The organism is Curtobacterium sp. ABR8, assembly GCF_057812125.1.
Genome location: NZ_CM173818.1, coordinates 1,859,359 through 1,914,152 on the forward strand (window position 1 = coordinate 1,859,359; position 54,794 = coordinate 1,914,152).

At 72.2% G+C, this 54,794-nt stretch carries 56 protein-coding genes (2 of these 56 only partly in view); 34 read left to right on the plus strand and 22 right to left on the minus strand.

Annotation, left to right across the window (positions count from 1 at the left end):
- Positions 1-137, plus strand: partial view of a hypothetical protein gene (locus ACXKZB_RS08945; RefSeq protein ID WP_488825754.1) — the 3' portion only. The gene continues 61 nt to the left of window position 1, outside the view; the window shows 137 of its 198 coding nt (coding positions 62-198); the start codon falls outside the window, past its left edge; it ends in the stop codon at positions 135-137.
- A 155-nt stretch (positions 138-292) separates the two neighbouring features.
- Here ACXKZB_RS08945 and ACXKZB_RS08950 read toward each other — a convergent pair whose 3' ends face one another.
- The gene (locus ACXKZB_RS08950; RefSeq protein WP_488825755.1) at positions 293-1,174 is read right to left on the minus strand and encodes an NAD-dependent epimerase/dehydratase family protein; all 882 of its coding nucleotides are present in this window, start codon (positions 1,172-1,174) and stop codon (positions 293-295) included.
- A gap of 81 nt (positions 1,175-1,255) precedes the next feature.
- On the opposite strand from ACXKZB_RS08950, the gene ACXKZB_RS08955 reads away from it, so the two are divergent.
- Positions 1,256-1,834 carry a TetR/AcrR family transcriptional regulator gene (locus tag ACXKZB_RS08955; RefSeq protein WP_488825757.1) on the plus strand — a complete coding sequence of 193 codons (579 nt, stop codon included), beginning with the start codon at positions 1,256-1,258 and terminating at the stop codon, positions 1,832-1,834.
- 96 nt (positions 1,835-1,930) lie between these two features.
- Here the strand turns inward: ACXKZB_RS08955 and ACXKZB_RS08960 are convergent, their stop codons facing one another.
- Both ACXKZB_RS08960 and ACXKZB_RS08965 read right to left on the minus strand, forming a co-directional pair.
- Positions 1,931-3,097: a N(5)-(carboxyethyl)ornithine synthase gene (locus ACXKZB_RS08960; RefSeq protein WP_488825759.1), complete on the minus strand. Its 1,167-nt coding sequence runs from the start codon at positions 3,095-3,097 to the stop codon at positions 1,931-1,933.
- A gap of 48 nt (positions 3,098-3,145) precedes the next feature.
- Positions 3,146-3,847 (minus strand): HAD family hydrolase, encoded by a 702-nt coding sequence (locus ACXKZB_RS08965; protein ID WP_488825760.1) that lies wholly within the window; start codon positions 3,845-3,847, stop codon positions 3,146-3,148.
- Between the two features lie 28 nt (positions 3,848-3,875).
- Between ACXKZB_RS08965 and ACXKZB_RS08970 the strand changes: the two genes are divergently transcribed.
- Positions 3,876-4,223 carry an ASCH domain-containing protein gene (locus ACXKZB_RS08970; RefSeq protein ID WP_488825761.1) on the plus strand — a complete coding sequence of 116 codons (348 nt, stop codon included), beginning with the start codon at positions 3,876-3,878 and terminating at the stop codon, positions 4,221-4,223.
- A 109-nt stretch (positions 4,224-4,332) separates the two neighbouring features.
- Here the strand turns inward: ACXKZB_RS08970 and ACXKZB_RS08975 are convergent, their stop codons facing one another.
- Together ACXKZB_RS08975 and ACXKZB_RS08980 are read right to left on the minus strand one after the other, a co-directional pair.
- Positions 4,333-4,836, minus strand: coding sequence for a hypothetical protein (locus ACXKZB_RS08975; RefSeq protein WP_488825763.1), 504 nt, complete (start codon positions 4,834-4,836; stop codon positions 4,333-4,335).
- Between the two features lie 76 nt (positions 4,837-4,912).
- A complete protein-coding gene (locus tag ACXKZB_RS08980) occupies positions 4,913-5,920 on the minus strand; it encodes a helix-turn-helix transcriptional regulator (RefSeq protein ID WP_488825765.1) in 1,008 nt (335 codons plus the stop codon).
- A 235-nt stretch (positions 5,921-6,155) separates the two neighbouring features.
- Here ACXKZB_RS08980 and ACXKZB_RS08985 point away from each other — a divergent pair, with 235 nt between their 5' ends.
- The 7 genes from ACXKZB_RS08985 to ACXKZB_RS09015 are packed head-to-tail and all read left to right on the plus strand — an operon-like array spanning position 6,156 to position 14,964.
- On the plus strand, positions 6,156-7,196 hold the full coding sequence (locus ACXKZB_RS08985; protein WP_488825767.1) for an LLM class flavin-dependent oxidoreductase: 1,041 nt from the start codon (positions 6,156-6,158) through the stop codon (positions 7,194-7,196).
- Entirely contained in the window at positions 7,193-8,557 is a 1,365-nt protein-coding gene (locus ACXKZB_RS08990) for an LLM class flavin-dependent oxidoreductase (protein WP_488825768.1), read from the plus strand. The genes ACXKZB_RS08985 and ACXKZB_RS08990 overlap by 4 nt, the downstream gene beginning before the upstream one ends.
- Positions 8,554-9,876, plus strand: a complete 1,323-nt coding sequence (locus ACXKZB_RS08995; protein ID WP_488825770.1) for an NtaA/DmoA family FMN-dependent monooxygenase — start codon at positions 8,554-8,556, stop codon at positions 9,874-9,876. The genes ACXKZB_RS08990 and ACXKZB_RS08995 overlap by 4 nt, the downstream gene beginning before the upstream one ends.
- Before the next feature lie 57 nt (positions 9,877-9,933).
- Complete coding sequence (locus tag ACXKZB_RS09000; RefSeq protein WP_488825771.1) at positions 9,934-11,496, plus strand: ABC transporter substrate-binding protein; 1,563 nt, start codon at positions 9,934-9,936, stop codon at positions 11,494-11,496.
- Positions 11,493-12,476 (plus strand): ABC transporter permease, encoded by a 984-nt coding sequence (locus tag ACXKZB_RS09005; protein ID WP_488825773.1) that lies wholly within the window; start codon positions 11,493-11,495, stop codon positions 12,474-12,476. The genes ACXKZB_RS09000 and ACXKZB_RS09005 overlap by 4 nt, the downstream gene beginning before the upstream one ends.
- Complete coding sequence (locus tag ACXKZB_RS09010) at positions 12,473-13,369, plus strand: ABC transporter permease (RefSeq protein WP_222660901.1); 897 nt, start codon at positions 12,473-12,475, stop codon at positions 13,367-13,369. Before ACXKZB_RS09005 ends, ACXKZB_RS09010 begins: the two co-directional genes overlap by 4 nt.
- Positions 13,366-14,964, plus strand: coding sequence for an ATP-binding cassette domain-containing protein (locus ACXKZB_RS09015; protein WP_488825774.1), 1,599 nt, complete (start codon positions 13,366-13,368; stop codon positions 14,962-14,964). Before ACXKZB_RS09010 ends, ACXKZB_RS09015 begins: the two co-directional genes overlap by 4 nt.
- A 114-nt stretch (positions 14,965-15,078) precedes the next feature.
- On the opposite strand, the gene ACXKZB_RS09020 is transcribed toward ACXKZB_RS09015, so the two are convergent.
- Positions 15,079-15,915: an alpha/beta fold hydrolase gene (locus ACXKZB_RS09020; protein WP_488825776.1), complete on the minus strand. Its 837-nt coding sequence runs from the start codon at positions 15,913-15,915 to the stop codon at positions 15,079-15,081.
- Between the two features lie 207 nt (positions 15,916-16,122).
- Here ACXKZB_RS09020 and ACXKZB_RS09025 point away from each other — a divergent pair, with 207 nt between their 5' ends.
- A complete protein-coding gene (locus tag ACXKZB_RS09025; protein WP_488825778.1) occupies positions 16,123-16,437 on the plus strand; it encodes a hypothetical protein in 315 nt (104 codons plus the stop codon).
- A 23-nt stretch (positions 16,438-16,460) separates the two neighbouring features.
- Here ACXKZB_RS09025 and ACXKZB_RS09030 read toward each other — a convergent pair whose 3' ends face one another.
- Positions 16,461-16,793, minus strand: a complete 333-nt coding sequence (locus tag ACXKZB_RS09030; RefSeq protein ID WP_488825780.1) for a hypothetical protein — start codon at positions 16,791-16,793, stop codon at positions 16,461-16,463.
- Positions 16,794-16,897: 104 nt separating this feature from the next.
- Between ACXKZB_RS09030 and ACXKZB_RS09035 the strand changes: the two genes are divergently transcribed.
- The 3 genes from ACXKZB_RS09035 (at position 16,898) to ACXKZB_RS09045 (ending at position 19,102) form a co-directional block, all read left to right on the plus strand.
- Positions 16,898-17,833, plus strand: coding sequence for an AraC family transcriptional regulator (locus ACXKZB_RS09035; protein WP_261784228.1), 936 nt, complete (start codon positions 16,898-16,900; stop codon positions 17,831-17,833).
- 120 nt (positions 17,834-17,953) lie between these two features.
- Positions 17,954-18,535: a DapH/DapD/GlmU-related protein gene (locus ACXKZB_RS09040; protein WP_222660911.1), complete on the plus strand. Its 582-nt coding sequence runs from the start codon at positions 17,954-17,956 to the stop codon at positions 18,533-18,535.
- Between the two features lie 150 nt (positions 18,536-18,685).
- Positions 18,686-19,102, plus strand: coding sequence for a VOC family protein (locus tag ACXKZB_RS09045; RefSeq protein WP_396291035.1), 417 nt, complete (start codon positions 18,686-18,688; stop codon positions 19,100-19,102).
- On the opposite strand, the gene ACXKZB_RS09050 is transcribed toward ACXKZB_RS09045, so the two are convergent.
- The 3 genes from ACXKZB_RS09050 to ACXKZB_RS09060 all read right to left on the minus strand — a co-directional run bounded on the left by ACXKZB_RS09050 (position 19,083) and on the right by ACXKZB_RS09060 (position 21,228).
- Positions 19,083-20,048 carry a methyltransferase family protein gene (locus ACXKZB_RS09050; RefSeq protein WP_488825782.1) on the minus strand — a complete coding sequence of 322 codons (966 nt, stop codon included), beginning with the start codon at positions 20,046-20,048 and terminating at the stop codon, positions 19,083-19,085. The two genes, ACXKZB_RS09045 and ACXKZB_RS09050, sit on opposite strands and share 20 nt — an antisense overlap.
- Positions 20,049-20,090: 42 nt before the next feature.
- Positions 20,091-20,228, minus strand: coding sequence for a hypothetical protein (locus ACXKZB_RS09055; RefSeq protein ID WP_222660914.1), 138 nt, complete (start codon positions 20,226-20,228; stop codon positions 20,091-20,093).
- Between the two features lie 100 nt (positions 20,229-20,328).
- A complete protein-coding gene (locus ACXKZB_RS09060) occupies positions 20,329-21,228 on the minus strand; it encodes an SDR family oxidoreductase (protein ID WP_488825784.1) in 900 nt (299 codons plus the stop codon).
- A gap of 108 nt (positions 21,229-21,336) precedes the next feature.
- Between ACXKZB_RS09060 and ACXKZB_RS09065 the strand changes: the two genes are divergently transcribed.
- Positions 21,337-21,675 (plus strand): DUF3140 domain-containing protein, encoded by a 339-nt coding sequence (locus ACXKZB_RS09065; protein ID WP_123312832.1) that lies wholly within the window; start codon positions 21,337-21,339, stop codon positions 21,673-21,675.
- A 52-nt stretch (positions 21,676-21,727) separates the two neighbouring features.
- Complete coding sequence (locus tag ACXKZB_RS09070) at positions 21,728-21,982, plus strand: DUF7218 family protein (RefSeq protein ID WP_205462286.1); 255 nt, start codon at positions 21,728-21,730, stop codon at positions 21,980-21,982.
- On the opposite strand, the gene ACXKZB_RS09075 is transcribed toward ACXKZB_RS09070, so the two are convergent.
- Positions 21,976-22,974 (minus strand): alpha/beta fold hydrolase, encoded by a 999-nt coding sequence (locus ACXKZB_RS09075; protein WP_488825787.1) that lies wholly within the window; start codon positions 22,972-22,974, stop codon positions 21,976-21,978. The two genes, ACXKZB_RS09070 and ACXKZB_RS09075, sit on opposite strands and share 7 nt — an antisense overlap.
- A 144-nt stretch (positions 22,975-23,118) precedes the next feature.
- On the opposite strand from ACXKZB_RS09075, the gene ACXKZB_RS09080 reads away from it, so the two are divergent.
- On the plus strand, positions 23,119-23,322 hold the full coding sequence (locus ACXKZB_RS09080) for a hypothetical protein (RefSeq protein ID WP_123312829.1): 204 nt from the start codon (positions 23,119-23,121) through the stop codon (positions 23,320-23,322).
- 45 nt (positions 23,323-23,367) lie between these two features.
- Here the strand turns inward: ACXKZB_RS09080 and ACXKZB_RS09085 are convergent, their stop codons facing one another.
- Positions 23,368-23,631 carry a hypothetical protein gene (locus tag ACXKZB_RS09085; RefSeq protein ID WP_123312828.1) on the minus strand — a complete coding sequence of 88 codons (264 nt, stop codon included), beginning with the start codon at positions 23,629-23,631 and terminating at the stop codon, positions 23,368-23,370.
- A 75-nt stretch (positions 23,632-23,706) separates the two neighbouring features.
- On the opposite strand from ACXKZB_RS09085, the gene ACXKZB_RS09090 reads away from it, so the two are divergent.
- Positions 23,707-24,669 (plus strand): SDR family NAD(P)-dependent oxidoreductase, encoded by a 963-nt coding sequence (locus ACXKZB_RS09090; protein WP_488825789.1) that lies wholly within the window; start codon positions 23,707-23,709, stop codon positions 24,667-24,669.
- Positions 24,670-24,770: 101 nt separating this feature from the next.
- Here ACXKZB_RS09090 and ACXKZB_RS09095 read toward each other — a convergent pair whose 3' ends face one another.
- The gene (locus ACXKZB_RS09095) at positions 24,771-25,997 is read right to left on the minus strand and encodes a cobalamin-independent methionine synthase II family protein (RefSeq protein ID WP_488825791.1); all 1,227 of its coding nucleotides are present in this window, start codon (positions 25,995-25,997) and stop codon (positions 24,771-24,773) included.
- 79 nt (positions 25,998-26,076) lie between these two features.
- On the opposite strand from ACXKZB_RS09095, the gene ACXKZB_RS09100 reads away from it, so the two are divergent.
- Positions 26,077-27,084: an SLAC1 family transporter gene (locus ACXKZB_RS09100; protein WP_488825792.1), complete on the plus strand. Its 1,008-nt coding sequence runs from the start codon at positions 26,077-26,079 to the stop codon at positions 27,082-27,084.
- 81 nt (positions 27,085-27,165) lie between these two features.
- On the opposite strand, the gene ACXKZB_RS09105 is transcribed toward ACXKZB_RS09100, so the two are convergent.
- Genes ACXKZB_RS09105 through ACXKZB_RS09125 form a run of 5 tightly spaced genes read right to left on the minus strand, consistent with a single transcriptional unit; the run spans position 27,166 to position 32,626 of the window.
- Positions 27,166-28,188 (minus strand): Gfo/Idh/MocA family protein, encoded by a 1,023-nt coding sequence (locus tag ACXKZB_RS09105; protein WP_488825793.1) that lies wholly within the window; start codon positions 28,186-28,188, stop codon positions 27,166-27,168.
- Between the two features lie 43 nt (positions 28,189-28,231).
- Positions 28,232-29,248 (minus strand): Gfo/Idh/MocA family protein, encoded by a 1,017-nt coding sequence (locus ACXKZB_RS09110; protein WP_488825794.1) that lies wholly within the window; start codon positions 29,246-29,248, stop codon positions 28,232-28,234.
- Between the two features lie 43 nt (positions 29,249-29,291).
- Positions 29,292-30,683 carry an ABC transporter substrate-binding protein gene (locus tag ACXKZB_RS09115; RefSeq protein WP_488825795.1) on the minus strand — a complete coding sequence of 464 codons (1,392 nt, stop codon included), beginning with the start codon at positions 30,681-30,683 and terminating at the stop codon, positions 29,292-29,294.
- Positions 30,680-31,624, minus strand: a complete 945-nt coding sequence (locus tag ACXKZB_RS09120; RefSeq protein WP_488825796.1) for a carbohydrate ABC transporter permease — start codon at positions 31,622-31,624, stop codon at positions 30,680-30,682. The genes ACXKZB_RS09115 and ACXKZB_RS09120 overlap by 4 nt, the downstream gene beginning before the upstream one ends.
- A gap of 3 nt (positions 31,625-31,627) precedes the next feature.
- Complete coding sequence (locus ACXKZB_RS09125; protein WP_123312820.1) at positions 31,628-32,626, minus strand: carbohydrate ABC transporter permease; 999 nt, start codon at positions 32,624-32,626, stop codon at positions 31,628-31,630.
- 134 nt (positions 32,627-32,760) lie between these two features.
- On the opposite strand from ACXKZB_RS09125, the gene ACXKZB_RS09130 reads away from it, so the two are divergent.
- Positions 32,761-34,008: an ROK family transcriptional regulator gene (locus ACXKZB_RS09130; protein ID WP_488825797.1), complete on the plus strand. Its 1,248-nt coding sequence runs from the start codon at positions 32,761-32,763 to the stop codon at positions 34,006-34,008.
- Between the two features lie 92 nt (positions 34,009-34,100).
- Complete coding sequence (locus tag ACXKZB_RS09135; RefSeq protein ID WP_488825798.1) at positions 34,101-34,910, plus strand: DUF1684 domain-containing protein; 810 nt, start codon at positions 34,101-34,103, stop codon at positions 34,908-34,910.
- 172 nt (positions 34,911-35,082) lie between these two features.
- Here the strand turns inward: ACXKZB_RS09135 and ACXKZB_RS09140 are convergent, their stop codons facing one another.
- Positions 35,083-35,643, minus strand: coding sequence for a histidine phosphatase family protein (locus ACXKZB_RS09140; RefSeq protein WP_488825800.1), 561 nt, complete (start codon positions 35,641-35,643; stop codon positions 35,083-35,085).
- Between the two features lie 62 nt (positions 35,644-35,705).
- On the opposite strand from ACXKZB_RS09140, the gene ACXKZB_RS09145 reads away from it, so the two are divergent.
- The 13 genes from ACXKZB_RS09145 to ACXKZB_RS09205 all read left to right on the plus strand — a co-directional run bounded on the left by ACXKZB_RS09145 (position 35,706) and on the right by ACXKZB_RS09205 (position 51,479).
- Positions 35,706-37,190 (plus strand): reverse transcriptase family protein, encoded by a 1,485-nt coding sequence (locus tag ACXKZB_RS09145; protein WP_488825801.1) that lies wholly within the window; start codon positions 35,706-35,708, stop codon positions 37,188-37,190.
- Between the two features lie 95 nt (positions 37,191-37,285).
- Positions 37,286-38,506: an acyl-CoA dehydrogenase family protein gene (locus ACXKZB_RS09150; RefSeq protein WP_488825802.1), complete on the plus strand. Its 1,221-nt coding sequence runs from the start codon at positions 37,286-37,288 to the stop codon at positions 38,504-38,506.
- 177 nt (positions 38,507-38,683) lie between these two features.
- Positions 38,684-39,466, plus strand: coding sequence for an LLM class oxidoreductase (locus tag ACXKZB_RS09155; RefSeq protein ID WP_488825803.1), 783 nt, complete (start codon positions 38,684-38,686; stop codon positions 39,464-39,466).
- Positions 39,463-40,740: an LLM class flavin-dependent oxidoreductase gene (locus tag ACXKZB_RS09160; protein ID WP_488825805.1), complete on the plus strand. Its 1,278-nt coding sequence runs from the start codon at positions 39,463-39,465 to the stop codon at positions 40,738-40,740. The genes ACXKZB_RS09155 and ACXKZB_RS09160 overlap by 4 nt, the downstream gene beginning before the upstream one ends.
- A gap of 281 nt (positions 40,741-41,021) precedes the next feature.
- Positions 41,022-41,438 (plus strand): carboxymuconolactone decarboxylase family protein, encoded by a 417-nt coding sequence (locus ACXKZB_RS09165; protein WP_488825807.1) that lies wholly within the window; start codon positions 41,022-41,024, stop codon positions 41,436-41,438.
- 10 nt (positions 41,439-41,448) lie between these two features.
- On the plus strand, positions 41,449-42,648 hold the full coding sequence (locus ACXKZB_RS09170) for an LLM class flavin-dependent oxidoreductase (protein WP_488825809.1): 1,200 nt from the start codon (positions 41,449-41,451) through the stop codon (positions 42,646-42,648).
- Positions 42,645-44,081: an NtaA/DmoA family FMN-dependent monooxygenase gene (locus tag ACXKZB_RS09175; RefSeq protein ID WP_488825810.1), complete on the plus strand. Its 1,437-nt coding sequence runs from the start codon at positions 42,645-42,647 to the stop codon at positions 44,079-44,081. The genes ACXKZB_RS09170 and ACXKZB_RS09175 overlap by 4 nt, the downstream gene beginning before the upstream one ends.
- The gene (locus ACXKZB_RS09180) at positions 44,078-45,097 is read left to right on the plus strand and encodes an LLM class flavin-dependent oxidoreductase (protein WP_488825811.1); all 1,020 of its coding nucleotides are present in this window, start codon (positions 44,078-44,080) and stop codon (positions 45,095-45,097) included. Before ACXKZB_RS09175 ends, ACXKZB_RS09180 begins: the two co-directional genes overlap by 4 nt.
- Positions 45,094-46,152: an ABC transporter permease gene (locus ACXKZB_RS09185; protein WP_488825812.1), complete on the plus strand. Its 1,059-nt coding sequence runs from the start codon at positions 45,094-45,096 to the stop codon at positions 46,150-46,152. Before ACXKZB_RS09180 ends, ACXKZB_RS09185 begins: the two co-directional genes overlap by 4 nt.
- Positions 46,149-47,042, plus strand: coding sequence for an ABC transporter permease (locus tag ACXKZB_RS09190; RefSeq protein ID WP_488825814.1), 894 nt, complete (start codon positions 46,149-46,151; stop codon positions 47,040-47,042). The genes ACXKZB_RS09185 and ACXKZB_RS09190 overlap by 4 nt, the downstream gene beginning before the upstream one ends.
- Positions 47,039-48,676 (plus strand): dipeptide ABC transporter ATP-binding protein, encoded by a 1,638-nt coding sequence (locus tag ACXKZB_RS09195; RefSeq protein ID WP_488825816.1) that lies wholly within the window; start codon positions 47,039-47,041, stop codon positions 48,674-48,676. Before ACXKZB_RS09190 ends, ACXKZB_RS09195 begins: the two co-directional genes overlap by 4 nt.
- Positions 48,673-50,298, plus strand: coding sequence for an ABC transporter substrate-binding protein (locus ACXKZB_RS09200; RefSeq protein ID WP_488825818.1), 1,626 nt, complete (start codon positions 48,673-48,675; stop codon positions 50,296-50,298). Before ACXKZB_RS09195 ends, ACXKZB_RS09200 begins: the two co-directional genes overlap by 4 nt.
- Complete coding sequence (locus ACXKZB_RS09205; RefSeq protein ID WP_488825820.1) at positions 50,295-51,479, plus strand: LLM class flavin-dependent oxidoreductase; 1,185 nt, start codon at positions 50,295-50,297, stop codon at positions 51,477-51,479. Before ACXKZB_RS09200 ends, ACXKZB_RS09205 begins: the two co-directional genes overlap by 4 nt.
- Before the next feature lie 407 nt (positions 51,480-51,886).
- On the opposite strand, the gene ACXKZB_RS09210 is transcribed toward ACXKZB_RS09205, so the two are convergent.
- The 3 genes in view from ACXKZB_RS09210 to ACXKZB_RS09220 are tightly spaced (at most 52 nt apart) and all read right to left on the minus strand, a layout consistent with a single transcriptional unit that may run on beyond the window.
- Positions 51,887-52,912 (minus strand): transporter substrate-binding domain-containing protein, encoded by a 1,026-nt coding sequence (locus tag ACXKZB_RS09210; protein WP_488825821.1) that lies wholly within the window; start codon positions 52,910-52,912, stop codon positions 51,887-51,889.
- A gap of 52 nt (positions 52,913-52,964) precedes the next feature.
- On the minus strand, positions 52,965-53,738 hold the full coding sequence (locus tag ACXKZB_RS09215; protein ID WP_131846160.1) for an amino acid ABC transporter ATP-binding protein: 774 nt from the start codon (positions 53,736-53,738) through the stop codon (positions 52,965-52,967).
- Positions 53,738-54,794 carry the 3' portion of an amino acid ABC transporter permease gene (locus tag ACXKZB_RS09220; protein WP_260233042.1) on the minus strand. The gene runs 92 nt beyond the window's last position, so only the last 1,057 of its 1,149 coding nucleotides appear in the window; the start codon falls outside the window, past its right edge — the gene reads right to left on this strand; the stop codon is at positions 53,738-53,740. Before ACXKZB_RS09220 ends, ACXKZB_RS09215 begins: the two co-directional genes overlap by 1 nt.

Genomic DNA, 54,794 nt, shown 5'->3' on the forward strand with positions numbered 1-54,794 from the left:
GTGGGAACCCGGTCGCGCCGTTCCAGCGCGACCAGCAGCCCGGACAGGGTCCCATCCGTCACGACTGGGTGTACCTCGTCCCGATCGGCGCGGTCCTGATCGGCGGGGTCATCGCGTTCTTCGTGTGGGGGAACTGACCGCACCGCCTGACCGACCGCACCGCCTGACCGATCGCACCGGTCCGCGCGGCCGACGCGGGGCGGGTGGCGTGCGCCGACGGCGGACGGGAGGCACGCTGCGGGCCTGCACCGCGCCTCCCGTCCGTCCCTGACGTCGCTCCCAGGGCGCGACGTCAGCGCTCGACGTGTTCCAGGTCTGCCAGCAGCGATTCGTGGACCGGCTCCCAAGCGAGCGTGCGACGCGTGTGCTCGCTCGACGCCGGCTGGTCCATCACGAAGATCGGGGCGAACGCCCCGAACGTCTCGTCCGCGACCCGCTCGACCGGCAGTCCGAGCCGTCGGCCGATCACCTCGGCGAGGTCGCGCACCCGGTCGCCCTCGTCGGCCACGGCGTGCCAGACCGTGCCGGCCGGTGCGACCTCCAGTGCCAGCCGGAAGAGCACGGCGGCGTCCCGAGCGTGCACGGCGGGCCAGCGCTGTTCGCCGTCTCCGGGGTACCCGGCCACACCGCTGCCTCGGGCTGTCTCGGTGAGGATGCCCGCGAAGCCGCCCGCGCCGTCGGCGTGCACGGTGCGCGGCAACCGGATCGCGGACACCCGCACGCCACGCTCGGCCAGGTCGAGCGCGGCGAGCACCGATCGGGCGCGGCCGGCGACCGGTCCCTCGAGGGGCAGGGGGTCGGCCTCGGTCGACGCCCTGCCCGGGACCCACGGTGTGCCGGACACGACGACGAGCGGGCGGTCGGAGCCGACGAGTTCCTCGCCGAGTACGGCCATCGCATCCGCTTCCTCGGCGATGCCCCGGGTCAGGGCTTCCGGCGAGCTGAAGTCGTTCGAGAACGCGAGGCTGACGACGCCGTCGGCGGCGCGCGCACCGGCACGGAGGACGTCGAGGTCGCTGAGACCGCCCCGGACCGGTTCGGCGCCTGCCGCGGTGAGGGCTGCAGCCGAGCGTTCCGAGCGGGCGAGCGCAGTGACGCTGTGGCCTGCGGCGATGAGTTCGGCGACGACGGCCGTTCCGATGGTGCCGGTGCCGCCGGTGATGAAGACGCGCATGGGATCCTCCAGTGATGGGACAAGTGTCTCGTCACCGTACACCCGTGATGAGACAACTGTCCCGTCCCGTAGGATGCTCCCATGGCGCGATGGGAACCGGGAGCTCGGGAGCGGCTGGTCCTGGCCGCCGTCGACCTGTTCTCCGAACAGGGGTACGACGAGACGACCGTGACGCAGATCGCCGAGCGAGCGGGGGTCACGAAGAGCACCTTCTTCCGACACTTCCCGGACAAGCGCGAACTGCTCGTCGCCGGGCAGGAGACGCTGAGCCGCTTGTTGTCCGAGGGGATCACCGACGCAGCGCCCGAACGTTCACCGCTCGACGCCGTCGCCGCTGGGCTCGAACGTGCATCGGGCGAGATGGGTCCGATGAACCGCGAGCTGGGACCGCGACTCAAGGCCGCGGTCGCCGCGAGCGCCGAACTGCAGGAGCGCGATGCCCTGAAGAGCGTCGGGATGGCCGCCGCGATGACCGATGCGCTCATCGAGCGCGGGGTAGCGGAACCGACGGCCCGCCTCGCGAGCGAGATGGGCGTGCTCGCCTTCAAGCAGGGGTTCGACCGGTGGGCCGGAGCGGCACGCGCTGATGATGACGGACTCGCGCGGCACGCGCTCGCAGCGTTCGCCGAGCTGCGGGAGGCTGCTGCGGCGCTCCGGTGAGCACCGCCGACGCGGTGCGACGAGGTCGTTGTCGCACGACGTCGACCTCGTCGTTCCGCATCGGATGAGCGCCGACCGGCGCCCCCAGCGCCCGCGTCAGCCGGCCACCACGTGCGGGTACTCGTCCGACCGCCCCTGGAACGCGAGGATCGCCGGGTTGCGCACGTGGCCGTCCTCGATCTCGACGGCGCGTCGGATCGTGTCCGAGTCGGCCCACGACGACGGGCCCTCCATCACCGGTCGGAGGAACGGCATGAGCGCCTCGCTGATCTCCCACGTCGTCGAGTTCCAGAGCAGCGACGGGCTGTGGTCGACGGCGTAGTAGTTCGTGCTCTCGCCGACGGTGATCAACGGTTCCGCGAAGGTCGTCGCCTGTGCCCACTCGAACCCCATCCCCACGTCGATCGAGACGTCGACGATGAGGCTGCCCGGACGGAACACGCCCAGGTCCTCGGTGCGCAGGTACGTGAGCGGGGCGTTCGGGTCCTGGAGCGTGCAGTTCACGACGATGTCGTTCTCGGCCAGGTACGGCGCCAGTGGCACCGGACCGTCCTCGGTCTTCACCGTGTTGCCGCTGGGGTCGTGGTCGTCCTGGCTGATCTGCAGCATGTCGACGGAGGGGATCGGCGACCCCACGGCCGCGATGTCGCGGTTGGTCAGGACGCGGACGTCGTGGATCCCGTGGGCGTTCAGCGCGGTGACGGCACCGCGGGCGGTGGCCCCGAAGCCGATCACGACCGCGGTGAGGCGGCGGCCGTAGTCCCCGGTGGAGCCGCAGAGCTGCAGGGCGTGGATGACGGAGCAGTAGCCCGCGAGTTCGTTGTTCTTGTGGAACACGTGCAGGCTGAACCCGCCGTCCGACCGCCAGTGGTTCATCGACTCCCACGCGATGAGGGTCAGGCGCTTGTCGATCGCGACCTGGGTGAGGGCGGGGTCCTGCACGCAGTGCGGCCAGCCCCACAGGACCTGCCCGTCCCGCAGGTCCTCGAGGTCGGACACCTGGGGTTTGGGCAGCAGCACGACGTCCGACGCGGCGATGACTTCGTCACGGTCCGCCATGGCGCCGACGAGGGGTTCGAGTTGGTCGTCCGTGACGCCGAAGCGGCGACCGTACCCGCGTTCCAGGATGATGTTCGCGCGCAGGTCGGGGTCGATGCGCTCGAAGTGGGCGGGATGGATCGGGAGGCGGCGCTCGTCGGGTTTCCGCGACTCGGCCAGCACCCCGAGGTGCAGCAGCGGCGATGCTGCCGGTGTTTGGGTCATGGTGCACTCTACGGCCGCTGGCCGCCGCCGAGCGGCCGAGCGGCCAAGTCACCCGCGGCGGTCGGCGAGCGCCATGAGCACCAGGGTCTCCATGTCGGGGCCGTCCGTGGCCTCGTGGTCGATCAACAGTCCGTGCATCCCGGCGGCCCGGGCCGCCTCCGCGTCGTGCGCGACACTGTCGCCGACGAACAAGCAGCCGCCCGGCTCGACGCCGAGTTCGGCCGACAGTGTCTCGAATGCTCGGCGGTCCGGCTTCTGCACCCCGATCCGCTCCGAGGTGCACACGGCGTCGACCGCGTCGAGCAAGCCGGTCCGGCGCAGCTTGTCGACCTGCTGTGTCTCGGTGCCGTTCGTCAGTACGCCGATGCGGTACCCCTGCACACGCAGCGTCCGCAGCAGCGGCAGGCTCCCCGGGTACGCGCGCCACGATGCCTCGTACTGGTGCCGGTACGCGTCGAAGAGCTCGTCGAGCTTCTGCTGGTCAGTGGGCGCCGGCACGCCGAGCGCGGGCAGGACGGCCCGGAGCCGTTCGCGCCGCTGCTCGGGGAAGCTGATCTGCCCGGCTCGCCACCGCTCGAACTGCTCGGTCTCGGCGGCGAACCAGCGGTCGATGGCGGACACCGAGACCGGGATGCCGAGTGACTCGAGGAACCGGGCGGCACCGGTGGTCGCTGCGCCACGGTGGTCGAACAGCGTCCCGTCGAGGTCGAACCCGACCGCTCGGAGCCCCGACGGCGATCGGTTCGTCATGAGCCCAGGATGGCGCAAGACTGGAGCAGTGTCTCCCACCGCAGCAGCACAGACGATCCACTTCCACCAGAAGCACCACGACGCCGTTCAGCGCGGCGAGAAGGTCACGACGGTGCGCTGGCAGGAGGACGTCCGCACCGGACCCGCGGTGTTCGTCTTCGACGAGCACCCCTCGGCGACGCCGTTGGCCGGCCAGGTCACCGAGGTGACCGACCACCGCCTGGCGGAGCTCACCCCTCGGGCCGCGCACCAGCCGGCCGACACCGACATGGCCGACTTCGCTCGGCAGCTGCGCACCAACTACTACCCGGACATGCCGGACGACGCGGTGGTCCAGGTCGCGGTCATCGCGCTCGACGCGACACCGCCTGCGTGACGCCCGCCACGGCGGTGGACGCCACGACCTGAAGGACGGGAGGCGCGGTGCGGGCCCGCACCGCGCCTCCCGTCCGCCCGTCGGTCGCTCCCAGGGCGCGTGGTGGCGATCAGCCGTCCGTCTCGCCGTCGACGCAGTTCTCGACCTGCTGCGCGAGCTGCGAGTCGTCGCTGAACGAGCTCGGCGCCGCGGTCGCGGCGGTGTCCGACACCGCGTCCTGCGCGGTGTCGTTGACGGCGTAGAGCGGGCCGTCGAAGTCGTCTGCGGTCGGGTCGGCGGTGCTCGCCCAGACCGACACGGCGTCCTCTTCGTCGTCCTCGTTCGTGTCGTCGTCGCCCTTCGGCATGATTGTCGCGCCGAGGTACCAGCCGCCGTCGCCCTTCTGGATGTTGGCGGCGGTGACGGTGTCGTCCGGCCCGACGGCGTCCGCGATCAGGTCGACCGCGGCACTCGAGGCGAGGTCGCACTCGGCGGCCTGTGACTTCTCCTCGGAACCGGGCAGCTGACCGACGGGGTTCGGGTTCTGGGCGCCGCCGGGGTCGCAGGCGGTGAGCAGCAGTGCGATGGTGGCGGCACCGAACAGCGCCGTGGCGGTCTTCGTTCGCGTGGACATGGACGTGACGGTAGGCGAGCACGGGTGCGCGGCGACCCAGGTGTCCGCGACGGTCGGTGGTGTGCCGACCCGACCGTCACCGGTGCAGCGTGGCCTTCGGGTACTCCCCGTAGCGGCTCGTGTACTCCGCCGAGAACCGGCCGAGGTGCGCGAACCCCCAGCGGCGGGCGACCTCGCTCACCGAGGTGGACGTCGAGTCGAGCCGCAGCAGGTCGCCTCGGACGCGCTGGAGACGCACGGACCGGACGTAGGCCGAGGGCGGCATCCCGAACAGCCGCTGGAACGACTCCTGCACGGCACGGACGCTCAAGCCCGACACGGCGGCGAGGTCCGACACGGCGATCGGTTCCGCCGCGTGCTCGTGCACGTGGTCGACGGCTCGCCGGATCCGGGCGTTCCGCGGAGCCCACAGGGCGCTCGACAGCCCGGCGGCCTTCGGCGGGTACAGCGTGAGGAACGTCACGGCGACGGCCCGGGTGGCGTCCGACCAGGCGCTGGAGGCCACGCCGTGTTCCGCGAGGACTCGACGAGCGGACTCGAGGACCTGCCGCCAGTGGGTGACGGCGTCGGCGGAGGGGACCGCGCGTTCGTCGAGGTGCAGACCGCCGGACGGCAGGCCGTGGCGCTCCTCGGCGACGGTCCGGACGAAGGAACGGTCGAGGTGCACCACAACGGCATCGTGGTTGCGCGCCTCGACCACGGCGTGTCGTTCGGTCGGCATCAGTGCCGGTACGCCGTTGTCGACCGGCCCGGCCCCGCGGAGCAGGTCGAGCGTGACGACGCCGCCGAGCACCAGGACGACGACGTACGCGTCGTCCGGAGCCACGGTGCCGCGGACGTACCCGCGCATCTGCGACCGGCGGAGCGTCACGTTGCCGTCACCGACGGCCAGGTACCGGAACGAGTACGCGCCGGTCGTCGGCCGGGTCTGCCAGGCGGTGCCCGTCACGAGGCCAGGCAACTGCTCGAGGGCCTGTTCGGGCGAGGACGCCGACGCTTCCAGGCGGACCGGTGCGACCGCGGTCACGGTGGTCTGCTCGGTGGTGTTCGCGGATGACGTCTCGTCCACGGATTGCTGCGGCACGGTGAATATCCCTGATCGTTTCGAGGAACACAGGAGTTCCAGCGACCGGGGTCCGGGGCAGCTGCCGCAAAGCTACGTCGGTCCTGCTCCGGGCACAAGAGCGGCGATCATGCTCCTGTCCCGAGTTGCGCGCGCTCTCCTACGTTCCGTGACGAATCACTGCGCTGCGTTACGTCGTCGCTCGTGCGCGTCGCTCGCTCGTGTTTGCATCGCTGCACTGAAGAGGGAGTGTTGCATGACGCACGTCGAACGCACCGCCCGCGCGGCCACGATGCCGCTGCGGATCGCGGTGTTCTCGCACGGTACCGAGGCACCGCCGGCGACCCGGGCGTACCGCGAGGAGCTCGAGCTGTTCAGCGCGGCGGAACGCCTCGGGTACGACGGGGCCTGGGTCCGCCAGTTCCACTTCCGGCACGACGACGCACCGGCTCGCGGCGGTCTGCCGTCCCCGTTCGTCTTCTTCGCCGCCCTCGCCGAACGGACCTCCACCCTGCGGCTCGGGCTCGGCGCGGTCACGCTGCCGCACGAGGACCCGGTCCGTGTCGCCGAGGACGCGGCGGTCCTCGACGCGATCAGCGACGGACGGGTGGAACTCGGCGTCGCGAACGGCGGCGGCCCGGAGACCCTCGACGTCTTCGCGCCCGGTCTGGTCGGGGCCGACCACGACACCCGTCGTGCCGCGTTCGACGAGCAGCTCGCACGGCTGCTCGACGCACTGCGCGGTGCGTCACTCGGCACGGGGACCGCACGCCTCAACCCGGACGGCAGCGGGCTGCTCGACCGGATCTGGGACGCCACGCTCAGCGCCGAGAGCGCCGCCATCGCCGCCCGTCGGGGGCACGGGGTGCTGATCGGCACCACGCAGACCGTGCCGGCCGAGGTCACCGCGGACGCCTACTACGCCGCACTGCCGGACGGTGCGGTTCCCCGGGTCGCACTCTCGACGGCGATCTACCCGGCCCCGGACCGCGAGACCGCGTTGCGTGAGGCGCGTGCGGGCATCGAGGCGAAGTACGCCTGGGGCGAGTCGTTCCTGCCGCCGGCGACGACCCTGGCCGAGAAGGCCGCGTCGCTCAACCTGCACTACGGCACGGCCGACGACATCGCGGAGTCGATCGCGTCGAAGCCGTACGCCCGGTACGCGACGCAGCTCAACGTGCAGGTCGACGACGGCTACGCAGACGTCGGCGCGCGGACGGACGCCCTCGCGCTGTTCGCCGAACAGGTGGCCCCGCAGCTCGGCGCCGTCCTGGCCCACGAGGCGGTGACGGCATGACCCGCGACGGCGGCCTGGTGTTGGGCGGGATGGTGTTCTACCCCGGCGGCGAGCACGTCACGAGCTGGCGCCTGCCGGGCAGCGAACCGGATGCCTACCTGGACGTCGAGTACTACGTCCGTTTCGCGCAGACGCTCGAGCGCGGCGGGTTCTCGACGTTGTTCATCGCCGACGAGCTGTACGTCTGGGACCGCTTCGCGTCGGGCATCGACCACGCCGTGAACATCCGCACCGAGCCCTTCACCCTGCTCGGCGCCCTGTCGCAGCGGACCGAGCACATCGGGCTCGCGGCGACGGTCTCGACCACGTACAACGAGCCGTACCACGTGGCCCGGAAGCTGGCTTCGATCGACCACCTGAGCGAGGGCCGCGCCGCCTGGAACCTGGTCACGAGCGCCTCGGACGAAGAGGCCTGGAACTTCGGTCGCGACGCGAACCTCGACCACGCCGTCCGCTACCGCCGCGGTGCCGAGTTCGTCGACGTCGTGCAGGGCCTCTGGGACAGTTGGGACGACGACGCGTTCCTGTACGACCAGGAGTCCGGCTACTTCGCGAAGCGCGACGGACTGCACGTGCTCGACCACGAGGGCGAGTTCTTCCGCGTGCGCGGGCCGCTCAACATCGCCCGGCCGCCACAGGCCCACCCGGTGCTGTTCCAAGCCGGGGCGTCCGAGGCCGGCCGTGCGCTGGCCGGTGCGAAGGCCGAGGGCGTCTTCACCCTCTGGCAGGACGACCTCGCCGACGCGCAGGCCCTGTACGCCGACTACAAGCGCCGCGCCGTCGAGCACGGACGTGATGCGTCGTCGATGCTGATCCTGCCGGCGGTGTCGCCGGTGATCGGCGACACCGAGGCCGACGCGCTGCGGCAGCTCGACGAGATCGAGGAGCTGACACCGGACCGCGTCTCGCTCGACCTGCTGTCGCACTACCTGCAGACCGACCTGTCCGACCGGCCGCTCGACGCACCGTTCGAGCACGTCTTCGACGAGACGGCGATCAACCAGTCGAAGTCCGTCTACGAGTCGATCCGCCGCATCGCCGCCGAGGCCACCACGCTCCGCGAGGTCTACCGGACGATCCTGCGCCGTCGGTTCCTGCCGGGCACGCCCGAACAGATCGCCGACTGGCTGACCGAGCGCTACGAGCAGGACGCCGCCGACGGCTACATGCTCGCGTTCTCGTCGATCCCGGTGAGCGTCGACCGGTTCGTCGACCAGGTCGTGCCGGAGCTCGAACGCCGTGGCGTGTACGACCGCACGTACCGCGGCGACACCCTGCGGGAGCACCTCGGGCTGGCGCGACCGGCGAGCCGGTACGACGGTTCCGCGCCCGCGGCGGTCGACCAGGAGGCGTCCGCATGAGCGACCGCATCCTGCTGGGCGCCTTCGCCTTCCACCCGGGCGGCGCGCACGTCACCGGGTGGCGGCACCCGTCCTCGAGCCCCGCCGAGCACCTGAGCATCCGGCACCACCGGCACATCGCGCAGACCGCCGAGCGCGGGGTGTTCGACACGCTCTTCCTCGCCGACGGCCTGTACTTCTGGGACCGGTACCCGTCGGGCGTCGACCACTACGGGGCACTGCGGCCCGAACCGTTCACGCTGCTCGCCGCGCTGTCCCAGGTGACGTCGCGGATCGGCCTCGCCGCGACCGTGTCGACGACGTACAACGAGCCGTACCACGTGGCCAGGACCCTCGCCTCGCTCGACCACCTCAGCGGTGGGCGGGCCGCGTGGAACCTCGTCACGAGCCGGTACGACGAAGAGGCCCGCAACTTCGGTGGTGACGCCCACATCGACCACTCCCGGCGGTACGAGCGCGGTCGCGAGTTCGTCGACGTCGTGAACGGACTGCTGGACAGCTGGGACGACGACGCGATCGTGGCCGACCCGGCGTCCGGGGTCTTCGCGCACCGCGACGGCCTGCACCGTCTCGACCACGAGGGCGAGTTCTTCCGGGTGCGCGGGCCGCTCAACATCGCCCGGCCGCCGCAGGGTCACCCGCTGCTGTTCCAGGCCGGCGGGTCCGAGTCCGGGCTGGAGCTCGCCGCGGACACGGCCGACGCGGTGTTCACCCGTGGCGGTTCCACCGCGGACGTCCGACGCTTCGTCGACGACCTGCGCGCCCGCGCCGTCCGGCACGGCCGCTCCGCCGACGCGGTGAAGATCATGCCGTCGGTGATGCCGGTCGTGGGGGAGACCGCCGCCAACGCCCGAGCCGAGGCGGACGCGATCCTCGCCCTGACGCCGGACGCTCTCATCCTCGAGGACGTGTCGCACCAGATCGGGCAGGACCTGTCCGGCCGCGACGTCGACGTGCCATTCGACTACGCCGAGGAGTTCGACACCTCGAACGAGACCCGCTCGCCGAAGCCCGCGGTCGATCGGCTGCTCGCCGACGGCCCCGCGACGCCCCGCGACGTCTACGCGTGGTCGTACCGCCGCAGCCTGCTGACGGGCACCGGACCGGAGATCGCCGACCGGTTCGAGGAGCTCGCCGACGACGGTGGCGCCGACGGCTTCATCGTGCAGTTCCCGTACCTGCCCGGCGGGATCGACCGGTTCGTCGACCACGTCGTGCCAGAACTGCAGCGCCGCGGCCGGACCGCCACGGCGTACGACGACCTCACCCTGCGCGAGCGCTTCGGCCACCCCCGGGTGCCGGACCGCGCGCACCGCTGACCGCCCCACCCCTCCCAGCACCGCACCCCTGCAACCCGAACCCCCTAGGAGTCATCCGTGACCGTCGACCTCACGTCGCGGCGGCGTCGCCTCAAGCGCCTCGCCCTCGCGGCCACCGCGTCCGCCCTCGCCCTCACGCTCGCCGCGTGCTCGTCCGGCGGCGACGCCTCGCCCGGATCGTCCTCGGACACCGGCACCTACACGCTCGGACTCCAGGAGCCCGACAGCACGATCAACCCCCTCACCACCTCGGATTACAACGCGATGTTCATCGTGGGGTTGGCGTCCGAGGGCCTGCTCAGTCAGGACGCGAAGGGCAAGCTCGAGGGCCGTCTGGCCGACTCGTGGAAGGCGTCGTCCGACGGACGCACCTGGACGGTGCAGCTCCGCGACGACCTGCAGTTCTCCGACGGCGCAGCGCTCACGAGCAAGGACGTCGTCGCGACGTTCGACTCGATCATCGGCAAGGACAGCCAGTCGCCCGGCAAGTCGAGCTTCGACGGCATCCTGCAGTCGGTCGCCGCGGACGGTGCCTCGACCGTCGACTTCACGCTCGCCAAGCCGTACGCCGACTTCCCCTACCTGCTCACGGGCTCGAACACGACCATCCAGCCGGCGGGCTTCGACGCGTCGACGAACTGGGCCAAGCAGCCCGTCGGCGCCGGACAGTTCGTGCTGACGAAGTACTCGGCCGGCCAGGGCGCCACGTTCACGAAGAACCCGGACTACTGGGACGCGAAGGACGTGGACCTGCAGCAGGTCGACGTGAAGTTCTACGCCGACGACCAAGCCCAGCTGCTCGCGTTCCAGAGCGGGGAGATCGACCAGATCGCCGCCAGCCCGACCGCGACGTCGACCCTGCAGGCCTCGGACTACACCGAGACCGAGCCGTACTTCAACAAGTTCGACGGCATCTTCCTCGACGTCACCAAGGCGCCCTTCGACGACCCGAAGGTCCGTGAGGCCTTCGCCCTCGCGCTCGACCGTGAGGAGATCGTCAAGACGGTCTACGGCGGCGCAGCCGAGGTCGGCAACGACACCACGTTCTTCCCGAGTTCGGCGATCCAGCCGAAGGGGCTCGAACAGCGCGAGCAGGACAAGGCGAAGGTCGCGGACCTGCTCGGCGGCACGACCGTGTCCTTCGAGATCACGACGCTCGACGCCGAGAAGGCCCTCGCCCAGGTGGTGCAGCAGCAGCTCGAGGCGGTCGGCGGGTTCGACGTCACCCTCAAGGTGTTGACGAGCGCGCAGTACTACGCCGACGGCGACGACACCCCGTGGCTGAACGCCCCGGTGACGATCACGAACTGGGCGCAGCGCCTGCCCGCGCAGTACGTCGACCTGATCTACCGCGACGGCGCCGTCTGGAACGCGTCGAAGTACTCGAGCCCGGAGCTCGAGCAGCTGACCGACCGGTACGAGTCGACGACCGACGACTCGGAGCGGCAGGACCTGGCGAACCAGATCGCCGAGATCGAGTGGACCGACCTACCCGTGATCGTCCCCGCGTTCGCGTCGAGCAGCATCCTGCTGCAGAAGCGCGTCACGGGCACCTTCCGGTCGGGGCAGGACTTCCCGGGCGGGTTCGACTTCCGGGGCATCGGGGTCACCGCGTCATGAGCACCGCGCGCCGCCGTCGTCTGCTGACCCTGGTCGGGCAACGGGTCGTCCAGATCCCGCTCGTCCTGGTCGTGGTCTCCGTCCTGACGTTCTGGCTCGTCCAGGTCGTGCCGGGTGACCCGGGCCGGAACGCCCTCGGGCAGTACGCGACGGCGGCGCAGGTGCGCGCGTGGAACGTCGACCACGGGCTCGACGGGTCCCTCGTCAGCCGGTACCTGCACTGGATCGGCGGGTTCGTCACGGGGGACTGGGGCACGAGCTTCGTCTACTCTGAGCCGGTCCGCGACCTGGTGCTCGGCCGTCTCGGCAACTCCCTGCTGCTCGGCGTGTACGCGTTCGTCATCATGGTGCCGGTCGCGATCACCCTCGGCGCCGTGCAGGCGTACCGGCAGGGTCGCCGCTCCGACCGGGCCGTCACGGTCGGGCTGCTGACGATCTCGGCGGTGCCGGAGTTCGTCGTCGGGATCGTGCTGCTGCTCGTCTTCGCGGTCTGGTTGCGGGTGGTTCCCGTGCAGGCGTCCGGTGCGCTCGACGCCGGGTTCGGCGAGCGGCTCCGGGTGCTCACGCTGCCCGCCGTGGTGCTCGCCCTGGCGTACCTCGCCGTCCTGACCCGGATGGTGCGTGCGGGGACGATCGAGACGATCCGGTCGCAGTTCCACCGCACCGCCGTGCTGAAGGGGCTGACCACCGGCCAGGTCGTCCGCCGCCACGTCGTCCGCAACGCGCTCATCCCGACGTTCTCGGTGCTCGGCATCTACCTCGGCACCCTGCTCGGCGGCAGCGTCATCGTCGAGACCCTGTTCTCCTACCCGGGCCTCGGCGCGCTGCTCGTGTCGGCCGCCGAGCGCAAGGACGCCCTGCTGCTCGAGAGCGGGGTGATGCTCGCCGGGGCGCTCTCGCTCGGCGCGCTCCTGCTCACCGACCTGCTGTTCGTGGTGGTCGATCCCCGGATCCGCTTCGAACGGGCGGCCACCGCATGACCGCCGTCGTCCCCGGTGCGGTCGAGACGGACGCCCTCGCCGGACGTCCGTCGGCGTCGACCAGCACGGGCACGGCGCGGGTCACGCGCCGCGGATGGCGCGGACTCCTCCGGCGTCCCACATTCCTGGTCTCCGTGGCGATCCTGCTCTGGTGGGTCGTCCTGGCCGTGGGCTGGCACCTGCTCGGCCTGCAGCCCTTCGCCCGCACCGGCGAGCTCCTGCAGGCACCGAGCGCCGCGCACTGGTTCGGCACCGACTCGCTCGGCCGCGACGTCTTCGCCCGCGTCGCCGCCGGAGCCCGGCCGGCGCTCGTCATCGGCCCGTTCGGCGCGGCGCTGGCGACCGTCGTCGGCGGCACCCTCGGTCTGCTCGCCGGCTACCACCGCGGCTGGGTCGACACCGCCCTGATGCGGTTCTTCGACGTGCTGCTCGCGTTGCCCAGCCTGATCTTCCTGGTCGTGCTCGTCGGTGCGTTCGGGGTGTCGACGCCCGCGCTCGTCCTCATCGTCGGCGTGCTCTTCGCCCCGGGCATCGCGCGGATCGTCCGGGCCGCGGTGCTCGTCGAGATGGGCAAGTCCTACGTCCAGGCCGCGCGGCTGCAGGGCGAGAGCGCCGTCCGGGCGATGGTCAGCGAGCTGCTGCCGAACGTGATCGGGGTCTTCGTGATCCAGGCGGTCCTGAGCCTCGGTGCCGCGATCTTCATCACCGCGTCGCTGTCGTTCCTCGGGCTCGGTTCGCAGCCACCGGCCGCCGACTGGGGGCTCGACATCAACGCGAACCGCGCCTACCTGCAGGCCGCGTGGTGGACGGTCGTGTTCCCGGGTGTCGCCGTGGCGTCGATCGTCGTGTCCGCGAACCTGATCGCCGACAACCTCAAGGAGGTCTCCGAGTGAGCGAGCAGCCCCGGGCCACCGGCACGACCGACGCACTGGTCCGCGTCGACGGGCTCACCGTGTCGTACCGCGGCACCCGGGTGGTCGACGACGTCGCGTTCGTGATCGAGCCCGGTGGCTCGTACGGGCTCGTGGGCGAGTCCGGTTCCGGCAAGAGCACCGTGGCCGGCACGCTGACCGCGTCGCTCGGCCCGGACGCCGCCGTCGGGTCGTCGGCGCTGGTCGTCGACGGCGTCGACGTCGCGTCCCTGCGCGGAGAGCGCCTCCGGCGGTTCCGGCGCGACGTCGTGGCGGTCGTCCACCAGGAACCCGGTCTCGCCCTCAACCCGACGATGACGGTCGGACGCCAGGTCGCCGAGGTCCTGCGCGCCACGGGCTCCGGCCGCGCGGCGGCGGACACCGCGACGATCGAGGCGTTCACGCGGGTCGGGCTGCCCTCGCCGACGACGATCGGCGTGCGGTACCCGCACGAGCTGTCCGGCGGTCAGCAGCAGCGCGTCGCGATCGCCATGGCACTGGTGGCGCGCCCGCGCCTGCTCGTGCTCGACGAACCCACCACCGGCCTGGACAGCACGGTCGAGGCGGGCATCATGGCGCTCATCGACGAGCTCCGGACCGAGATCGGCTTCGCGACCCTGCTCATCAGCCACAACCTGCCCCTGGTCGCGGCGCACTGCGGCCGGGTCGGGGTGCTCCGCCACGGGGTGCTCGTCGAGGAGGGCACCGCGACCCAGGTGCTGCTCCACCCCACGGAGCCGTACACCAAGCAGCTCGTCGACGCCCTGCCCGACATCACGACGGGCAAGGCGGGAACGACGGGCGAGGCTGGCCCGTCGGCCGAGACTGCGCGGCACGACGTGCTCGCGACGATCAGGGGCCTCCGCAAGGAGTACGACGGCGCCGTCGCCCTCGACGGCATCGACCTCGAGCTGCGCCGCGGTGAGGTGTTGGGCGTCGTGGGGGAGTCCGGCTCCGGCAAGACGACCTTCGGCCGAGCCCTCGCCGGGCTGGTCCGACACGACGGCACGATCACGCTGGACGCCGGCGACCAGACGCCGACCGGCACCCCGCCCGTGCAGGTCGTGTTCCAGAACGCGGATGCCTCGCTCAACCCGCGGCGCACGGTCCGACAGGTGCTCGGACGGGCGATCCGGCTGCTGCACGGGGACGGCACCGCCGAACAGCTCGCGGCGCGTGTCGGCCTGCCCGCCGATGTCTTGGACCGCCGGCCCGCCCAGCTCTCCGGCGGGCAGAAGCAGCGCGTGGCCATCGCCCGGGCGTTCGCCGGACCGGTGCCGCTCGTGGTGTGCGACGAACCCACGTCCGCCCTCGACGTCTCGGTGCAGGCACGGATCCTCGACCTGGTGCTCGACCTGCAGCGCACCACCGGCACGACCTGCGTGTTCATCTCGCACGACCTCGCCGTCGTGCGCCGGGTCGCCGACCGCATCGCGGTCTTCGACGGCGGTCGCGTCGTCGACGTCGGCCCCGCGGAGCGGCTGTTCGACGCGGGCGCGCACCCGCGCACCCGCGAGCTCGTCACGGCCGCGCTCGAACTGCGTCGGCGCGCCGGTCTGGTGGCTCCCGCGGCCTGAGTGGAGCCCGGGACCTGCGCACGGGGCGGACGGGAGGCCCGTGGCGGGTCCGCCACGGGCCTCCCGTCCGCCCTGTCGGTCGCGCCCACTGCTGCGGACGCGGAGCGTTCCGCGCTACTTCGCGAGGAACGCCAGCACCACGCGGTTCCACTCGTCCGGGTGGCTGACGTTGACGCCGTGCGGGCCGCCGGCCACGACGTGCAGCTCCGAACCGGCGATCGCGGCGTGCGTGCGGGCCCCCGAGCCCTCGTACGGCACGGTCGCGTCGCCGTCACCGTGGATGACGAGCGTCGGCACGGTGACCTTCGGCAGATCGTCACGGAAGTCGGTGTTCGCGAAGGACGCCATCGCCTCGAGCGCGGCCGTCTTCGACGCCTGCTTCGCGAGCGTGAGCGCCTGCTGCCGGTCCTCCTCGGAGACGACCAGGGTGCCGTCCACCGAGAAGAAGTCGGTCGTGAACTGGTCGTAGAACGCGTCCTCGTCCTTGGTCAGGCCCGCGGTCATCTCGGCCGCCTGCTCCTTCGGCAGCGGGCCGTCCGGGTTGTCCGAGGTCTGCAGCAGGTACGGCGGCACGGCCGAGGCGAAGACGACGCTGTGCAGCCGCTCGGTGCCGTACTTCGAGAAGTAGCGGGCGACCTCGCCGCCGCCCATCGAGAAGCCGACGAGGGTGACGTCCTGCAGGTCGAGCTCGGTGAGGATCGTGTGCAGGTCCTCGGTGAGGTGGTCGTAGTCGTAGCCGGTCTTCGGCTTGTCGCTGCGACCGAAGCCGCGTCGGTCGTACGTGACGACGCGGTAGCCGGCGTCGACGAACGCCGGGACCTGCTTGCTCCAGGACTCGCCGGACAGCGGCCAGCCGTGGATCAGGACGACGGTGCGGCCGGAACCGCCGGTGTCGTCGACGTGCAGGTTCGTGTCCTTGAAGAGCCCGTGGTGGGCGGTGATCTCGGTCAAGAGTCGCTTCCTTCCCGTGCCGCACGGGTGGCGGCACGCACCTCGTTGCTACCAGCGGGATCCCGAGCGACAGCGCGGAGTGGACAGACCCCTCGGCGCCGTCGCCGTCGGCGCTGTCTGTGACGCGCGCGGCGACCACGGCCTACTGTCCAGCAGGATCAGGTAACCGTCACCGCGGCGGGTGCCCCTCGTCACGAGGGAGCACCGATGAAGTACGTCAACTACGCGGGGTCCGTCCGGGTCCTGACCGGTGACGCGGTGGCAGACGCGGTGATCCGGTACGCGGCCGCCCTGCACCAGAGCCGGCTCAGCGACGTCGTGTCGGTCCCGACGACCGACGAGTTCGGCGCCGCCAGCACGGTGGAGCTGCTCCTCGCGCCGGCGGTGGCGGTCGCCCTGGAGCCGGCGCCGGACGACGACCTGGAACCCGAGGGCGGGGCGTTCCTGGCGGAGATGCGCCGACGGACCGAGGCGGTCCTGGCCGTCGACGCCAGCAGGTTCCCGACCGACCTCGGCCGGTGAGCGTCGCGACGACCGTGCTGCGGTCAGGCGACCGGCGTTTCGCCCGTCAGGTCGGAGCGGGTGTCCGCGTGGATCGTCTCCGGGTGCTCGAACGTGCCCGCTGCCGCACGCAGACGGGCGACGAACTCGCCGTTCTCGACCTCGAGCTCGTCCTCGTCCGCGTCGGCGACGACGATCTCGCTCGACGGGCCGATGAGCATCTTCGTCGTGGTCATGGTGCCGTCGTCCGCCACCGCCGGGATCGCGATGGCGTCGGCCCGGTTGCCGCCAGCGAGCGCCGCGGCGTACTCGATCACGGCATCGGCGACGTCGTCGCTGGTCAGGATCGTCGAGCGGTCGTACTGGATGTACTTCATGGCCCATCAGTCAAACGCGCGGATGCTGGCTGTCTTCCGAGGAACCCGGCGCGTCGTGCGTTGCGCGGATGCCGACATGTCGCGAGGATCGTCCTGTGCCCGAGATGATGCACCGCACGCAGCGGCAGGTCAGGACCGACGAGCCGTCGGTCGCCGCCGAGGCACTCTCGGTGACCCACGTGACCCACGGCCTCACCGTCGAGGGCACCGGCGAGGGGTTCGTCTTCGAGGAACGCGTGCGGGGGACCGCCCTGCTGTCGCTCGAGTCGACGCGGTGCACGGGCATCCTGAGCGGCGCGGTCGAGCCCGGTCGGGCGATGATGATCGTCTGGGTGAAGTCCGGCTCCGCGGTCGTCGACGACAACCCCGTCAAGGTCGGCCGCCCGGTGCTCTACCGGCAGGACCCCCAGCGGTTCCGGTGGGTGGACGTCCAGCACGACGTGCTGCGCATCGACCGGACGATCGTCGAGCAGGTCGCCGCCGAGCGTGGCGACTGGGCACCGGGTCCGCTGGAGTTCCGTCCGCGACACGTACCCGAGGGTGCGCCGCTGGCCGCGTGGTGGCTGATGGTCCGGTCGGTCGCGCAGGAGGTGCTGCAGGGACCGGCCGACGTGCCGGTGGAACGTGAGCGCGAGCTCGCCCGGTTCGCCGCCGGTGGGCTCCTGACCGCGATCCCGCACTGGCCGGTGGGGCAGCACGAACCGGTGATGGCCTCCACCGCCCGCTTCGCCCGCGCCGAGACGTTCCTGCTCGACCATGCGACCGAGCAGATCACGGTCAACGACGTCGCCGAGGCCGCGGGCCTGAGCGTGCGCGGTGTCCAGGCCGCGTTCCAGCGGCACCACGGCATCACGCCGACGATGTACCTGCGCCGGATCCGCCTCCTGCTCGCCCGGGAGCAGCTCGAGGCCGGCGACGGCCGCAGCGTCGCCGAGATCGCCCGGGCGACGGGGTTCGCGCACCTGGGCCGGTTCGCCGGCAGCTACCGGCAGGAGTTCGGGGAGCTGCCGCGGCAGACGGCGCTGGCGGCGCGGGAGTAGCGGGCCGGGGCGTTACCGCAAGGATCACGCAACCGCCTCGGTGTCCGTTGTCGGGTCGCCCGGCAGCGCCTACGTTTCGGCTGTGCGACATCGCACGAACCGTCGAACCCAGGAGGCCGCATGACCGCGCCAGCCGTCCCCGTCCCCTCCACGTTCGTCCGACGCCTGCGCGAGGACGCCGCGCACGCCCGGGAGCACGTCCTCCTCACCGCCCTGCTCGGCTCGCCGTTCCTGCCGCGGGTGGTGCGACGGCTGCTGCTGAACGCCGCAGGCGCCCGTGCCGAGTCGGCTCCCGGTCCCGGGTTCTCACTGACCGGCGACCCGCGCAACCTGTCGGTCGCGCGCGGGGTCTACTTCAACCGCGGCACGACCATCGAGGCCATCGCACCCGTCACCATCGGCGCGAACGCCGCGATCGGCATGCAGGTCCTCATCATGACGAGCCACCACGCGATCGACGCCGACGGCCGGTGGAGCGACACGGCGACCGGCCGTCCGGTCGTCATCGAGGACCGCGTGTGGATCGGCGGCCGTGCGACGGTCCTGCCCGGCGCGCACATCGAGCACGACGTGGTCGTCGCGGCCGGCGCGGTCGTCACCGGGCGCCTGCTGGCGCACGGCGTCTACGCCGGCGTGCCGGCGAAGCGCATCCGCGACCTGGCCGGTGCGGACGCGGCCACGGACCGCACCGCGACCACCTGACGGCCTGGAGGCGCGGGGCGGCTCCGCCACGGGCCTCCCGTCCGCCTTCCGCGAGCGTTCCAGTGCCCCGCGTCCTTCCGTGCACACCCGCCGTCTGCGACGATGGGCGCGCAGCGGGCGACGACGCCCGCCCGTCGTGAGGAGTCCACCATGTCCGTGCGTCTCAACCCGTACCTCGGCTTCCGCTCGGGGGCCCGCGAGGCCCTCGACTTCTACCACTCGGTGTTCCACGGCCAGCTCACGATCGGCACCTTCGGCGAGGCCGGCATGAGCCAGGACCCGGCCGACGTCGACAAGGTCATGCACGGGCAGCTCGAGGGCGAGAACGGCCTGCTGCTGATGGCGTCGGACGCGCCGACCGGCATGGAGACGCCGTCGGAGAGCACCATCTCGCTGTCGCTCAGCGGCGACGACGACGAGGCGCTGACCCGCTACTGGAACGGGCTCGCCGACGGGGCGACGATCATCGAACCGCTGACGAAGGCGCCGTGGGGCGACACGTTCGGGATGCTCACCGACCGGTTCCGGGTCACGTGGCTCGTCAACATCAGCGGCTCGACGAGCTGACGGCGACGGGCACGCCGCGCACGCTCGCGGCGATCGGCCACCGCGGCACCCAGCACCGGACCCGCGCGGCGTAGCGGCGGAAGTCGTCGCCGAAGCGGACCTCGAGGTCGGCCTCCTCGAGCGGTCGGACGACGCAGTTCCACACGATCGAGCCGGCGAGCGCGTAGACGACGACCATCCACGACCCGAGCAGCAGCCCGACGGCGACGCCCTGCGTGATGCCGGCGAGTGCCATCGGGTTGCGCACCGACCGGTACGGGCCGGCGACGACCAGCCGGTTCGCGCTGGCGGACGGCAGCGGCGTCCCCGCGCCCTTCGTCGACATCGCCGCCGCCGACGCGATGCCGAGGGCGCTGGCGAGCGCGAGGACGACGAGCCCGGCCACCAGCAGCGCGGTCACGACCGGTCCGGGCAGTGCGGGGTGCAGCCGCCAGCGGTGCTCGGCGACGGCGATGGCGACAGGGAACACCCCGAGGAACAGTCCCCAGAAGACGACGATCTGCAGCGTCGTCGCGACCACGTGCCGTGACGTCGCGGCACCCGGGTCGGCGGTGCGGAACCGCAGCGGACCGGACGTCAACCACTCGGTCGGCACCCGGCCGAGCAGGACGAGCGCGAGGGCCAGCCCGGAGCCGATGGTGGCCGCGGCCATGACCAGGACTCCCCAGCCGGCCTCACCGGTGACGGTGGCCCAGACGGCGAGAGCCGCGAGGACGACCGCCGTCCAGCCGGTGGCGACGATCGCTGCGGCCCGGCCGAGGGCACTGGCCGACGACGCCGCGATCGCCGACGCGACGACGAACAGCGGGACGTCGACGGCCGCGACGGCGACCGGGTCGAGCGAGCCGAGGGTGAGCGTCCGGATGCCCGGGAGGGTCGCGACGGTGATCCACCAGACAGCGCCACCGAGGGCCTGCAGTGCGAAGTAGAGCCGGCCCCGGGACACGTCTGCACGCTAGCAGGGCGATGCGGTGCGCCGGGCGGCGCCTCAGTCCTGGCGGTTGATCTGCCCGAGCCACCGGCCGAACGCCGGAGTGCGGGCGTCGTGCAGCTTGGTCAGGACGGGCTTCGGCGTGCAGGTGCGCTCGTCGACGATCGCTGCGCCCTTGTGGGGTTCGAGGCTCATGGTGTGCTCCTTCGTGGTCTTCGTGATCGGTGCAGAGTCCGACAGCGGGCGGGTCCGATCCATTCCCACCCGCTGCCGTGTCGTCGGCGAGCGGTGCCGGTCAGGGCGTGACCATGCCCCCGTTCACGTTGAGCGTCTCGCCGACCACGTAGCTCGACTCGTCCGACGCCAGGAACACGTAGGCCGGGGCGAGTTCGGCCGGCTGCCCGGCGCGACCCATCGGCGACTCGCTGCTGCCGAACTCCGGCAACGTCGACGGGTCGACGCCGCCGCTCGGCTGCAGGACCGTCCACGTCGGCCCGGGAGCGACGATGTTCACGCGGATGCCGCGCTCGACGAGCAGCTGGGACAGCCCCTTCGACAGGTTGTTGATCGCGCCCTTCGACGCTGCGTAGTCGAGCCGGTCGGGCGCCGGCTTGTACGCCTCCATCGAGGCCGTCGTGGTGATCGTCGCACCGGGCTGCAGGTGCGGCAGTGCCGCCTTCACGAGGCGGAACAGCCCGAAGACGTTCACGTCGAAGGTCGCCTCGAACTGGTCCTCCGTGATGTCGAGCACGTCGGGCTGCCACCGCTGCTTGCCGGCGACGCTCACGAGGGCGTCGAGCCCGCCGAGTCCGGCGACCGCCTGGTCGACGAGCTCCTGCGCGTACGCCTTGTCGCGCAGGTCGCCGGGGATCGCCACGGCGGTGCGTCCGGCGGCACGGATCTGCTCGAGCACGTGGTCGGCGTCGGACTGCTCCTCCGGCAGGTACGCGATCGCGACGTCGGCGCCCTCGCGGGCGAACGCGATCGCGACGGCGCCGCCGATGCCGGAGTCACCGCCGGTGATCAGGGCCTTCCGGCCGGCGAGCCGACCGGTGCCCCGGTAGCTCGTCTCGCCCAGGTCGGGGACCGGGTCCATCGCGGACTGGAGGCCCGGCTCGTCCTGGGTCTGCGGCTCCGGCTGGACATCGGGGTAGCGGGTGCGCGGGTCACCGTGTTCGTACTGGTCGGTGGGCATGGGGTTCCTTCCTGCTGGCTCGGGACCACCGAACCCGTCGGCGCTGGGGGAAGCCGGAGCGCCGTCCGTCCTGCGCACTCGTCCAGGGCCGGGGCGTTGCCTCGGGGCATGAGCGACGACGACGACCAGCAGACCGAGCGCGACTTCGCCGACGCGGTGAACATGACCCCGTCGGAGCTCCGCGAGTGGCTCGACACCGACGAGTCGAAGCACGTCGGGCAGAAGCCCCCGGGCGGCGGCGAGTCGACCGGGCACGAGAGCGGGCGGCACGTCATCCGGATCCTCGAGAAGCACAAGGCGGACCGGACCGACGACGACCACGCCCACATGCGGAAGGTGATCGGCTACGTCGCCCGGCACTCGGAGCAGCGGCCGGACGGCGACGTGCACGACACCCCGTGGCGGTGGTCCCTGATGAACTGGGGTCACGACCCCGAGAAGCGCTGAGCCGCCGCCGGCTCGGAACGACGCCGGGCCGGCGCGCGTACCGTGACGCACCATGCCGAACCAACTCAAGAAGCCGGACATGTACGAGGAGCTCCGCAAGGAGGGCAACTCGAAGGAGAAGTCCGCGCGGATCAGCAACGCCGCAGCGGCCCGCGGCGAGGAGGCAGTCGGGAAGAAGGGCGGCGAGTCCGGTTCCTACGACGACTGGACCGTCGCCGACCTCCGGAAGCGGGCGAAGGAGCTCGGCCTGACCGGGTACTCGTCGAAGCGCAAGGCCGAGCTCGTCGAGGCGCTCCGGGATCACTGACCGAGGTCGGCGACCGCGTCGATGCCCTCGGCGATCTCCGCTGCGTGGGTGTGGTGCAGGTAGTGCCCGCCGTCGAGCAGGACGACCTGGCCGTCGGTCACCGATGCCGCCTGCTCACGGTGCAGACGCTCCCACCCCGGCACCTCCGGGTCGTCGCCCACGACGAACAGGCGGACCGGCAGGTCGGCGGGGAACGTGAGGCTGCGGGCGTGCCGGAAGTTCGCGCCGAGGTGCTCGTACTCGTCCAGGTACGTCGCGCGCATGCTCGTGCGGTGTGACAGCAGGGTCATCTGCTCCTTCTGCGCGTCGGTGTAGGGCAACCCGGCGTACGCGTCGCCGGACACGGCAGTGAGCACGCGGGCGAGCCCGGTGGCCTTCACGAAGCGGAACAGGCCGGACCCGACGGCGTCGTCGATGCCGGGCTGCGTCGGCACACTGCTGTCGATGCCGACGAACGCCTGCACCTCGTCCGGGTACGCGTTCGTGTACTCGAGTGCGTAGATCCCGGCGACCGAGTGCCCGGCGAGCACGTACCGGTCGATGCCGAGGGTCGACAGCGCCTGGTGCACCTCGTCGACGATGTTCGCGCTGGTCCGGGGTCGGTCGGTGCCGTCGCTGAGGCCGTACCCGAGCGGTTCGACCACGACCACCCGGTGGGTGTCCTGCAGCCGGTCGACGAGCGGAGAGAAGTCGATGACGGGGGATGCCGTGCCGAAGCCGGGCAGCAGGACGACGGTCGACGACCCGGACCCGGTGACGGCGACGTTCACCCGGCCGCCGGTGACGGGGACGAGTTCGCCGTAGGGGCGGATGTCGTCCCGCTCGGCTGCGGTCGCGATCGCGTCGTAGGTGGCCGTGCCGCCGAGCGTCAGGGCGCCGAGGCCGACGAGCCCGACGAGGGAGAACCCGATCACGCGCAGCGGGCTGCGGCGTCGGCGTGCAGGTCGGGCCGGGGTGCTGGTGGGGGTGGCCGTGGGGTGGTGCGTGTCCATGCCTGCACGGTAGGTCCGGCTCGGACCGCCGCACATCGGAGCACGGTACCGGCGTGCGACGTCCGTGTCGTACCGCGGACCGACGTCGGTCGACCGCGGGACACGCTCGGCATGGGGGAGAATGGCCGGGTGAACGAGACGGGCATGCCGCGCTTCCGACGGATCTGGTCGACCGTGCAGGTCGGCGTGCTCGCGATCGCCGTGGCGTTCTGCGTCGTGATGCTCGTGATCGGGCAGGGCAAGCTCGACCGCGTCTACGCCGTCGCCGCGATCTTCTTCGGCCTGGCGCTCGTCGGGCACAGCACGTACCTCTGGCTCCTCGCCCGGAACGCCCGCGCCGGTCGCTGAGCCGGACGGCGACGCCGCCTCGACTCCGGCTCGACCCTGATCCGGCTAGACGCCGAACCGCAGTGCGAGCGGCACCAACAGTCCGGCCACCCAGACGAGCACCATCACGAGCGCGCCGATCGCGATGAAGCGGCGGCGGCGACGGAGCTTCGGGCTCCGCTCCTCGCCCCACATCTGTGCACGGACGAGCACGCGGTTCGCCTGCTCCACGACCCGGCGGACCTCGGGGTCGTCGAGCTCGAGGGCACCGGACCGGGCGTGTTCGGCGATGACCGTGGCTTCGTCGACGGTCAGGTCGTCCTTGCGCATGCTCCATCCTCGCACCGGGCGCAGGGGTACGGCGCGTCTGTGCGGGAACGGACCAGCGGCGCGTACCAATGACGCATGGGACATCGGTACCGCGGGAAGATCGTCGTCGTCACCGGAGCATCGAGCGGCATCGGGAGGGCCGCGGCGCACGAGTTCGCCCGGCAGGGCGCGACGCTCGTGCTCGCCGCACGCGGCCACGACTCCCTGGAGGCCGCCGCCGCGGAGTGCCGGGCCCTCGGCGCCGACGCGGTGGCGATCCCCACGGACGTCGCCGACGAGCACCAGGTCAAGGACCTCATCGGCACGGTGACGAGCCGGCACGGCCGCATCGACGTCTTCGTCGGCAACGCCGCCCTGTTCGTCTACGGCCTGTTCGAACAGACCCCCACCGAGGCGTTCAAGCGCGTCGTCGACACCAACCTGTACGGGCACCTCAACGCCGTGACCCACCTGCTGCCGCACTGGAAGCAGCGCGGGAAGGGCACGTACGTGCTCGTCGGCTCGATCCAGTCGCTGCTCTCCGCGCCGTACCAGTCGGCCTACGTGACGAGCAAGCACGCCGCGCTCGGCCTGATCGACGTCCTCGGTGACGAGTTCGCCGGCACCGGCATCCACTTCACCGCGCTGCTGCCGTCGACGATCGACACCCCGATCTACCAGAACGGCGCCAACTACACCGGCAAGAACTCGCACCCGCTGCCGCCGACGGTGTCGGTCGAACGCGCGGGTCGTGCCGTCGTCACCGCCGCCACGCACCCGAAGCGGTACCGCTTCGTCGGCCGGATCCAGGCGTCGCTCGTGCCACTGCAGTACGTGTTCCCGGGCCTGTTCCACAAGATCACGAAGCCGATGGTCGAGACCTTCGCCCTGCGCGGGAAGGCCGCGCCGACCGACGGCAACCTCTACGCCCCGGCGGACGCCGACAACGCCACGAACGGCGGTTGGGTCGCCAAGCGGCGACGCGTCACACGCCCGCTCGTGTGGCTCGGCGCGGCCGCGGCGGTCGGCGCGGTCGTGCTCGCCCGCGCGCGTCGGTAACCGGGCGTACCTGCCGTGACCGGGCGTACCTGCCGTGTTCTTCTCGGCACGTACGCCCGATCTCGCTCGGTACTGCAGCCGTTCTGGGAAGGAACGGGCGGCTAGAAGAGCTTCCCGCTCGCCCGGCGCGCACCCTCGCCGAGGGACTCGAGCTTGGCCGCGGCGATCTGCGGGTGGATGCGGCCGCCGAGCCCGCAGTCGGTGCCGGCGATGACGCGCTCGCGCCCGACGACCGAGGCGAACCGTTCGATGCGCTGCGCGACGAGGTCGGGGTGCTCGACGACGTTCGTGGCATGGCCGACGACACCCGGCACGATGACCTTGCCGTCGGGCAGCGTGACGTCCTGCCAGACGGTCCACTCGTGCTCGTGGCGGGCGTTCGCGGCCTCGAACGAGTAGGCGCCGGCGTCGATGTCGAGCATCAGGTCGACGATGTGGCGGAGTTCGATGTCGGTGGTGTGCGGGCCGTGCCAGGAGCCCCAGCACAGGTGGAAGCGGACGCGGCTGGTGTCGAGGCCCCTGAGCGCGTGGTTGAGCGCCTCGACGCGGATGCGGGTGAAGGCGCGGTAGTCCTCCACGCTCGGCTCGGGGTTGATCTGGTCCCAGTTCTCGGCGATCGACGGGTCGTCGATCTGCAGCACGAGACCGGCGTCGAGGATGATCCGGTACTCCTCGCGCAGGGCGTCGGCCCAGGCCCAGATGTGCTCCTCGTCGGTCGCGTAGTAGTCGTTCGCGACCCGGGCTGCCGAGCCGGGCGAGAGGGCCGTGATGAACCCGTTGTCGGCACCGGCGGCCGCGAGCGCGTGCGTGAGGTTGGCGGCGTCGGTGCGCGCGGCGTCGTGCCCGGTGTAGGTGATCGGGCCGGTCGTGGTGGGGAACGCGGTGGCGTTCTTGCCGGTGCCGATGCCCGACTCCGGGTCGGTGTAGGCGTCGCGGAAGATCGTCCAGTCGCGGCGGTCCGGGAAGCTCGTGAGCTGCACGTTGCCCGGGCTCGAGCGGACCGGCTCCTGCGTGAAGACGTTCTCCTCGGTGAGCGAGAGGCCGCTGACCCGCTGGAACGAGTAGCCCCACCACGCGCCGTAGTCGACGCCGTTCGACATCGCCTTGCCGAACTCGCCGTCGCCCGGCTGCGTGATGCCGAGGGCGGTCTGGCGTGCGACGACGTCGTCGACCGCCGCGCTCGTCAGCTGACGGACCTCGTCGGTGGTCTCGAGCGTGAAGCCGTCCGCGCCCACGGGGCGGGCGGCGTTCGCGGCGATGAGCTCCGGCGTGCGGGGGAGCGAGCCGGCCGTGGTGGCCTGGACGTGGTCGGTGTTCTCGAAGGGCATGGGCCCAATGTGCCACGGGGGCGTCACGGTGGCCGGGGCGTTACGCGACGCGACGCGGTCCGGGGAGAATGGGACCCCTATGCCCAGCGCGCGCCCGACCTCCCGCATCCCGCTCAACACCCTCGCCGCACCGTTCGGCCTCGCCGGCTTCGCGGAGACCTGGTCCTACGCAGCACCCGTGCTCGGACTCCCGGCCGTCGTCCCGCAGGTGTTCTGGGCGGTCGCGGCGGTGGCGTGGGTGTGGCTGCTCGGCGCGCACGTCCTGCGGGGCGTCCGCGTCGAGGAACGCCTGGTCGACCAGCTCCGCCACCCCGCGCAGGGGCCGATCGCTGCGCTGGTCCCCGCGACCGCGATGCTCCTCGGTGTCGACCTCGCTCGCTTCTGGGAGCTCGGCGGGCAGGTCCTCGTGCTGCTCGCGGTGGCGGTCGCCGCCGGGTTCGCGGCGTGGTTGCTGAGCACGTGGTTCGAGGGGCGCCTCAGCCTCGAGGCCGTGCACGGCGGCTACCTGCTGCCGACCGTCGCCGCCGCCCTCGTGGCCGCCGTCGCCACCCACGAGGTCGGGGCCGGCTGGTCGTCGTGGGCCTGCTTCGGCGTCGGCGTGTTCTTCTGGGGCGTGATGACCGGGCTGCTGCTCATCCGGCTGTCCTTCCGTCCGGCACTGCCCGACCCCCTCGTCCCCACCATGGCGATCCTCGTGGCCCCGCCCGCGGTGGCGACCGTTTCCCTGTTCGCGCTCACCCACGACGCCCTCACCCTGCCCGTGCAGGCGATCGCCGGCCTCGGCGTCCTCATGCTCCTCGTGCAGCTCGCCCTGCTGCCCCGGTACGTCCGGCTGGGGTTCTCGCTCGGGTTCTGGTCGTTCGTGTTCCCGGCGGCGGCGGTCGCGACGGCGGCGATCGAGTGGTTCCGGGTGCTCGACCTGCCGGCGGCCTGGGTGCCCACGACCGTGCTGCTCGTGCTGCTGACCCTGCTCGTCGCCGTGGTCGGGGTGCGGTCACTGAACCTGGCCGCGCGCCACCTGCTCGGGCAGGCGGAGTCGGTGCTGCACGCCGCCGACGACGAGGACGCGGCACCGGCGACGAGCTGACGCGCGAAGCCCCGAGACGCGGAACGACATCCTCGACGTCGTGCGACGTCGAGGATGTCGTCCGGGGTCGATCCGCGCGGGTCAGGCGCTGACGGTCTCGTCCGCCGTCAGGACCGGGGCGATCGTGCCCGTCCGGGCGCCCTCGTACGCCGCCAGGATCATGCCGAGCACCGCGATGCCCTCCCGCTCGGAGTGGATCGGCCGCGTGCCGTCACGCAGGCACGCCCCGAACGCGCCGATCTCGGCCGCGAAGGTGTCGACCTCGTCGAAGGTCACCGACTCGCTCGTGCCGTCCCGCAGGTCCCACCGCAGCGTGGTGCCGTCGCTCGTCAGGGAGCCGTGCTCGCCGACGACGCTGAACCGCTCGGTGCCGGCGGCCGGGTCGTACGCCCAGCTCGTCACGAGCTGCCCCACGGCGCCGTTGTCGAAGCGGAACAGGGCCTGTGCCGAGTCCTCGCCCTCCATGAAGGCGAGTCGGTGCGTGGACAGCATCGCGGTGGCCTGCACCGGGACGCCGCCGGCCAGGTGCATGAGCAGGTAGCTCGGGTGGTACCCGGTGTCGATGAGCTCGCCGCCGCCGCTCGTCGAAGCGTGGGCGCGCCACCCCATGTTCGACGGGTCGAACTCGTTGCGGAACGAGTCGGTGGTGCGGACCTCGTACACCGTGCCGAGTGCGCCGCCGTCGATGAGCTCCTTGGCCTTCGCGACCGCTGGCATGAACAGCTGGTTGTGCGCGCACATCAGGGTGATGCCGGACTCCGACACCGCACGCTGCACGTCGGCGGCCTCGTCGGGGCTCAGGCAGAGCGGCTTCTCGCACAGCACGTGCTTGCCGGCCTTCGCGGCGGCGACGATCGCGTCGTGGTGCAGGTGGTGCGGCAGGCAGATGTCCACGGCGTCGATGTCCGCCTGCTCGAGCATCTCGAGGTAGTCGGTGAAGCAGGGGACGCCGAGCTCGGCGCCGCGCTCCTCGGCCGTGGCCGCGAACGCGTCGGCGACCGCGGCGACCCGGATCAGCTCCGGGTGCTGGGCGTACCCGCTGATGTGGAAGGTGGCGATGCCCCCGCCGCCGATCAGGCCGACGCGGATGATGTCGCTGGACATGGTGACTCCTGTGGTGGGTTCGTGGTGTTGCACTGCTGGGTCGTCAGACGGGTGCGCCGACGGGGGTGGCGTGCCCCGCGGCGTGGCCCGCGGGATAACCCGCGGCGTCGTTCGCCGCGACCACCAGGCGGGTGAGCTCGACGGCGCGGGCGAGGTTGTCGTCGGCACGCGTGCCGGCGGCGACGTGGTCCACCCACTGTCCGAACGCGTCCTGGGTGTCGGCGGGGACGTCGAGGGTGACCGTCTCGTCGCCGTAGGCCGGTCCGCCGGCGGTGAGCCGGGCCTCCAGGTCGGAGTAGGCGAGCCACCCCCGCGTACCGGCCACGTCGATCGTGAACGGGGTGCCGGCGACGAAGCCGGCCTCGATCACACCGATCGCCTGCGAGGGGTAGCCGACGGTGACCACGGCGTGGTCCTCGACCGCCCGGCCGGTGACCGAGCGGTAGACGGCCGCGACGCTGTCCGGCCGTGCACCGAGGAACAGCTGGGTCAGGTACACGGGGTGGCAGCCGAGGTCGGTGAGTGCGCCGCCGATCGCCGTCGCCGGGTCGAAGAAGCGTTCCGGCAGCCACGGTGCGACGGCACCGTCGTGCGAGAGCCGGACGCGGGAGGACGTGACGTCGCCGAGGCGACCCGCGTCGAGTTCGCGCAGGATCGCGGCGGTGTACCCGTGGTACAGCCGCGGGAGTGAGACGACGAGCGCGACGCGGGCCGTGTCGCAGGCGGCGATGACCGCCTCGCACTCCTCGACGGTGGGGGCGAGGAGCTTCTCGGTGAAGACGTGCTTGCCGGCCGCGGCGGCGCGCACGATGACGTCGCGGTGGACGTCGGTCGAGGTCGTGATCGTGACGGCGTCGACGTCCGGCCGGGCGAGCAGGGCGTCGAGGTCGTCGGTGAACTCGACACCGAACCGTTCGGCGCCGGCCCGGCCGCGCTCGGCGTCGTCGTCCCACACGGCGACGAGCTCGGTGCCGGGGTGGTCGACGGTCTGCTGCGCGTAGTCGCCGGCGTGGACGTGCCAGAAGCCGAGGACGGCGACGCGCAAGGGGGTGGAGGGCATGTGTCGGTGGTTCCTCTCGTGGTGACGGGCGGTGCGTTCCTGCTCAGATCCGGACCGTGTCGTAGTCCTTCGGCAGGGTGAAGGGCGAGTAGGTCTGCATCATCGGGTCGACGCGGTTCTGCGCACGCTCCACGGCCTCCTTCGGACTCGCGGTGCCGAGCAGGACGCTCGACCGCGCGTCGGCGAGGGAGTCCCACCACGCGCCGCCGACGGGCAACGGCGGGCGGCAGGTGGACGCGCCGATCGACTCGGTGAAGAAGCGGATCGACTTCGCCGAGCCCTTCGGGTCCTCGAGCGCTGCGATGTTCGACGGCACGCTCGTGGCCGGCACCATGTAGGTCTCCTGACCCTGCTTGCTCGTGAAGTACTTCATGAGCTCCCACACGGCCCTGTTCTTCTTCGAGCCCTTCGGCACGCACAGCGCGAAGCCGCCGGACCAGGTGTACTTGTCGCCGCCGTCCTGCTGGGTCGGCAGGTACGCGGTGCCCCAGTCGAGGTCCTTCGGGCCGTAGTTGTCGAAGGTCTGGATCGTCGACGGGACGCTGACCATGAACGCCATCCGGTCCGCCATGAACGCGGTCTGTCCCGGCGGGTGCCCGGTCGGCTCGTAGGTCGCGATGAAGGTGTCGGCGTCCTTGTAGCCGTAGCGCTTCGCCCAGTCCTCGTAGAACTCGAAGATGCTCCGGACGCTCGCCGAGTCCATCGTCATCTTCGAGTCCTGCTGGTCGAAGTACGAGGCGCCCAAGCCGAGCCCCCACGTGAACGGCCAGCCTTCGCCGTACCAGGGGAGCAGTCCGACGTGCGTGTAGTTCCCGCCGGACTTCTTCGTGAGGCGTTCGCTGACGTCCCACATCCGGTCCATGCTCACCGGACCGTTGTGCTCCCAGTCGAACTCGTCCGGGTCGATCCCGGCGCCGGTGAGCATCTTCCGGTTCACGAACATGCCGCGGGCGTCGGTGTCGTGGGGGAGGCCGTAGGTCTTGCCCTGGTAGCTGACCTCGCCGATCGTGAACCCGAGCCACTGCGCCAGGAACTCGTCCTTCGGCTGGTCCTCGAACTCCTCGATCATGTCGTCGATCGGTTCGATGAGCCCGATGGCCGCGTACTGCGCCGCACTGAACCGGTCGAGGAGCCACAGGTCGGGGGCGGTGCCGCCGCGCACGGCCGTGATGATGCTCGTGGCGTCGCCGGTGCCCTGCGACGGCACGACGTTCACCTTGACGTCGACCTCGGGGTGGACCTTGTTGAAGTCCTTGATCACCTTCGTCTGGAACGGCACGAAGGTGCCCGTGACGCCCCAGATGGTGACCTGGTTCGGGTTGCTGCGCGCCCCGGAGCCACTCGCGCACGAGGCGGCGAGCAGTGCGAGCGCGCCGGCCCCGCCGGTGGCCGCGGCACCGCGGAGGAACGTTCGTCGGTCGAATGCGCTGCTCACTTGAAGCTCCCGATCTGGACGCCCTTGATGAACGTCCGCTGGAACACGAAGAACAGGACCACGAGCGGCAGGATGATGAGCACCGATGCCGCCATCAGCTGGTTGAACTGGAAGTCCTGCGAGTTGTTGAGGCGGAAGATCTGCAGCCCGATGGAGAGCGTCTGCACGTTCTCGTCCTGCAGGTAGATGAGCGGCCCGAGGAAGTCGTTCCAGGCGCCCACCGCCGCGAAGATCCCCACGGTGACGAGCGCCGCCCGGGCCTGCGGGAAGACGATCCGCCAGAGGATGCCCCACTCGGAGGCGCCGTCCATCCGCGCTGCGTTGAGCAGGTCCTTCGGGATCTGCAGCAGGAACTGCCGGAGCAGGAACACGTAGAACGCGGACCCGAACAGGCTCGGCACGATGAGCGGCAGGAAGGTGTTGATCCAGCCGAGTCGGGCGTACAGGTCGAACATCGGGATGAGCGTGACGGGGAACGGGATGAACAGCGTGGCGAGCACGACGTAGAACACCTTGTCGCGGCCGCGCCACTCGAGGCACGCGAAGCCGTACGCGATCACGAGGTTCGACACCATCGAGAACAGCGTCACGCAGACCGTGATGATGAGCGTGTTCCGGAAGAAGGTGAAGAACGGCATCGCGTCGATCGCCTTGCCGAAGTTCGACCAGTCGAGCCACTGCGGGAACCAGGTGGGCGGGAAGGCACCGAGTTCGGAGTTGCCCTTCAGCGCCGAGATGACCATCCAGTAGATGGGGACGAGGAACAGCAGGCTCATCGCGATGAGGAGCACGCGGGCGAGGACGGACGACCACGGCGAGCGGATCGAGCCGTCGGCGTTGCGGGAGCGGTCGTCGGCGCCCGTGCGGCCGCGGGGCCGGACGGCCTCGATCGACGAGGTGACGGTGTCGCGGTCCGGGTGTCGTTCAGTGCGCAGTGTCATCGGTCACTCCCCGGTCACGTCGTAGTTGACGAAGCGCTTGGACAGCCAGTACACGAGCCCGGACAGGATCATGCCGGCCAGGAACAGCAGCACGGCCATGGCGCTGGCGAACCCGAGCTGCGCGTAGCTGAACGCGTTCTTGTAGAGGTAGAGCATGTAGAACAAGGTCCCGTTGTCCGGGCTGCCGAGGCCGCCGGTGCCGGACGAGATCACGTACGCCTCGGTGAAGACCTGCAGGCCGTTGCTGATGCCGGTGATCAGGTTGAACAGGATCACGGGCGACAGCAGCGGCAGGGTCAGCGCGAAGAACTGCCGGACCGGTCCGGCGCCGTCCACGCGAGCGGCTTCGTACAGGGTCTTCGGGATCCCGCGCAGCCCGGCGAGGAAGATCAGCGCCGCGTTGCCGGCGCCCATCTGGGCGAGCGCGACGATGACGAGCTTCGCCGTCGTCGGGTCGCCGAGCAGGTTCGTCGCCGGGATCCCGACGAGCTTCATGACCTGGTTGACCAGGCCGGTCTGCGGGTTGACGAGCACCACGAAGATGAACGCCAGCGCGAAGGTGGGGATGAGCGAGGGGATGTACAGCGCGGTCCGGTACCAGCCGATCTCGCGGACGTCCTGGTTCATCGCGATGGCGATGACGATGGCGATCACGATGCCGACGGGCACCGCGATCACGGCGTAGAACAGGGTGTTGCCGACCGCGGTGTGCACGAGCGGGTCGATGAACGCGGCGACGTAGTTGGCGAACCCGACCCAGGTGATGTCGGCCATGCCCGAGTACCGGGTCAGGCTGATCGCGAACGAGTAGATCAGGGGGTAGGCGATGAACACGAGCACGCCGAGGATCCACGGTGAGATGAACGCGATGCCGACGCGCAGCCGGCGTTTCTCGGCCGGGGTCCACGGATGCTTCTCGCGTGGTCGTCGACGGGCCGGAGCGTCACCGCCCGTGCGCGTCCGTGGTGGTGCAGTGGTCCCGGATCGTGTCGTCGTCGTCACGAGCGTCCCTTCCGACCCCGTGCCACGCCGGTGTGGCACAGGCGAATCCGTCGTCGGACGGGCGAACCGGTCGCACCGTCGCGGTTTCAATCCAATTGATTGACAAATTCGTATGACCAGAGATGCTAAGGATCATGTCCGAGCCCCGTCAACCCCTTCCTGACACCGTGGTGCAGGGCAGAACGGGCGGCACGAACCTCGTGCGCGTCGGGGTCCAGAACCGTGCGCTCGTGCTCGACCTCGTCCGCCGCCGGGGGCCGTTCGCCCGGGCCGATCTGGTGCGTGCGACCGGGCTCAGCGCGCAGACGGTGTCGAACATCGCCGCCGGACTCGTGGCGGCGGGGCTCGTGCGCGAGGTGCCGGGCGGTGGACGACGGCTCGAGGTCGTCGCGGGGTCGCGGTCGGCCATCGGGGTGCACCTCGACCCGGCGCACCTGGTCGTGGTGCGCACCGACCTGACCGGTGCCGTGCTGGCCGTCGAGCACGTCGACCTGGACGCGACCGACGACCCGGCGCGGACGCTCGACACGATGGCCGCGGCCGTGCGGCGCGTCCGCGGCGGCCGGTCCGCCCCTGCCGGCATCGGCCTGGCCGTCCCCGGATCGATCGACCCGGACGGCGTCCGGATGGGCACCCCCGCGCAGTTGCCCGCCTGGCGGTCGCTGCCCGTCACCGACGAGCTCGCCGCCCGGACCGGTCTGCCCGTGCTCCTCGAGAAGGACGGCGTCGCGAGCGCCCTCGGCGAGGTCTGGGCCGAGCCCGCTGCCGACGACCTGGTGTCCGTCTTCCTCGGGCACGGGATCAGCGCGGCGACGGTCGCGGCCGGCGAGGTGGTCCGCGGCGCCACCGGCAACGCCGGCGAGTTCGGGGGCATGCCGGTCGAGGCGCACGGCCGCTGGACCGAGGTCTGGGAGGCCTGTCAGCCCCTGCAGCAGGTCCGGCGCGCGGTCACCGCCGGGCTGCTCCCCGCGGGGATCCCGCTCGACCGGGCCACCGACGTCCGACACGCGTTCGCGCGGCTCTGCGCGACGCCGGCCGCGGCACCGCTGGTCGCCGAGGCCGGGGCCGCACTCGGATCCGCGCTCGCCCACGTCGTCGAGCTGCTCGACGTGCCGCGGGTCACGATCGGTGGCAGCGCGGCCCTCGCCGGCGGCGACGTCTTCATCGCGGCCGTCCGGGAGCGGCTGGCCGTCCGCCTGCCGCAGGGGCCGTTCCCGACCGTCGCGGCGACCACCTTCGGCGAGGCTTCGGTCGCCCGCGGTGTGGCCTGCGCGGTGCTGCAGGCCGACCTCGCCGTGCCCGCCCCCGCCGTCCGCGGGGCCGGTCCGGGGCGTCGACCGGGAGGCCCGGTGCACCTCCGCAGCATCGCCCACCCCTGGTGAGCGGGCGCGTCCAGGGCACGGGGCCGGCAGCGCGCGTGACGCCGTGCGACGACGTCGGCGCGGCCGCCGTCGCGACGCCGTAGCGTCGGAGCATGAGCACGACGACGCCGACCGCATCCGACTTCGCCACCGAGTGGGCCGCCTGGCACGACGAGCACGAGCGGGCACGGGCGAGCGAGCACGGCTTCCTGGCCATCACCAGCATCCGGTGGCTCACCGCGACACCCGAGCGCTTCGACGACGCACCCGGCACGTGGTCGACCGGCGATGGCGGCCCCGTCGTCGAACTCGCCGAGGGCGAGACGGTCGAGGTCGACGGGCAGCCGGTCACCGGCACCCACCGCTTCGGGCCGTTGCCCGAACGGTCGAGCACCGCCGTGGTGTGGCAGGACGGCGACGAGTCCGTCGTGATCGAGGTCGCCCGACGCGGCGGCAGCGACGTCATCCGCCCACGGCACCCCGGCAACCCGACCCGGACCGAGTACCCCGGGACCCCGACGTACGAGCCGTCGGAACGCTTCGTGGTCGACGCGCACTTCGAACCGTTCGACGAACCGCGCGAGGTCACCGTCGGCTCGGTCGTCGACGGCCTGCAGCACGTCTACTCGGCGCCGGGCGTGCTGACCTTCGACGTCGACGGGCCGCGGTCGCTGCTCGCGTTCAACGGGCACGGGGACGGCCTGCACGTCCTGTTCACCGACCGCACCAGCGGTGTCACGACGTACGCCGCCAACCGGAGCCTCGACATCGCCGCCCCGGATGCCGCCGGCGCGACCCGGATCGACTTCAACCGCGCCACGAACCTGCCGTGCGCGTACACCGCGCACGCGACGTGCCCGCTGCCCCCGGCCGAGAACCGGCTCGACGTGGCGGTCGAGGCGGGGGAGCGGCTGCCCGCCTGAGCGGTGTCGCCTGGGGCCGCGCACTCCCGACGCGGAACGACGTCCTCGATGTCGTACGACGTCGAGGACGTCGTTCGTTGCGCGCGCGGGTCGTTGCAGCCGCGCGGGAGCGACGAGGTCGATGTCGTACGACGGCCACGGTGTCGTTCGGCGTCGGCGGTCGGCGCGCGAGTCAGGCGAGGGGCACGCGCTCCCAGGTGCTCGCCGCCCGCCACGCCCGCGCATCGAACGCGAACACGCTGCCCATGCCGGGCTGGTCGAGCGCACGTGACACCGGCGCTCCCGTCAGGTCGGCGAGCAGGAGCGCCCCGACCGCACCGTGCGACACGATGGTCGCGTCGCCCGCCGCAGTGAGCCGCCGGACCGCTCCGACGATGCGGGCCTGGGCGTCGACGGCGCGCTCCCATCCGCGGACCGACCGGGCCGGCTCGGCGAAGAACCGGTCGACGACCCCCTCGAACTCGGCCGGTGGCAGGTAGCCCGTCGCGCTGCGGTCGATCTCGCCGAGCAGCTCGTCCTGCGTCGGGACGTGCCCGACCGCGGCCCCGAGCAGCTCGGCGGTCTCGACGGCCTTGCGTTCCGTGCTCGACACGATGCGATCGACACCCGAGTCCCACGCCAGCGCGTCCGCCCGCCCGGCACGGGTGCGCCCGACGACGGACAGTCCCCACGACTCGATCGGTTCGGCGGGTTCCACGACGACCTCGGCGTGGCTCAGGAAGTACGAGACCATCCGGCGATCCTGGCACGGACCGGGGTGGTGTGCGCGTCGGGTGCCCGTCGTAGGGTGATCGCGTGGAGTTCCCGGGGGAGGCGGCCGGCGCGCGTGACGCGTCGACCTCTCCGGGGTCACCCCGGGGCACGCAGGACCAGCAGGACGACACGCCCCGAGCAGGCGAGCGCGCTCCGCGCGCGACGCTGCACGGAGGCACCGACAGGTCCTCCGGGAACCCCACGCCCCTCGCAGCCGTCACCGCGGCGCTGGCTGACGCGTTCCTGACTGCCGAGCGGTGGGAGGCGGACGAGCTGACGGCCGTCGGGTACGTGGTCGTCGGCGTCGAGCGCGCGTACGTCGGGCTCGCGGTCGTCGCCGCGCTCGAGGCGTACCCGCGGCCGCCGGTGGACGCTCCGCGCCGGCTCGCGGCCGTGCTCGCCGCTGCGCCGCGCCTCGTCGCGCTGCACCGGTCGCGCGAGGACCGCCGGCCGGTCCGCGTGCTCGTGCGCCGGGCCACCGCGGTGCGTGCCCGTCCGGAGACGGCGAGCCGGTTGCTCGTCGACACCCTGCCCGAGCTCGCCCGGGCACTCGACCTCACCGTCGGCCGGCTGCTCTGGCTCGCCGACACCCGAGCGTGGAACCGCCGCTCCGGGCCCTCGAGCCCGCTCCACCACCACCGGCACGAGTGGATCACCCGGCCCGGTCGCGCGCCTCGCCTGCTCGAGAAGCCGATGGACATGCTCCGCCGCACCCAACGGACGATCCTCGACGAGCTCCTGACGATGTTGCCGGTGCACGACGCCGCGCACGGCTTCGTGCCCGGCCGGAGCGTCGTCACGGGAGCAGCGGTGCACACCGGTCAGCAGGTCGTGGTCACCGCGGACCTCACCACGTTCTTCGCGAGCGTCTCCGCGCCGACCGTCTACGGCGTCTTCCGGGCTGCCGGGTTCGCGGAGCCGCTCGCGCACGTGCTCACCGGGCTCTGTACCCACCGGGTACCGGTCCACGTGCTCAGCGCGATGCCGGCCGGCGGCTCGCCCGAGGAGCGCCACGCGCTCCGCCAGGCGTTGGCGACGGCGCACCTGCCCCAGGGCGCACCGACGTCGCCCGCGCTGGCGAACACCTCGCTGCGGCACCTGGACGCCCGGCTGGCCGGGTGGGCCGGGGCCGTCGACGCGGTGTACACCCGCTACGCCGACGACCTGACGTTCAGCGGCGGCGACCGGCTCGCCGCGCGCCCGGACGCGTTCCTGCGGGGCGTCGACCGGATCGTGACCGAGCAGGGGCACCGCCTCAACCCGTCGAAGACCCGGGTGCGGCGCCGCGGGGTCCGGCAGTCGGTCACGGGTGTCGTGGTCAACGAGCGGCCGTCGCCCGGGCGCCGCGAGGTCGACCGGCTGCACGCCGTCCTGCACAACGCCGCGGTGCACGGGCCAGCCTCGCAGAACCGTTCGGGTCACCCGGAGTTCCGGACGCACCTGCTCGGGCGCATCGGGTGGGTCGAGCAGGTCAACCCGGGCCGCGCCCGACGGCTCCGCGAGGAGTTCGCCCGCATCGTGTGGTGAGGCCGTCGGTGGACCGTGTGACGTCCGGTTGCGCTCCGTTGCCCCGCGTTGCGGCGGCCGGCCGCGCCGTGATCGCACCTGGGTAGCGTGCCGCCATGTGTCCGAGTGAGATCCCGGCCGATGACCGCTACGACGAGCTGATCGCACCGCTCCGGCCCGTCATCGAGCGGATCGGCATCGACGCCCGCCAGCGGGAACGCGAGGAGCGTCTCGCCACGGAACAGCTCGGCTGGCTCGTCGATGCCGGCTTCGCACGGTGGCGGACGCCGGTCGCGTGGGGCGGGGTCGGTGCCCGTCTGTCCGACGTGTTCCGGGCGATCGCCGAGATCGCCGAGGTCGACCCGAACCTGGCGCACGTGTGGCGGAACCACTTCTCGTTCGTCGAGGACCGCGTGCACGCCGAGGGCACCGGGTTCGACCGTGCGATCGTCACGCGGCTCGGGGACGGCGAGTTCGTCGGGGGCGGGTGGAGCGAGTCGCCGAACCCGGCCGGGGGCGACCTGACCACGCGGATCGTCCGCGATGCGGGAGGCACCTGGCGGCTGACCGGCCGGAAGTTCTACTCGACGGGCAGCGTCTACGCCCGGTGGATCACGGTCCTGGCGCTCGACGACTCCGGTGCACGGTTCGTCGCGCTCGTCGACGCCCAGGACCCCGGCGTCGTGGTGGGTGACGACTGGGACGGCTTCGGCCAGCGCATCACCGGCAGCGGGAGCGTGACGTACACCGACGTGCCGGTGCCCGACGAGCGGGTGCTGCCGTACGCGACCCGGTACCCGTACCAGGAGCAGTACTACCAGACGGTGATGCACGCGATCCTCGTCGGCATCGGTCGCGCCGCGCTGCGCGAGGGCGTCGAGGTACTCCGATCCCGGGCACGTGGACACCACAACGGCACCGCTGCCGACCCGACCCGCGATCCGGAGCTGCTGAGCGTGATCGGCACCGTCGACGCCCGGGTGCACGCCGCCGACGCCGCGTTCGCCGCGAGCCTCGGCCCGGCGGACGCGGCCGTCGACCGGCACACCGCCCTGCGTGCGGCCGGTGCGGAACCGTCGACCGACCCGGTGCTCCGGGCGGCGCTCGAACGCAGCTGGGTCGCCGTGGCGCGCGCCCAGACGGTCGTCACCGACGCGGTGCTCGACGCGACGACGCTGGTGTTCGACGCCCTCGGGTCCTCGGGGACGTTCCGCTCGCTCGGCCTCGACCGGCACTGGCGGAACGCCCGCACCCTGTCGTCGCACAACCCGAGGGTGCACAAGCGCCGCATCGTCGCCGACCTGCTCGTCAACGGTGCGAGTCCGCTGGACCGCTGACCGCTGACCGCTGACCGATGACCGCTCGGCCGTAACGGACCGTCACGGGGCGCAACCCGCCGACACCTGTGTGCGCCGCGCCGAGGCGAGCCCCTACGGTCGGTGCACCGGCTCGCCACGGACGCTGGGGAGGCGACCGTGGCGGGCCGTTCTGCGCACCCGAACGGGAGGACCACCGTGACCACCGCCCCCGCACCACCCGTCGTCGCCGTGCCGGACGCGGACCTCGCAGCAGCGGCAGCCACACCCGGCGGCATCGCCCGACTCGCGGACCGCCTCGCCGGTTCCGGTGCCGTCGTCGTCGCCGTCGGCACCGACCGCTTCGATCTGGCGACGAGCACCGGCCACCGACTGGACCCCACCACCGCGACGCTCGCCCTCGGCCGCGCGCTGCCGGACCACGGGTTCCTCGTCGCCGTGGCCCCGACCCGCGAGCACCCGTACAACGCCGCCCGCCGGGTCCTCTCGCTCGACCACGTCCTGGACGGTCGGGTGGGCGCCGTCGTCGGTGCCCGCGACCACGGCGCAGCGAGCACCGCTGAGCAGCACGACCCTGCCGAGTTCGCCCGGGTGCTCCGCGGGCTGTGGCGCACCTGGCCGCTCGACAGCATCGTCGGGGACCGCACGTCGGGGCTCTTCGCGCACACCGACCGGATCCGACCGCTCGACCACGACGGCGGACCGGACGGCTACCGCGTCCGGGGACCGCTCACGACGCCGTCGAGCCGGCAGGGCGAACCCGTCCTCGCGGTCTGGCACGACGTCGACCTGCCCGGAGCGGACCTCGTCCTGGGCGTGACCGCGCACCCGCTCGCACCGCTGCCGGCGGCGAGGTCCGAGGCAGAGCCGCACCGGGCCTCCCGGTCGACCGCGACGCGACCACCACGACCACCGCGAGCAGCGCGACCGACGCTCCGCACCCTGCTGGGACTCCCGGACCCGACGGCGGTGACCGCGTGACGGGCGCAGGCGGCGACGCCGGCTTGATCCTCGGCGTGAACCTGCAGGGCTTCGGGCAGCGCCCCGCGGCCTGGCGGACGCAGGACGTCGAGCCCACCGACCTGCTCTCGGCCGGGTTCTGGGGCGACCTCGGGCGCATCGCCGAACGCGGCCTGCTCGACATGGTCTTCTTCGCCGACCACCCGGCGTTCGGCGACCCGAACGTCCGCGCGTACGGGTTGCTCGAGCCGTTCGTCGCGCTCGGGGCGATCGCCGACGCGACGAGTCACCTCGGGTTGGTCGGCACCGCGTCGACGACGTACAACGACCCGTTCGACGTCGCCGAGCGGCTGCTCTCGCTCGACACGGTGTCCGGCGGGCGCGTCGCCTGGAACGCCGTCACCACCTACGACCGCTCGGTGTCCGCGAACTTCGGCGTCGCGACGAACCCCGACCGGCCCGAGCGCTACGCCCGTGCGGGGGAGTTCGTGGACCTGGTGACGGCGCTCTGGCGCTCCGCCGCCACCGGGGTCCCCGTCGTGCACCACGGCGAGTTCCTGGACCTCGAGGGCGTGCTCCGGGTCCCGCCGTCGGCGCAGGGCCACCCGGTCGTGTTCCAGGCCGGGGGATCGCCCCACGGCCGCGACCTGGCTGCGCGGGTCGCCGAGGGGGTCTTCGCCGTCGAGTTGACGCCGGAACCGGCGCGGGAGCACCGCCGCGCCGTCAAGGCCGCCGCCGAGACGCACGGGCGGAGCGCGGCGGACGTCGCGATCGTGCCGGGGCTGTCGCTCGTGCTCGGCAGCACCGAGGCCGAGGCGCAGCGCCGGTTCGACGAACTCGAGGCCCTCGCGCCGGACGGCTACTCGCTCCGGGCGCTCGGGACCCACCTCGACGCCGACCTGTCGGGGCTCGACCCGGACGCGCCGATCCCGTCGGCGATCCTCGACCGCGAGGTCGACCCGGTCACCTACGGGCCCTCGCTCGGGTACCACGAGACCGTCGTGCGGTGGGTGCGCGCCAACAACACCTCGCTGCGGCACGTGCTGCGGGGCTTCGGTGGGTACGGCGCCCGGATCGTGGTCGGGACCCCGGAACAGGCCGCCGACACCATCGAGGACTGGTACCGCACCGGTGCCGCCGACGGCTTCAACCTGATGATCGACGAGTTCCCGCGGGGCCTCGAGACCGTCGTGGACGAGCTCGTGCCGATCCTGCAGCGCCGCGGGGTGTTCCACCGGTCGTACGAGGACGTGACGTTGCGCGGGCGGTTCGCGGCGCGCGCCCGGGGGCTCTGACGTCGCACGGTGCGAGGACCGCGGAGCGGCCGCGCCTGCCGCACGGTGCGAGTGCGTTGATCCGGTGCGAGGTTGGGCGCACCGTGCGGGCTTGCAGCCGCTCACGGAGCGGGCAACCTCGCACCGACCGACGGAGGCCGCACCGTGCGGACCGCGCGCACCGCGCCCCGCGTGACGCTGTGTGACGGCCAACCGGCGGCACCGCGTCACACGGCGACACCGCCGGTCACGGTCCGCAACACCCGTCGCCTCGGGGCCCCGACCGCCCTAGCGTCGCCGACATGACCGACTACCTCGACCGCGAGCAGGACAAGACCTTCACGAAGGTCTACAAGCAGCAGACCCCGGACATCTTCAAGGCCTTCGTCCAGTTCGACGAGTCGGTGTTCCAGGCCGAGGGCCGCGCGATCCCGCTGAAGTACCGGGAGCTCATCGCCCTCGCCGTCGGCATCACCACGCAGTGCGTGTACTGCATCGACGGCCACAGCCAGCGCGCGGTGACGGCCGGTGCGACCGAGGCCGAGCTCGCCGAGGCCGCCTGGGTCGCCACCGCGATCCGCGCCGGCGGCGGCTTCGCGCACGGCCGACTCGGCTTCAAGTTCGGCGCCGACGCGACCCCCGCCGACGCGTCCCCGGCCCACGCAACCCCTGCCGACTCGGCACCGGCCGCCGCCGACCACGCCGCGCACACCCACTAGGAGGACTGCCATGCCCGACCGCATCACCCTCGTCACCGCGCTGCAGGGCGCCGGCTGGCACCCCGCCGCCTGGCGCGTCGCCGGCCCGGTCGCGCAGCGCCTGTCCAGCCTCCGGCACTGGCGCGACGTCGTCGTGGAGCAGGACCGCCTCGGCGTCGACGCCGTCACGATCGAGGACTCCTTCACCGCCGGCCCGGTGGACGCGGCGGACGACCTCGACACCACGACCGTCGTCGGCCGCCTCGACGCCCTCCTCGTCGCGAACGCGGTCGCCCCCGCGACCCGCGCCGTCGGTCTGGTGCCGACCGTCTCGGTGACGCACACCGAGCCGTTCCACGTCGCCACGGGCCTCCAGACCCTCGACCACGTCTCGCTGGGGCGAGCCGGCTGGCGGATCCAGGTGAGTCCGACGACCCGCGAGGCGGCCCTGTTCGGCCGTCGACCCGGCGGCGACGACGCGGCCACGCTGTTCGACGAGGCCCGCGAGGCGGCGGAGGTCGTCTCGCGCCTCTGGGACAGCTGGGACGACGACGCGATCATCCGCGACGTCACCACCGGCCGCTTCATCGACCGCGACCGGATCCACAACGCCGAGTACGCGGGCCGCCACCTGTCCGTCCACGGCGCGTCGATCGTGCCGCGGTCGCCGCAGGGGCGGCCGCCGGTCTTCGCCCTGGCCCACCGCGCCGACGCTGCGGCGTTCGCCGTGGACGCTGCGGACGTCGTGCTGGTCACGCCCGGGTACGACGGACGGGAGGCGCGGGACCTGTTGGACGAGGTCCGTCACCTCGAGCAGGTGGCCGGGTCTGCCGTCCGTCGTCCGGTCCTCGCCGACCTCGCGGTGCTGATCGGGTCCTCGTCCGCTGCCGCGGCCGACGAGCTCGCCGCGCTCGACGGCGCTGCCGGGAGCGCGTACGCGGCGGCGTCGGACACGTCCGTGCTCGCGACGACGGTGCCCGAACTGGTGTCGCTCATCGGGGACCTGCGGGGCCTCGGCTTCGCCGGCGTCCGGCTGCGCCCCCTGCGCATCCCGCTCGACAGCACCGCCATCGCGCGGCAGCTCGTCCCCGCGCTCGTCACCGCCGGGCTCCGCGCCGACGTGGCGTCCCGTCCCACCGCCGACCTGCGCACGCGGCTCGGCGTCGCCCCGGCGGTCAGCCGGTACGCGTCCGCACCCGCCGGTTCCGTCTCCTCGGAGGTCTCAGCATGAGCACCAAGCGTCAGGTCCACCTCGCCGCCCACTTCCCGGGCGTCAACAACACCACGATCTGGAGCGACGACCGCGCCGAGAGCCAGATCGCGTTCTCGTCGTTCGAGCACTTCGCCCGGAACGCGGAGCGCGGGTTCTTCGACTTCCTGTTCCTCGCCGAGGGCCTGCGGCTCCGCGAGCAGAAGGGCCGCGTCCACGACCTCGACGTCGTCGGGCGTCCGAACACCCTCGCGGTCCTGGCGGCCCTGGCCGGGGTCACCGACCACATCGGTCTGGTCGGCACCCTGCAGACGACGTTCAACGAGCCCGTGGAGCTCGCGAAGCAGCTCGCCACGCTCGACCACCTGACCGACGGTCGTGCCGGGTGGAACGTCGTGACGAGCTCGGACGCGTTCCACGGTGCGAACTTCCGCCGCGGCGGGTTCCTCGACCACGCCGACCGGTACACGCGCGCTGCCGAGTTCATCGCGGTGTCCCGCGAGCTCTGGGACTCGTGGCAGGCCGACGCCGTCGTCGCGGACACCGCCGCGGGCGGCGCACTGGCGGACGGCGTGTTCGCCGACCGGTCCCGCATCCACGACGTCGACCACCACGGCCCGCAGTTCGACGTCACCGGCACGTTCCCGGTGCCCCGCAGTCCGCAGCGGCACCCGGTGATCGTGCAGGCCGGTGACTCCGACGAGGGGCGCGACCTCGCCGCCGCGAACGCCGAGGTGATCTTCTCGCTGCACACCGAGTTCGACGACGCGCAGGCGTTCTACCGCGACGTCACCGACCGGCTCGAGCGGTTCGGACGGTCGAAGGACGAGTTGCAGATCCTGCCCGGTGCGACGTTCGTGATCGGCTCGTCGGCGGAGGACGCCGAGGAGCGGTCGAACGCCATCCGGCGCGCCCAGGTCAGCCCGGCCACGGCGATCGCGTTCCTCGAGCAGGTCTGGAACCGCGACCTGTCGTCGTACGACGTCGACGGACCGCTGCCGACGATCGAGCCCGACTACGAGGGCACCGCGATCACCCGCGGGCGCGCACGGCACACCCGCGACGTCCCCGCCCTGGTGCGGTCGTGGCGGGACCTGGCCGAGGCCGAGCACCTGTCGATCCGCGACCTCGTCATCCGCGCCTCGACCCGCGGCGGGTTCGTCGGGACGGCGTCGCACATCGCCGCCGAGATCGACCGGTACGTGCAGGAGCGCGCCACCGACGGGTTCGTCGTCGTGCCGCACACCAACCCGTACGGCCTCGACGAGTTCGTCGACACGGTCGTCCCGCTGCTGCAGGAGCGCGGCGTCTACCGGCAGTCCTACGACGAGGGTGCGACCCTCCGGCAGACGCTCGACCTGCCCGGCACGGTCCGCGACCGATCGGCCGCCGCACGCACGGCCGCTGCGGCGGGTCCGGCGCGTGCGGCAGCATCCGCCGGGGTGCTCGCGTGACGATCTCCAGCCTCGCGATCCTCGTCCCCGGCAACTTCGAGGACGACGCCCCCGTCGACGGTCTCGAGGCCACCCTCGACCTCTTCGCCACGGCCGAGCGGCTCGGCGTCGACGGCGCCTGGGTCCGGCACCGGCACCTCGAGCACGGCATCGGCTCGGCCGCGGTCTTCCTGGCGGCGGCGTCGCAGCGCACCACGTCCATCGAGCTCGGCGTTGCCGTCGTGCCGATCGGGTGGGAGAGTCCCTTCCGCCTGGCCGAGGACTTCTCGCTCGCCGACGTCCTGGCGCACGGGCGGCTGCAGGTCGGGCTGTCCACCGGGTCGCCGCACGCCGAGATCCTCGGCGACCTGGTGTTCGACGGCGACTGGCGCGCGTTCGACCGCGGGTACGGGCGGGTTTCCCGGTTCGTGGAGAACCTGCGCGGCGCGTTCCTCGGCGCGGACGACACCGTCATCCAGAGCCCCGGGAACGTCCAGCGCCCCCGGTTGCAGCCGTACGCGCCGGGTCTGGTCGACCGGGTCTGGTACGGCGGCGGGTCGCTCCGGTCGGCTTCCTTCGCCGGCAGTTCCGGCCTCAACCTGCTGCTCGGCAACCTCACCTCGGGCGAGGGTACCGACGACCACGGCACCGCCCAGCGGAACCAGCTCGCGGCGTACCGCGCCGCGCTGCCGACCGGCCGCACGCCCCGCGTGGCCTGGGGCCGGTGCGTCGTCCCGACCGACTCGGCCGACCGGGTCTCGCGCGAGCGGTACCGCACCTGGTACGAGTCCCGTCTCGCACGGCAGACCGCGCCCCAGGGACCGCGGCGGACCCTGTTCTCCGCCGACCTGGTGGGTCCCGCCGAGCAGATCGTCGAGCAGCTCGTGCACGACGCCACGCTGGCCGAGGTCGACGAGTTCCGGATCGAGCTGCCCTACGAGTTCGCCGGTGACGAGTACGAGCAGATCGTCTCGGACGTCGTGGCGAAGGTCGCACCGGCGCTCGGGTGGACGGCGCGGACGGCGGTGGCGGCATGACCCGCTACCTGCTCTCCCGCATCGGCCAGGCCGTGCTCGTGCTCTGGGCGGCGTGGACGATCTCGTTCTTCGTCCTCTACGTGCTGCCGAGCGACCCGGCCCGGATCATGGTCGGTCCCGACGCCACCGACGTGACGGCGGCACAGCTCGACGCGCTCCGGCACCAGTACGGCCTCGACCAGCCGGTGCTCGTGCAGTACGTCCAGCACCTCGGCGCCCTGCTCACCGGCGACCTCGGCCGCTCGATCGGCGTCGGTCGACCGGTCGCCGACGTCATCGGCGAAGCGATCGCGCCGACCGCCCAGATCGCGGTCGCCGGCCTCGTGCTCGCGATCGTGTTCGGCGGCGGGATCGCGGTCCTGGCGACGTGGACCCGGAACCGGGCCCTCGGCCAGTTCCTGCTCCAGCTGCCCCCGATCGGCGTCGCGATCCCCGGGTTCTGGTTCGCGCTGCTGCTGGTGCAGTGGTTCTCGTTCGGGCTGCACGTCTTCCCGGCGTTCGGTGGCGAGGGCCCGGCATCGGTCGTGCTGCCGGCGATCACCCTGGCGCTGCCGACCGGTGCCACGATCGCCCAGCTGCTGTCGAAGTCCCTCGTCCAGACCCTCCGTGAGCCGTACGTGGACACCGCGTACGCCAAGGGTGCCGGGCGGTGGCGGGTGCAGCTCCGGCACGCGCTCAAGAACGCCGCGCTGCCCGCACTCACCGTGACGGGACTCATCGTCGGACAGCTGTTCTCCGGAACCGTCGTGACCGAGACGGTGTTCTCCCGCCCGGGCCTCGGCCGGGTCACCGCGACCGCCGTGCAGCAGCAGGACATCCCCGTCGTGCAGGGCATCGTCCTCCTCGCCGCCGCGATCTTCGTCGTCGTGAACCTGGTCGTCGACCTCGTGTACCCGCTGCTCGACCCGCGCGTCGTGGTCGCCGGCAGCCGTCGGAAGCTCCGCGACCAGGACGGCGCGACACCGGGCGCGACGCCCGGCACCACCCCGTCCGGCACCACCTCGTCCGGCACCACCTCGTCCAGCGCCACCGAACCGAAGGCGGTCCACGCATGACCGAGACCACGCAGCTCGCCATCGTGCGCCCCGCGTCGCTCGCCACCGACCGCCTCCCCGGCGGCACCACGACAGCGCTCCGTGCGCTCGTCGCCCGTCCGACGCTCACCGTCGCCCTCGTCTGGCTCGCCCTCGTCGTCCTCGCCGCGCTCCTGCCCGGGGCGCTCACCCACCACGACCCGCTCGCCGCCGACCCGGCCGCCAAGCTCACCGCTCCCGACGCCGCGCACTGGTTCGGCACCGACCAGCTCGGCCGTGACCTGTACGCCCGCGTCGTGCACGGCACCGCGCTCACACTGCAGGCCGCGGTCCTCGCGATCGTCATCGGGCTGGTCGGCGGCTCGCTCGTCGGGCTCGTCGCCGGTTTCGTCGGCGGGGTCGTCGACGCCGTGCTCATGCGTGCCGCCGACGTCCTGCTCGCGATCCCGAGCCTGCTGCTCTCGCTGACGATCGTCACCGTGCTCGGCTTCGGCACCGTGAACGTCGCGGTGGCGGTCGGCGTCGCGAGCATCGCCACGATCGCCCGCATCATGCGCTCCGAGGTCGTCCGGGTCCGCACCGCGCCGTACGTCGAGGCGGCGAGCGCGAACGGCAACCGCTGGTGGCGCGTGCTGGCCGTGCACGTACTGCCGAACGCGGCCGGCCCCGTCCTGGTGCTCGCCGCCCTCGAGTTCGGCACCGCGATCCTCGCCGTCTCCAGCCTGAGCTTCCTCGGTTACGGGGCGCAGCCACCGCAGCCCGAGTGGGGTTCCCTCGTCGCCACCGGGCGCGACTACATCGCGTCCTCGTGGTGGCTCACGACCATCCCCGGCCTCGTGATCGCCCTCACGGTGCTCGCCGGCAACCGCGTCGCCCGCGCGCTCGACACCGAGCGGAGGGCCGTCCGATGAGCCTGCTCAGCATCCGAGACCTGACCGTCACCTACGGCCGCGGCAGCAGTGCGCGCACCGCGCTCCACGGCGTCTCGCTCGAGGTCGGCCGCGGCGAGCGCGTCGCCATCGTCGGTGAGTCCGGTTCGGGCAAGTCGACGACGGCGCACGCGGTCCTCCGGCTCCTGCCCGCAGCGGCGGACCTGACGGGAGGCACGGTGCGGCTCTCCGGGGTGGCCGACGAATCCGGGGACCTCGACCTGGTCACCGCGACCGACCGCCAGGTGCGGTCCGTGCGCGGCGTCCGGATCGGCTTCGTGCCGCAGGACCCGACGGTGTCGCTCAACCCCGTGACGCGGATCGGCACCCAGGTCGCCGAGGTGCTCCGGATCCACGGGCTCGCCACCGGTGCCGAGGCTCGGGAACGCGCCGTCGAGGAGCTCCGCCGTGCCGGCATCGACCGACCCGAACTCCGCGCGCGGCAGTACCCGCACGAGCTGTCCGGCGGCATGCGGCAGCGGGTGCTCATCGCGATCGCCCTGATCGGCGACCCGGAGCTGCTCGTCGCGGACGAACCGACGAGCGCGCTCGACGTCACGGTCCAGCGGACGATCCTCGACCACCTGGACCGGCTCGTCGCCGAACGGGGCACGAGCGTGCTGTTCATCACGCACGACCTCGGGGTCGCCGCCGACCGGGCCGACCGCATCGTCGTGATGTCCGAGGGGCGGATCGTCGAGCAGGGCACCCCGGCCGAGGTGCTCGGCGCACCCCGTGAGGCGTACACGCGCGCACTGATCGCAGCGGCGCCCAGTCTCGACGACGTGACCGTGTCCGTGGGAGGTGCCACGGGCCTCCCGTCCGAACGCCCCGACCCACTCGTCGTCGCGACCGGACTGCGGAAGTCCTTCGACCGCGTGACCGCCGTCGACGGCGTGGACGTGACCGTCCCGCGGGGCCGCACCCTCGCGCTGGTGGGGGAGTCCGGTTCGGGCAAGTCGACCACCGCACGCCTCGTGCTCGGACTCGAACGCCCGGACGCCGGCCGCGTGCGGTTCGACGGCGCCGACGTGGGCGGAGCCCGCGGTGCGGCGCTGCGGGCGTACCGGCGGCAGGCGCAGATCGTGCAGCAGAACCCGTACGCGGCGCTGCACCCACGGCTGTCGGTGGGGGCGGTGATCGCGGACCCGCTCGCGGCCTTCGGCATCGGCACCCGGCGGTCCCGCGCGGCACGGGCGGCGGAGCTGCTCGACCTCGTCGCGCTGCCGTCGTCCGTGCTCGGTCGTCGACCGGCGGAACTGTCCGGCGGACAGCGGCAGCGTGTGGCGATCGCCCGCGCGCTCGCACTCGATCCGTCGTTCATCGTCCTCGACGAACCGGTCTCCGCACTCGACGTGTCCGTCCAGGCGCAGATCCTCGACCTGCTCGCGGAGCTGCAGTCGACGCTCGGCGTCTCCTACCTGTTCATCTCGCACGACCTCGCCGTCGTCCGTCGCATCGCGCACGAGGTGTCCGTCCTGCGCGGCGGCCGTGTCGTGGAGCACGGCGACGTGGCGCAGGTGCTGCACGACCCGCAGCACGAGTACACGCGCGCACTGCTCGACGCGATCCCGGGACGATCCCGGCGCGTCCCCACCACCGAAGGAGTCTCATGACCACCCACCGCACCCCGTTCCGTCTGGTGGCCGCGATCGCGGCCGGCACCGCGGCGGCCCTGGTCATGGCGGCCTGCTCATCGGGCGGTACCGCGTCGACGTCCTCGTCGTCGAAGCCCGTCGACGGCGGCTCGCTCACCTACGCCATCGCGAACGACCCGATCACGCTCAACCCGACGGGCACCGGCGCGGGCAACGACACGCTCGCGATCACGCGGCAGCTCGTCGACTCGCTGCTCTGGCAGGACCCGTCCGACGGCTCGCTCAAGCCGTGGTTGGCGACGAAGTACTCGGCGAACGCCGACGCCACCGCGTTCACGTTCGACCTGCGCTCCGGTGTCACGTTCTCGGACGGCACCGCGTTCGACGCGACGGCCGTCAAGGACACCTTCGACGACATCGCCTCGGCCGGCGCATCGAGCACGGCCGCCGCGTACTTCTCCGGTTACACGGGGACGAAGGTCGTCGACGACGACACGGTCGAGGTCGAATTCTCGACGCCGAACGCCGCGTTCCCGAACGCCACGGCGTCGGTCGCCCTCGGCATCGTCGCCCCGAAGACCACCGAGACCCCGTTCGACGACCGTGCCGACGGGAAGGCCGTGATCGGCACCGGGCCGTTCACGCTGCAGTCGTACACGAAGAACACCTCCACCGTCCTCACGAAGCGGAAGGACTACGACTGGGGTCCCGCCGCGCGGTCGAACGCCGGGGCGGCGCACCTGTCCGAGGTGACGTTCCAGGTCGTCCCCGAAGCCAGCGTCCGCACCGGCAGCCTGCAGTCCGGCCAGCTCGACGCGATCAGCAGCGTGCAGCCGAGCGACGTCGACACCCTGCAGGCGCAGTACGACCTCGTCACCCGCGCCAACCCGGGTCAGGTGTTCGGCTTGACGTTCAACCAGAAGCGGCCGATCGTGTCCGACCTGGTCGTCCGGAAGGCGATCGCACAGGCCGTCGACCCGAAGGCGGTCCGCGACACCTCGCTCAACGGCCTCTTCAAGGTCGCGGACTCGGTCCTCGGCTCGACCACTCCGGGCTACACCGACACCTCGTCGACGATCTCGTACGACCCCGCCGCGGCGAAGAAGGCGCTCGACGCCGCCGGGTGGGAGAGGGGCTCGGACGGCGTCCGCGCGAAGGACGGCCAGAAGCTGCAGCTCAAGCTCGTCTGGATCACGAACTTCGGGCCGAACCAGACCTCGCTCGAACTCATCCAGCAGGAGCTGAAGAAGATCGGCGTCGGCGTCACCCTCGAGAGCGGGACCGTGCCGCAGTACCTCGCCAACCTGACGAGCGGCGACTGGGACCTGTCGTGGGACAACAGCTCGCGCGCCGACGGCGACGTCCTGCGGTCGAAGTTCTCCAGCTCGGGCGCCCAGTCGATCGGCGCGTCGGACACGACGCTCGACGCGCTGTTCACGAAGGAGCTGTCGCAGTCGTCGGCGTCCGACCGGTCGGCCACCTTCGGGGAGATCCAGCAGCGCATCGCGTCCCAGGTCGACTTCGTCCCGGTGCACGAACTCACCAGCATCATCGCGCCGGCGCCGACCGTGCACGGCATCGTGTTCGGGGCCGACACCCGGCTCGACCAGCTGACCGGCGCGTGGAAGGACGCCTCGTGAGCGCCGCTGGACGGGTGCCGCTCTCAGTGCTCGACCTGGTGCCGGTCACCGCCGGGTCGTCCGCCGCCACGGCGCTGCACCGCACCGTCGACCTGGCCGTCGCCGCGGAACGCGCCGGGTACGCCCGCTACTGGCTCGCCGAGCACCACCTCAACCCCGGGGTGGCCGGCAGCGCGCCGACCATCGTGATCGGTGCGGTCGCCGCCGCCACGTCCACGATCCGGGTCGGCAGTGCGGCGACGCTCGTCGGCAACGTCCGCGGGCTGCAGATCGCCGAGACCTTCGGCACCCTCGCTGCGCTGTACGGGCCGCGGATCGACCTCGGGCTCGGCCGCTCCGGGGCGCCGGCTCCCGGTACCCCGAAGCCGCCGTCGCTCGCGCCCCGGTCGGACGAGGTCGTCGACGGACTGCTCGTCCCCGCACCCTTCGACTTCCGCATCGCACCGGGCAGCCGGTTCGCCCTGCAGGGGGAGCTGCTCGGGCGGGTGCCCGGCGACGTCGACCGGTTCGAGGGCGAGCTGGACCTCGTCCGTGCGCTGTTCGCCGGCACCTGGTCGCGGGACGGCGCCGTCGTCGAGGCGCCGCCCGCCACCGGAGCCGCCGTCGAGCTCTGGATCCACGGGTCGACCGGAGGCGAGAGCGCCCGGATCGCCGGAGCACTCGGACTGCCGTACGGCGCGAACTACCACACGTCGCCCGGCACGGTCCTGGCGTCGGTGCAGGCCTACCGCGACGCGTTCCGCCCCGGCGTGCTCGAGGCACCGCACGTCATCGTGTCGGCGGACGTCGTCGTCGGGCGCACGGAGGCCGAGGCTGCGGAGCTGTCGCTCGGGTACGCGGAGTGGGTGCACTCGATCCGCTCCGGCGTCGGGGCGATCGAGTACCCGACGCCGTCCTCGGCACGGGCTGCGCCGCTCGCTGCGGCGGAGGCGGCGTCGGTCGCCGATCGGCTCGCCACCCGGTTCGTCGGCGACGCCACGGCCGTCGCCGACCGCCTCGAGGTGCTGCAGCGGGCAACCGGCGCGGACGAGCTCCTCGTGACGACGATCACCCACGACCACGACGCCCGGGTGCGCTCGTACGAGCTGCTCGCCGCGGAGTGGGCCGCGCGGGGTGCGGGTGCCGGTGCTGGCGCGGGTACTGCCCGTGCGGGGGCTGGCGTGGGTGCCGGGGTGCGCTGACCGCACTGGTGCGCTGACCGGACTGACCTGTGTCGACCCGGAACGACGAGCTCGATGTCGTACGACGTCGGGCTCGTCGTTCGTGCGCGCGTACAACCAGTGGCGCGTGCAACGAGCGACACCGTGGTCGTCGTGCGACGTCGACGAAGTCGTTCGGGGTCGGTGCGCGTGCATGTTCCGACGTTCCACTCGTCGATCGTCAGGTGGATCGTCGTCCTGTGCACATGCATTGAGTGCACGTGCATGTTCCGACGATGCACGCGTCGATCACCTCGTGCAGTGTCGGACGATGCGCCCGCAACGAGCGTCGGCGCCGACCGCCGCGCGGGCACAGAACGACTCCCTCGTCGTCGTGCGACATCGAGGGAGTCGTTCCGAGTCGGACGGGCCCGAGCCCGAACCCGGCGTCAGCTCGCGTCGAGCGGCAGCCCCTCGGGGTTCACCTCGGAGTGCTCCACGGCCTCGTTCGACAGGTTGTAGGCCTTGAGCCACTTCGCGTAGGTGCCGTCGTCGATCAGCTCGTCGATGGCGTCCGCGATGGGCTCGGCGAGCCCGCTGTCCTGCTTCGTCGTCGCCGCGATGAGCCCCTGCAGGTCCCCGCCCGCGCCGGAGAACGTGCCCGCGGTCTTCGTCGGGTTCGCACCGTCCGCGCTCAACGTGTTCTGGTACGCGACCGTCGGGTTCGGCCCGAAGTACGCGTCGATCTTGCCGGAGTCGAGCGCCAGCTTCACGGCGTTGCCGTCCGGGTAGTACTTGATCGTGATGGTCTTGCCCTGCTTCGCGAGGTCGGCCTTCCAGCCGAGCAGGATGAGCTCCTGGTTGGTGCCGGAACTGACGGCGACGGTCTTGCCGGCGAGCACGGACGGGTCGCCGTCGAACGTCAACGAGGAGTCCTCCGGCACCTGCAGTGCGAGGTTGTCCTGGCGGTACGAGGCGAAGTCGTACTTCTCCTTGCGCTGCTCGGTCACCGTGATGTTCGAGAACCCGGCGTCGTACTTGCCGCCGTCGATCCCGACGAACAGGTTGTCCCACGTGGCGTTCTCGACCTGGGCCTCGAGGCCGAGCTTCGCGGCGACGAGCCGGCCGAGGTCGGGCTCGGAGCCGGTCAGCGTCTTCTGGTCGTCGCCGGTGAACGCGAGCGGCGGGAACCCGGCCGGCAGCGCACCGATGCCGACGACGAGCTTGCCGGACTTCTTGACCGATGCGGGGAGTTCGTCGTGCAGCTTCTCGTCCGCGTCGACGGTGACCTTCGTCTCGGTGGCGGCACCGTTCGACGCGGCGCCGATCGTGACCGTGCCGTCGGACGCGCCAGAGCCGGAGCCGGAGCCGGCCGTCGCCGACGTGGCGCACCCGGCGAGGGCGACGACGACTCCGGTGGCGAGGACGAGGGCTCCGGCGCGGTTCCGCCAGCGGGAAGGGGTGGTGGGGGACATGGTTCTCCTGGGATCGGGTGGAAGGGGAAGAAGGAACGTCGAGGGGACGGCGTCAGCGCACGCGGGACAGGAAGTCCCGCGTGCGGGCGTGCTGCGGATCGTCGAGCACCTGGGCGGGGGAGCCCTGCTCAACGACCCGGCCGTGGTCGAGGAACACGACGTGGTCGGCGACCTCGCGGGCGAAGGCGATCTCGTGGGTGACGATGACGAGCGTGGTGCCCGTGTCCGCCAACCCCCGGATGACCCCGAGCACCTCGCCGACGAGCTCCGGGTCGAGCGCCGAGGTCGGTTCGTCGAGCAGGACGACCGACGGCTCGAGCGCCAGCGCCCGCGCGATGGCCACGCGCTGCTGCTGCCCGCCGGAGAGTTGCCGCGGCCGGGTGTCGCCACGGTCGCCGAGTCCGACCCGCTCGAGCAGCGCCGCCGCACGGTCGCGCGCCACGGCACGGGGGACCCCGGCGGCGATCGGCCCCTCTGCCACGTTCTCGAGCGCGGTCAGGTGCGGGAACAGGTTGAAGTGCTGGAACACGAACCCGATCCGCGACCGCTGCCGCAGGATCAGGCGCTCGGGCAGCTCCTTGTAGCGCGGGACCCCGTCGCGCCCGGTCCGGAGCCGGACGCCGATGGTCTCGCCGCCGACGGTGACGACCCCGCGGTCGAGCGGTTCGAGGTGGTTGATCGCGCGCAGCAGCGTGGACTTGCCGGACCCCGAGGGACCGAGGACCACGGTGACGCTCCCGGACGGCAACGACAGGTCGACGCCGTCGACGACGACCGTGTCGCCGAACGCCTTGACGGCTCCGTGGATGCTGATCGCCGCGCTCATCAGATGGTCCTGTCGTCGATGGTGGAACCGGGGCCGGACGCGACCACGGCCGCGGCGGAGGCGGCCTGCCGGGCGCGATCCGGGCCTCCAGGCCGACCCGGCCCGCGTCCGGAACCGCGACGCACCGCGGCCCGCACCCGCTGGAACGGCGTGGGCGGCAACGCCCGTACCGACCCGCGAGCGGTCCACCGCTCGACGTAGTACTGCACGACCGACACCGCGCTGGTGAGCGCGAGGTACCAGAGCGTCGCGACGACGAGCAGCGGGATGATGTCGGTCGGGTAGGTGCTGGACAGGTTCTGGACGACGCCGAACAGGTCCAGCAGCGACACGTAGAACAGCAGCGACGACGCCTTGAGCAGCCCGACGACCTGGTTCACGAACGCCGGCACGATCGACCGGAGTGCCTGCGGCAGGATCACCCGCACGAACTGGCGACGGCGGGGGAGCCCCAGCGCCTGCGCGGCCTCGTGCTGGCCGTGGTCGACGGCCAGTACCCCGGCACGGACGATCTCGGACGCGTACGCGATCTCGCTCAGGCTCAACCCGATGACCCCGATCGCCAGGTCGCCGAGGACGTTCGCCGTGGTGACCTCGACCTGCGGCCCGAAGGGGATCCCGATGCCGATGGTCGGGTACAGCGACCCGAGGTTGTACAGGAAGACGAGCACCAGGATGAGCGGCACGGAACGGAACAGCCAGACGTACCCCCACGCCAGCCCGGACAGCACCGGGTTGCGTGAGAGCCGGGCGATCGCGACGACGATGCCGCCGGTGAAGCTGATGACCGCGCTGAGTGCCGTCGCCACGAGCGTGAGCTGCAAACCGGTCAGGATCGCCGGGCTGAACAGCCACTTCCCGACGGCCGGCCAGCCCCACGACTCGTTCGTGAACAGGGTCTCGACGAAGTTCAGGAGCACCACCAGCACGACGGCTGCGGCGATCCAACGCAGCGGGTGCCGCAACGGGACGACGGGTCGGTCGAGCGCGGCGCGTCCGGCCGCGTCGACGGTCGCGTCCGTCGTCCGGGAGGCCCGTGGTGCGCCCCGCGATCCG

What these genes read in the sequence shown, in the direction of transcription:
- ACXKZB_RS08960 (WP_488825759.1), bottom strand. Translation starts at nt 3,097, where the DNA reads ATGACCCAAACACCGGCAGCATCGCCGCTGCTGCACCTCGGGGTGCTG.
- ACXKZB_RS09190 (WP_488825814.1), top strand. Translation starts at nt 46,149, where the DNA reads ATGACCGAGACCACGCAGCTCGCCATCGTGCGCCCCGCGTCGCTCGCC.
- ACXKZB_RS09100 (WP_488825792.1), top strand. Translation starts at nt 26,077, where the DNA reads ATGCCCAGCGCGCGCCCGACCTCCCGCATCCCGCTCAACACCCTCGCC.
- ACXKZB_RS09105 (WP_488825793.1), bottom strand. Translation starts at nt 28,188, where the DNA reads ATGTCCAGCGACATCATCCGCGTCGGCCTGATCGGCGGCGGGGGCATC.
- ACXKZB_RS09005 (WP_488825773.1), top strand. Translation starts at nt 11,493, where the DNA reads ATGAGCACCGCGCGCCGCCGTCGTCTGCTGACCCTGGTCGGGCAACGG.
- ACXKZB_RS09055 (WP_222660914.1), bottom strand. Translation starts at nt 20,228, where the DNA reads ATGAGCCTCGAACCCCACAAGGGCGCAGCGATCGTCGACGAGCGCACC.
- ACXKZB_RS09065 (WP_123312832.1), top strand. Translation starts at nt 21,337, where the DNA reads ATGAGCGACGACGACGACCAGCAGACCGAGCGCGACTTCGCCGACGCG.
- ACXKZB_RS09130 (WP_488825797.1), top strand. Translation starts at nt 32,761, where the DNA reads ATGTCCGAGCCCCGTCAACCCCTTCCTGACACCGTGGTGCAGGGCAGA.
- ACXKZB_RS09095 (WP_488825791.1), bottom strand. Translation starts at nt 25,997, where the DNA reads ATGCCCTTCGAGAACACCGACCACGTCCAGGCCACCACGGCCGGCTCG.
- ACXKZB_RS08950 (WP_488825755.1), bottom strand. Translation starts at nt 1,174, where the DNA reads ATGCGCGTCTTCATCACCGGCGGCACCGGCACCATCGGAACGGCCGTC.
- ACXKZB_RS09025 (WP_488825778.1), top strand. Translation starts at nt 16,123, where the DNA reads ATGAAGTACGTCAACTACGCGGGGTCCGTCCGGGTCCTGACCGGTGAC.
- ACXKZB_RS08975 (WP_488825763.1), bottom strand. Translation starts at nt 4,836, where the DNA reads ATGTCCACGCGAACGAAGACCGCCACGGCGCTGTTCGGTGCCGCCACC.
- ACXKZB_RS09170 (WP_488825809.1), top strand. Translation starts at nt 41,449, where the DNA reads ATGCCCGACCGCATCACCCTCGTCACCGCGCTGCAGGGCGCCGGCTGG.
- ACXKZB_RS09010 (WP_222660901.1), top strand. Translation starts at nt 12,473, where the DNA reads ATGACCGCCGTCGTCCCCGGTGCGGTCGAGACGGACGCCCTCGCCGGA.
- ACXKZB_RS08990 (WP_488825768.1), top strand. Translation starts at nt 7,193, where the DNA reads ATGACCCGCGACGGCGGCCTGGTGTTGGGCGGGATGGTGTTCTACCCC.
- ACXKZB_RS08995 (WP_488825770.1), top strand. Translation starts at nt 8,554, where the DNA reads ATGAGCGACCGCATCCTGCTGGGCGCCTTCGCCTTCCACCCGGGCGGC.
- ACXKZB_RS09165 (WP_488825807.1), top strand. Translation starts at nt 41,022, where the DNA reads ATGACCGACTACCTCGACCGCGAGCAGGACAAGACCTTCACGAAGGTC.
- ACXKZB_RS09030 (WP_488825780.1), bottom strand. Translation starts at nt 16,793, where the DNA reads ATGAAGTACATCCAGTACGACCGCTCGACGATCCTGACCAGCGACGAC.
- ACXKZB_RS09175 (WP_488825810.1), top strand. Translation starts at nt 42,645, where the DNA reads ATGAGCACCAAGCGTCAGGTCCACCTCGCCGCCCACTTCCCGGGCGTC.
- ACXKZB_RS09120 (WP_488825796.1), bottom strand. Translation starts at nt 31,624, where the DNA reads ATGACACTGCGCACTGAACGACACCCGGACCGCGACACCGTCACCTCG.
- ACXKZB_RS09140 (WP_488825800.1), bottom strand. Translation starts at nt 35,643, where the DNA reads ATGGTCTCGTACTTCCTGAGCCACGCCGAGGTCGTCGTGGAACCCGCC.
- ACXKZB_RS08985 (WP_488825767.1), top strand. Translation starts at nt 6,156, where the DNA reads ATGACGCACGTCGAACGCACCGCCCGCGCGGCCACGATGCCGCTGCGG.
- ACXKZB_RS09060 (WP_488825784.1), bottom strand. Translation starts at nt 21,228, where the DNA reads ATGCCCACCGACCAGTACGAACACGGTGACCCGCGCACCCGCTACCCC.
- ACXKZB_RS08965 (WP_488825760.1), bottom strand. Translation starts at nt 3,847, where the DNA reads ATGACGAACCGATCGCCGTCGGGGCTCCGAGCGGTCGGGTTCGACCTC.
- ACXKZB_RS09070 (WP_205462286.1), top strand. Translation starts at nt 21,728, where the DNA reads ATGCCGAACCAACTCAAGAAGCCGGACATGTACGAGGAGCTCCGCAAG.
- ACXKZB_RS09080 (WP_123312829.1), top strand. Translation starts at nt 23,119, where the DNA reads ATGCCGCGCTTCCGACGGATCTGGTCGACCGTGCAGGTCGGCGTGCTC.
- ACXKZB_RS09210 (WP_488825821.1), bottom strand. Translation starts at nt 52,912, where the DNA reads ATGTCCCCCACCACCCCTTCCCGCTGGCGGAACCGCGCCGGAGCCCTC.
- ACXKZB_RS09215 (WP_131846160.1), bottom strand. Translation starts at nt 53,738, where the DNA reads ATGAGCGCGGCGATCAGCATCCACGGAGCCGTCAAGGCGTTCGGCGAC.
- ACXKZB_RS09085 (WP_123312828.1), bottom strand. Translation starts at nt 23,631, where the DNA reads ATGCGCAAGGACGACCTGACCGTCGACGAAGCCACGGTCATCGCCGAA.
- ACXKZB_RS09200 (WP_488825818.1), top strand. Translation starts at nt 48,673, where the DNA reads ATGACCACCCACCGCACCCCGTTCCGTCTGGTGGCCGCGATCGCGGCC.
- ACXKZB_RS09035 (WP_261784228.1), top strand. Translation starts at nt 16,898, where the DNA reads ATGATGCACCGCACGCAGCGGCAGGTCAGGACCGACGAGCCGTCGGTC.
- ACXKZB_RS09090 (WP_488825789.1), top strand. Translation starts at nt 23,707, where the DNA reads ATGGGACATCGGTACCGCGGGAAGATCGTCGTCGTCACCGGAGCATCG.
- ACXKZB_RS09110 (WP_488825794.1), bottom strand. Translation starts at nt 29,248, where the DNA reads ATGCCCTCCACCCCCTTGCGCGTCGCCGTCCTCGGCTTCTGGCACGTC.
- ACXKZB_RS08955 (WP_488825757.1), top strand. Translation starts at nt 1,256, where the DNA reads ATGGCGCGATGGGAACCGGGAGCTCGGGAGCGGCTGGTCCTGGCCGCC.
- ACXKZB_RS09150 (WP_488825802.1), top strand. Translation starts at nt 37,286, where the DNA reads ATGTGTCCGAGTGAGATCCCGGCCGATGACCGCTACGACGAGCTGATC.
- ACXKZB_RS09185 (WP_488825812.1), top strand. Translation starts at nt 45,094, where the DNA reads ATGACCCGCTACCTGCTCTCCCGCATCGGCCAGGCCGTGCTCGTGCTC.
- ACXKZB_RS09040 (WP_222660911.1), top strand. Translation starts at nt 17,954, where the DNA reads ATGACCGCGCCAGCCGTCCCCGTCCCCTCCACGTTCGTCCGACGCCTG.
- ACXKZB_RS09045 (WP_396291035.1), top strand. Translation starts at nt 18,686, where the DNA reads ATGTCCGTGCGTCTCAACCCGTACCTCGGCTTCCGCTCGGGGGCCCGC.
- ACXKZB_RS09075 (WP_488825787.1), bottom strand. Translation starts at nt 22,974, where the DNA reads ATGGACACGCACCACCCCACGGCCACCCCCACCAGCACCCCGGCCCGA.
- ACXKZB_RS09195 (WP_488825816.1), top strand. Translation starts at nt 47,039, where the DNA reads ATGAGCCTGCTCAGCATCCGAGACCTGACCGTCACCTACGGCCGCGGC.
- ACXKZB_RS09135 (WP_488825798.1), top strand. Translation starts at nt 34,101, where the DNA reads ATGAGCACGACGACGCCGACCGCATCCGACTTCGCCACCGAGTGGGCC.